Here is a 57,671-nt window from a genome sequence, read left to right as displayed (position 1 = left end):
AAATTCACATACCTCAATCGTAAATTGATCACAATAAAAATCCATCACTTACCTCCTAAAATATCATAACGCCATCAACCTCATTTTTCTTAAGCCGGGAAAATCGTCAAAGAAATAAAAAACCACGTAACAATAAACACTAAAAAATAACTCTCATTTAATTGGAATATATTATTAATAACACTATAAAAATGAAAGTGCATTTTTAAAATCCGCGATTAAAAGATCACACTCTTCCAGCCCTGTGCTAACACGGAAAAAAAGTTGAGTTGGATCCGAAATTAAAAAGTGAGTCAATGTAAAAGGAATTATACAACTGTCTACTCCCCCCCACCCATAAGCTAACTTAAAAATTTTAAATCCAGCCAAAAAGTCATCTCTTTTTTTATCTGACACGCATGCAACAGAAAAACTAAAAACGCCGTTGTATTTTTTATAATACTTATTATATGTGCAATGATCAGGGTGTGTTATGAGTTGAGGTGCAAGAACAGTTCCAACATGTGGATGATAACTCAATAATTCTATAATCTTAGAAGCAGAATTAGCCTGTCTGTCCAACCTTACGCCCAATGTCTTCAGCCCTTTATAAATGCTGAAGGATTCCTCTCCACCTAAACAGATACCAGACATCATCAGATATTTTCTTAAGGGGGAAAAATACTTCTCCGTAGTTGTAATGATGCCCGCTACAGCATCAGAATGACCCGATAAATATTTAGACGCTGAATGTATTACAACATCAACGCCATGCTTAATTGGATTCATTAACAACGGCGTTGACCATGTATTATCCATAACCACAAGGATGTTATTTTTTTGTGCCTGATTAACAACAAATTCGATATCGGTAACTTCAAAAACATTTGAAGACGGTGACTCAATATATATCAAAGTGGTGTTCTTTTTAAAAAATTTATCACATTCCATGAACTCGGATGAAGAAAGGAACGAGGCACTCACGCCACGTTGAGAAAGATAGGTATTTATGAAATGACGTACTGGTTCATAAACAGAACGATTGACCAAAATATGATCGCCAGGCCGAAGAAAAGCCAAAAGAGTAGAAGTTATTGCAGCAAGACCAGAGCATACGCACAATGAACCATAACCGCCTTCAAGACGAGTCACTTCTTGTTCAACAGCATCAGTAACAGGCGTGCCGAACCGTGAATATCGTGGATAATTTTCCTTTAGAGTATCCTGAGATGCCGTTACCAAAGCATGATGATCAGGATAAACTCCAGAGGTAAAACGTTGCACAGGGGGATGGGGAAAATAACGCCCAGTTTTTCCGGAGACCTCATCAGCCATGGACGTTTAGCTCCCAGTATTGTGCATGATGGACCTGGAGAAAATGATTTTTAAAGGATGCAATGACAGCTGATTGATCCTTAGCTTCGATTACATACCCGATAAGATAGAGCCCTGACTTTTCCCCACCCATATAGCTGTCGCCAATCAACCCCGTAAAATGTATCTTCCGCACAGATTTCTCATCGACAACTGGCAAAGAAAGCAGCTTTCCTCTTGCAGGTGGTATGCACACACATCCAAAACGCAAAAACTCATCGCTATAAGCAGGGTAATCCTCCGTTTGAATGTGGCACTCAGCCAGCAACCAGGCTTTATCAATATTCAATCCGGACATCTCTTCAATGAGGAAACTGATCATCCCTCCGCCGGTCCGGCTTGCAATTTCACAACAAACGATTTCGTTCTCAGCCGTTAGCCATAATTCACAATGAAAAGCAAAGTTTTCTGTAGCAGGCATATTAGCTATTATTTTTTTTGTAGTTTCAACTAATAAGTGATAGGTGCTATTATCTTTTTCTAACGGTACATTACCTATAAACATATCTTCACGGTAAGAAAGACAATCATTGATATATTTGAAGGGCTGTATAAACCTTATCCTACCGTCAACAAGTAGACCATCCACATGATACATCACCCCATCAATAAAACCCTCGGCCAACATTCCTTTCAAATTTCCATCATTGGATTTAATGAGCTCATTTAACTCTTTATGATCCTTTATAATTCGAACACCAGAAGAACCTGATGCAAGCCTGGGTTTTATCACAAAAGGATATTGATTCTTTTCTGAGAAGGAGATGACATCATCAGCAGAGTTTATCTCACTAAAATTAGCCATGTTGATATTTTTTCTGGACAAACGTTCTTTCATGAGAAGTTTATCTCTGTAATGAATTGCGCTATCGGTACTTTGCCCGACGATATTAAACTTTCTCCTTATTTCAGCTGAACGAATGACATCAACTTCTGCACGACAAAAGACATAATGAAAAGGGATTGATTGATAAATTTCATCAACCAATGCATATAGCTCGGTATCGTCACTGTCATAATTACTCAAACAATAACAATGCTCACAATTTTCTGCATATCCATCATAAAAACGCGCGGATGTTATAATTATCGGCGAAATACCTGAATCGCTGAGCCATTTATCATAAGGCGTTCTCATGTATTCCGTTTTTGCCAACACTAAAACCCTTTTTTCTTCCATCCCTGCCTCTACCTTAAATTTTTTTGAAAAAACATTCACAACCTTACTAAAGTAAATAAACCTTGACAATAAATTTAAGCAACTATCAGAAAATATAAATTTATACCTTAAAATCAACAACTTAAAAAATTACTCATTAAATAAAAAGAAGTTAAACTGAATAATTCATATTGAAATAATTTGCTAATGAAATTAAATGCAATTCCACTGCAGCATAGAAATTTGCATTATGCATAAAAAAAAGCATCTAATCCTACCATCACAGAATTTTAGCCCAACCAAACTAATGAGTTAAACTTATCATTGACTTTGCATACCCATATTCTTTATACCGATATACGCAAAATAACTAATGGAGCAATGTCGATGAAAGAAAACATGGAAATATCCTACGATTATCATGGTGATATCGATTTCAAAGAGCCATTTTCATCTATAAAAAATGAAGATATCCATTTTTACCTTGATGTAGATACATTTGTTGGAAAGGATACTTGTGGGCAAAATTGCAATCATTGTTGGTTTGTAAATTATCAAAAAGTCTTCGCAAAATCATTTGGTATACATGCAGGCCATGACATATACAGGAAATTGTCACAGCAAGGCTTCAATATTTACCCCCGTTATGTAGACAGCTTTGCTCACAATGGGGAATTTATGGATATCTACGGGCCTGCACACAACCGTGAGTTTCGTTCAGGAGAGAATAAAGAAGAAACAGAGACTATGATAAAAGGTGATGCATGGACAAGTGGTAAACCCCTACTGCAAAAAAACTATACCGATCTCCTGGATAAAGCGGTAAGAAATGGTTATGGCACTGTTTCCATTACTTTTCATGGTATAGTTGATGATGCCGATAAATGTTTGCTCTATTCTCATACTGATTATCCTATAAAAGGTGTTTTCCCAGGCGAGAAATGTATATCAGTTATTTCAAGAATACAGAATTATAGTAACGAAAATGTGTTTAACACGGAAATCCGGGTCAATATTGGCATCACTATTGGAACGCATAATCATTCCCGGGAAAATTTAATAAAATACTGTCAGCTTTTTAATAAATTGGGGGTTGAGACTGTACGTTTTAACTGCTTCACTGACCATGGACGCCGTCATCCTCATTTGCAACTCTCTCAAAAGCAAGTACGCGATTTTTATGAGAATGTAAGATGGATACACGATAATCTGACTTTACATTTTCAGCTTGGCGTCAGCGAGGATTTTGGAACCTCCGGGATCGACGTTCTGGATCTTCCTGCTCACGTGGGCTGGTGCCGAGCGGGCCGTCAGCTATTTGCCATTATTCCTTGCGAGGCCACTATTACTTATGTAGAGGGTGAGGAACACGAACGTATAGGACAAATAGTTGGATGTGTAAATATTTTTGAGCCTGGCTTCGGCTCTCTTACCCGCTTCAAGAAAACCAATAGCGATGAGTATGACTACAGAGTTCATTTTGATGTCGAAGCCATCGAATCTTTCACTCAGGACAGGTTATCAGGCGTGTATAAAAATGGATGTTTTGCTGGAGAAATCCTTCAGATGGAAAATTATGATATCCCTTTAGTAGACAAACATCGCATTGATGTAATAGAAGTATAAAAGCCTGTTTCTAAAAAATTATGAGGCCTTAACGGCCTCTGTCAAAAAAGGTATTTTAAATGGATTTATTAGTATCACCGCTTTGGATTAAAAGTAATCAACATAAACGAAATATTTTCATACTGGATGCCACGCTGAAAAAAACCATGAATACACATGCTCAAACTTCTGGTGGTGTAATCCCTGATGCGATATATTTTGATTTGGAAAAAGAATTTTCTGATCTGACGACTGGTCTTCCACACTCTTTTCCCCGCTTATCTTCAATGGCATCTTCCATGGCTGGTCTGGGCATAAACTCAGAATCAACTGTAGTGGTTTACGATCAACAGGGTGCTTATTCTGCTCCGCGAGTGTGGTGGATGCTTAAGGTAATGGGAGTTAAGAACGTTCATCTATTGGATGGAGGAATGTCTGCATGGCAGCAGGCGGGTTATAAGGTTTCAAGTCATCATCGGCAACCTGTCGCAACGCTTCCTACTCAGTTTGCTCCTCAACCTGAGCATATCATCGACAAAAATTTCTTGAATGAAAATCTTAACTCCAGGCAAGCCGTTATTATTGATGCACGCCCGTCTGCCCGTTTTGATGGTATTCAGGCGGAGCCAAGGTCTGGTTTGCGAAGTGGGCATATTCCCGGCTCAATCAATATTCCTTTTGAAAGTGTGCTGAGTGAAGGCCGATATAAAAATTCAGATGAACTCACTGCGCTATTCATTTCCAGGGGCATTTCTAAACAACAGCGTCTTATCTTTAGTTGTGGCTCGGGTGTTACGGCATGCATTGTGCTCATCGCTGCCTCTATTGCAGGATTCAACGCCCTGTATGTTTATGATGGATCCTGGGCTGAATGGGGCGCAGACGATGCCTTGCCTGTAGAAAAAACCTTGCTAAATCATGAGAATGAATAATATGCCCTTGCCACCTGAAAACAGAGCAGTAATTTATACCATGTTGCTGGGGACTTTTTTGTCCCGTGCAGGTTATTTTATGACATGGCCTTATCTGTCGCTGGTGCTTTATCGTGATTTTGGTCTGAGCGCTTCACTCATCGGCGCTATTTTCTTTATGACTTCAGCATCAGGTATATTATTTGGGATGTTGGGAAGTTATTATTCAGATATAATCGGTCGTGAGCGCGCACTAATAATCAGCCTTGTTCTGAGTGTGGCGGGGTTTTCAGTGATGGCTGGAACAACAGAAGTCATTGGCTTTGTCATAGCTATGGCTCTAATTTCTTTAGGCCGTGCATGCACAGAGTCATTTAGCAAAGCTATGATAGGAGATTATGTTAATGACGTTCGGCAAAGGGAAAAATTTCAATATATTCGCTACTACATTGTTAATATAGGTACAGCTTTTGGCCCTGTAGCAGGAACTTACGCCTTGACCTCGCCATCTTTAAATATATTTATAATTTCAGCCATAATATATATTATTTATACAATATTGATGATAATCATTGTTGCGATCTCCTCAAAGTCCAGGAGAGAGAAAGCATCTCCTTCAGCAGGAATCCTTCACGCCTTTTCAATCATATTATCCCAACCCTCTTTTGTTAGACTGCTTATAAGCTATTCCTTGCTCATGTTTGTTTATATATCCTTCGACTCGCCACTTATCCAGTTCCTCACTCGAATAAGCTTCCCAGACTTGACATTTATAATTAGTGCTATATTTTTCACTAACGCTATAACAGTAATAACATGCCAATATCCTGTACTTTATCTTTTGCGAAGCTCTACAGTTAATACTAAAATTAGCTTAGGCATCATATTAATATCCTTAGCCCAACTATTTTTTATGCTGGCCTATTTTAAATTAATAGCATTTATTATTTTTGCTACTTTTTTACTTAGTTTGGGAGAGCTGATAGCAATGCCAGCGTTTAGCATTGAAGTAGACAGGCTAGCACCAGCCAATCTCAGAGGTACTTCCTTTGGAATTATAAACCTTACTTCTCTCGGTGCATCCTTATGCCCGCTGGTTTGTGGTTTGCTAATAGATGCTGGGTATGGTTACGCAATGTTTTTTCTACTTTTTCTTACAGGATTGCTTTCCATTTTACTCTACAAAAAAGTCGGGCTGAGCCGTAAGGTTGCTCAGGCTTAATGTGCAGGGAGATAAAACCCATCCTTCTCGCGTTATGCTAAAAATTAACGCGCTTTTCTTGATTTTATAGCACCCTATGATTACATCAGCACTTTCTTACTGAGCGGCCGCCGCGCCGCGCCACGCTTTTTACCTGCAATTTTTAGCGAACCTTAAAGGCATTGAATTTTCTTTTGCATCACCTTGCCCTACTCCATCTTCGCCCAGGCCAAATTTATCGTCCACACTTAACGCAAAGGCATAGTCTGCGCAGGCATTGTGTTTTACACTGCGCGCTGAAAAAAAATGAGCAGATAACACGATTAGGCAGGCGGTAAATGGCGATGAACGGAACGATCACAACCTGGTTTCAGGACAAAGGCTTTGGATTTATCAAAGATGAAAACGGCGACAACCGGTACTTTCATGTGATTAAGGTCTCCAACCCCGATTTGATCAAGAAAGATGCCGCGGTGACGTTTGAACCGACCACCAACAGCAAAGGCCTGTCAGCCTATGCGGTGAAGGTGCTGCCGGAAAGCAAATACATCTATATTGCGGGTGAGCGCCTGAAGCTGACCTCGATTAAATCTTACGTGGTTTTCAGCGAAGAAGTGCCCGCCGAGACCCGCATCGATAAAGAAAATGCGGTGCTCTCTGTGGGCCTGCTCATGAGCAGCATTCGGCCTACCGCCGCTAAGCCTGGCGCCACGCGTTCGCTGAAAAAGCTGGCGATCACTACCTTTCAGGGCACCACGCTGATCTTCTCGGAAGATGAGATCGATATCGATGCCACGGTGAAAATGCTTAAGGTGTAACCGGCAGGTCGATTTCTGCGTATCGCAGGCGATCGGCTTCGCGTGATAGTAATCATGCCGCCACAACGGGCGGGGCTGACGATGCAGATTTATCCGTCGCCGCCTGGAATAACTGACACCCTCTTTAATCCTGGAAATACCTTATGAACCATGAAATACCGATTAAATATTTTGATATTGCCGATGAATACTCAACCGAAGCCGCCACGCCGCTGAGCGATGCCGAGCGCGAACCGGTTGCGCACTATTTTGAATTGCTGTTGACGCGGTTAAGCAACAACGAAGAGATTGATGAAGCGGCTCAGCAGGAGATGGCTGCTGATGCGGGCATCGATCCACAGCGCATTGATGAGATCGCCAACTTCCTGAATCAATGGGGCAACGAGTAATCGTCTCGCTCAGGTAAAGGATCGACCGTTTTAACAGGAAAAATCCACGCGCTGACGTGGATTTTTTATGTGATGCCTGTTGCCTTCGCGAACAGCAATAATGCCGATTCAGTCATGCGAAAAGGTCATTCTGCATCTGCCCTGCTCAGCCGCTTGAAACAGTGCGGCGTCAGGCTGGCCGCTCAGGAGATGGCATCCTCTGCGGCCAGACTGTTCAGCGAGCAGCGGCGATCGCCGCAACGTTTTCCGCAGTGACAACCTTGTAGGGCACCCAGTTAAACGCCTCTGCGGGCTGATTCTCCAGCAGCGTTTGGGTTACCTGCACCGCGCCGGTGGCCTGCGCTTTGGCATCCTGGAAAATGGTCAGCGCCATCATGCCGTTTTTGACGAACTGCAGCCCATCCGGCGTGCCGTCAATGCCGGCCACCAGGATGTGCTTATTCTTCGCCTGATTCAGCGCCATAATCGCGCCGATCGCCATCTCATCGTTGTTGGCGGCAATAGCGTCGATCGGGCTGTTATTGAGCAGCCAGCCAGAGACCACATCTACCGCTTCATTGCGCTGCCAGCGTGCGGTCTGCTTCTCCACCACCTTCATCTGCGGATATTTGCCGATCACCTTTTCAGCGGCGCGCGTACGCTCACGAGCTTCTTCATTGGACAGTGCGCCCATCAGGATCGCCACATTACCACGGTGCTCCATGCGTTTTGCCAGCGCCTCCAGCTGCATTTCACCCCCCAGCGCGGAATCAGAGCCAACATAGGCCATGCGCGCCAGCAGTTTGATCTCAGGCTTGCGGTTCACGAACACCAGCGGAATGTTGGCGCGTCGTGCTGCCTCAATCATCGGCCGCACGCCCTGCGTGTCCACCGGGTTGAGAATAATCGCGTCAACGCCCTGATTAATAAAATCATCAACCTGCTGCACCTGGAGCGCCACGTCGCCTTTGGCATCGACAAACTGGCTCTGCATCCCTTTTGCTTTCAGTTCGCTCAGCATCTGCGTGCGCAGAATAGAAACAAAGTTAAGGTCAAAATTGGCCAGCGCCACGCCAACCTGCCAGGTTTTTGCCTGTCCCGATACGCTGAACAGCGAACTCAGCAGCAGCACTAAAGCGGTGAATATTTTCATGTTTGCGTCCTGTTGGATTAAAGAATCATCGCGCGATCAGCAGGTGAAATGATCGCGGAACTGTGTCAGGGCTTCGGTGCTGTCGCCGGATGCCCAGCCTTCCAGCGCCACCACGCCGCGATAGTGCATCTGATCAAGCGCCCGCGCGATGGCGCGGTAGTTGATTTCGCCGGTGCCAGGCTGCTGGCGTCCCGGCACGTCGGCAACCTGAATTTCGCCGATTGCCGGTCCGCAGCGGCGCAGCAGCGCAATCAAATTGCCCTCGCCAATTTGCGCGTGATAGAGATCAAGGTTCATCTTGAGCGCCGGGCTGTTGACCGCCTCTACCAGCGCCAGCGTATCGGCGGCGCGGGCAAACGGCGTGCCCGGATGATCAACCGCGAGGTTAAGGTTTTCAAGGGTAAACACCCGTCCGGCGCGTTCGCCCAGCTGTGCCAGCTGGCGCAGCGTGTCGGCTGCCTGCAGCCACATCTGCCCGGTCACCACCTCAACCGGTTTTACCGGCAGGCCACGCGCATCCAGCCCGGTGCCGTGCAGGTTCAGCGACGGACAGTTAAGCTGCGCGGCCACCGCCAGCGAGCGTTCTGCGCTGGCGAGCAGCTGCGCGATGCCCTCTTCGTCAGTGAGATTGCCGGTAAGGTAGCCGGTCATCGAGGTAAAGCGGGCACCGGTGGCCGCCAGCGCGGTGATATCCTTGTCAGCCCAGCCCCAAATTTCAACGCCAAAACCCAGCGCATGAATACGCTCAACGCGGGAAATCAACGGCAGGTCAAGAAACACCATTTCGGCGCAGACCGATAATGTGTAGTCAGCCATCAGCGATCCCCCAGCGTGATTGACCGTCCCTGCTCGACCGAAGCGATGCAGGCCAGCGCAATCTCCAGCGCATTACGCGCATCTTCCCCGGTGGCGCGCGGCGTTTCGCCAGAACGAATGCAGTGCACAAACTCGGTCAGCTCGGCGACGTAGGCGTCGCGTAGCAGGTCGGTGTCCATGCGCGACGTCGCGATGCCGATGCCGTTTTCGCGATAGGTGACGCAGTTGTTAAGGTTGATATTGCCCGCCTGCATCATGCCTTTGCTGCCAAACACCTCGCCGCGCACGTCATAACCGTATACCGCCTGAAAGTTCGCTTCTGCCGTGGCAATGGCACCGTTATCAAAGCGAATAGTGACCACGGCAGTATCCAGCAGCCCCTGCGCTTTAAAATCGGGGCGCACCAGCGCATCGGCCAGCGCACAAACCGCCACCGGCTTCGCACCGGGATTGAAATGCAGCAGGGTATCGAAATCATGGATCAGCGTTTCGAGAAAGATGGTCCACTGCGGAATCGGTGCTGGATCGCGCAGCAGCGGATCGCGGGTTACCGAGCGGCTGAGCTGGGTCGTGCCGTTTTCACCGGCCTTCACCGCCGCAATGGCCGCCGCAAAACCGCTGACAAAGCGGCGGTTAAAACCGACCTGCAGCACCACGCCTGCGGTTTTTGCCGCGGCGATGGCGCGGTCCGCTTCCTCCAGCGTTACCGCCATGGGCTTCTCACAAAACACATGCTTGCCAGCCTGCGCCGCGGCGATGACCCAAGCCGCGTGGGTGCGGGCCGGTGAGGCGATGACCACCGCATCCACCTCAGGATCGTTGAGCAGCGCCTGCAGATCGCTGAACGCCTTGCTGACGCCCAGCTTTGTTGCCAGCGCTTGCGCCGCGCCAGGCTGCGGATCGGCCACGGCAACCAGCTGCGCGCCCGGCACGCGTTGGGCCAGTGACTCGGCATGAAAGCTGCCCATTCTGCCTGCGCCAATCAGGCCGACACGTACGGATGGTGAATGCATAAACGCTCCTTTTTGAAATGGTGTGCCCGTCAGGGCGATCGGTGCGCGATGGCGAAACCTCGCTGCCATGCCTGCTACAGCCATTGCAAACGCGATGCCAGCGCGCAGAGCGGGATATTTGTGAGCGGTTGCACAGATGGAAGTCACAAAGTGATAACAAAATTTACATGTCAATCTGACATGTAAATAAAATGGACATTCCACGTTGGACGGAGAATGCCATGCACGCGTTACAAGGTCTGTTACCGGTTAAAGATGAAAGTGATGCGATATTCAGCCTGCCCGCCAGCAGCGAGGCAGCAAAATGGGAAGATTTACTGCAGCAAGGCTGGCAGGCGTTTCAGCGCGGCGAGCAGCCGCACTGGATAAGAGCCAATATTCTTCATTCGTGGCAGCGTTCGCAGCAGCTGGCGATCGATCCGGCGCACTTCGTCTACCGCGCGCCGCCCGCCGCGGAACTGGCGGCGATTCTGTCCAGCAACCGCGAGATGATTGAGGTGGCGCGCAAAGTGATGGCCAACCTGCTGGCCTACAATCCCGATGGCCATATCAATCTCACCGATGCGCAAGGCGTAACGCTGGATTACTGCGGCGCCGATCTGACGCCGCCCGGCAGCATCCTGCGCGAAGAGGTGCTCGGCACCAACTGCACCGCGCGCTGCCTGATTGAGCAGCGTCTGGTCTACGTGCTCAGCGGTGAAAACTGGAAATTCCAGCTGCGCGATCGCCATCGCCACTGCGCCGCCGCGCCGGTGCGTGACGGCACCGGTTCGGTGATCGGCGTGCTGACGCTCACCGCCACGCCGGATAATTTCAACGCCCACACGCTGGGCACGGTGCAGGCGGCCGCCGAAGCGGTGGGCCGCGAGCTGATCCTGCGCCGTCACCTCACCGAACAGCAGTCAATTCTGGAAACGCTGAACGAAGGCATTATCGTGTTCGATCGTCAGGGCCGTATCAAAACCCTTAATCGCTATGCGCGCCAGGTGTTCAACCACCTCGATATTACCGGCCCGGCAATTGACGAGCAGTTGCAGCCACAAGCGGGATCGCTGCTGAGCCTGCCGTTCTGTAATGACCGCGAGCTGCAGTTTATGCCTGCGGGCAGCGGCATCTCCTGTCTGGTGTCGCTGATGCCCGCCCCGGAGGGCGATCGTATCCTTTCCCTGCGCGAGAACCAGCGTATCCGGGCGATTACCCGGCGCGTGCTGGGCGTCAGCGCCAGCTACATCTTTGAGATGATTCAGGGCCAGGCTCCCGCCCTGCAACAGGCGATTCAGAATGCCCGTCTCAGCAGCCGCGGCGACAGCACCATTTTGCTGACCGGCGAGAGCGGCACCGGCAAAGAGCTGTTTGCTCAGGCGATCCACAATGCCAGCCTGCGCGCGCAGGAGCCGTTTATCGCCATCAACTGCGGCGCGTTGCCGCGCGATCTGGTGCAGAGCGAGCTGTTTGGCTATGTCGATGGTGCTTTTACCGGCTCGCGACGCGGCGGTTCGGCCGGTAAGTTTGAGCTGGCGGACGGCGGCACGCTGTTTCTGGATGAGATTGGTGAGATGCCACTTGAGGCGCAAACCAGCCTGCTGCGGGTGATTCAGGAAAGCGAAGTGCTGCGCATTGGCGCGGCGCAGCCGGTGGCAGTTAACGTGCGGATCATTGCGGCGACCCACTGCGATCTGCTCGACGCCGTAGAAAAAGGGGCGTTTCGGCGCGATCTCTTCTATCGGCTTAACGTCATCTCACTGGCGATACCGCCGCTGCGGCAGCGGGCGGAGGACATTGTCAGCCTGGTGAACGCCTTTACCCAGTCGCTCTGCGCACGGCTGAAGCGGAATCCGCCGCGCTTTTCACCGGCGGCGATGGCCTGTCTGCAGGCGTGGCACTGGCCGGGCAACGTGCGTGAGCTGGAAAACCTCGTGGAGCGCATGATCAGCCTGTGCGAAGGGCTGCTGATTGACGTTGCCGATTTGCCAGCGGAGATGCGCCACGCACCGGTTGCTGCGGCGCTCAGCTCGCTGCAGGATGCCAGCCGTCAGCATATCCTGCTGACCATCGATAAGCATGGCGGCAACCTGCGCCGCTCGGCACAGGAACTGGGCATCTCACGCACCGCGCTCTATAACAAGCTGCATCTCTGGCAGATCGATATGCAGGCGCTGCGCCGTCGCGGCTAACCGACGGCTACTTTTGCCCCTGCAAGCGGCTGGCGATAGCACGCAGCTCATCGGCAATCTGTTTCAGATCCTGCTGCTGTTCGCCCGGCGCCCCGCTGGAATGGCGTACCACCAGCCGTGCGGGCAGGATCGACGATGAGCGGCTGCTGTCGCTTTCGTTGGCCCGCAGCAGCCGCTCTACCGCCTCTTTGCCCTGCCGATCGAGATCCAGCGACACCGTGCTCAGTGACGGATGAAAAAAGGCGCTTTCGTAGGTGTCATCATAGCCAATCACCGATTTTTGCCCCGGCACGGCGACGCCGTTCTGATGAAAGGCGCTGAGCACGCCCAGCGCCATCTGATCGTTACCCACCAGCAGCGCGGTAAAATCGGGTGCTTCGCGCAGCATCTGTAACGCGCCAGCGTAGCCGCTCTGCGCATCCCAGTTACCGTAGACCAGGCTCACCGGCTGCAGGTGATAACGCTCCAGCATCTCCAGCCAGCTTTTCAGGCGCAGATTAGCAGAGACCGAGTGCTGCGGCCCGGCCAGCAGCGCAAACGCCCGATGCCCCTGCTCATAGAGATATTTGACGCTGGCGCGGGTGCCGTCGGCCGGGTTAAACGACACGTTAAACACCGAACAGAAGGGATCGACATCCAGAAACAGGCAGATGATGTCGCGGTTATCCTCGGCGATGCGTTCGGCGTCGGCGGTCTCCATTGGCGCGTTGATAATGACCCGATCCACCCGCTGCGATTTTAGCTCGTTGATCGCGCCCTGTAGACTTTGTCCGACGTTCTCATCGATCATGGCAATCAGTACCTGATAACCCGCTTCGCTGGCGTAGCGTTTCACCGCAGCGGCCACCTGAGAGGGCGCATGCAGCGCCAGCGAGGTGGTCACCAGCCCAAGCGTGGTTATGTGCTTGCCGACCAGCTGCTGTGCCAGCCGGTTGGGCACGTAACGCAGCGCCTCAATCGCCTCTTCCACCTTGCGACGCGTTGTTTCTGAGACGTTAGCGGACTTATTCAGCACGCGTGAAACCGTCTGGTAGGATACCCCGGCATGGCGTGCAACATCCTCTAACGTGGCACTTTTCAGCTTCATAACTCGATTCCCAGTCTGCAGAGGGTCGGAATTGTATCAGTCGTCCAGACCCTGGCCTAGTTAACCCGCTCACAGCGTTGCGAATTGCCATAAAAGATTGACGTTCACATGGATCGTTAAGTGATCCGCCTCACCAATCGTTACATTTTACCGCTAATTTGTTGCACTGACTCACACAATTCACCGATGTGCATTGCCTGAAATTGTTTGCTCATCGATAACTGTCGCCACGATGTGAACGTATGACAATTACCCCTGAGGATAACATGAATACTAAGCTTTGCACGCTGGCGGTGGCGCTGGCGGCAACCCTGACTTCCCCTTCCCTGCTCGCAGCGATCGACAACATCGATTTTCACGGTTATCTACGTGGCGGCGTGGGCGTTTCGCGCGATGGTGGCATGGAAGAGTGGCAAAAAAACAAGATCGGCCGTCTGGGTAACGAAGCGGACACCTATGGCGAAGTGGAGCTGGGCAGCGAAGTCTACAAAAAAGATGACGTCAGTTTTTACGTCGACACTATGGTCAGCATGTTCTCTGACGGGTCCAACGATAACGAAACCACGTTGGGCGATGACGCACAGTTTGGCCTGCGTCAGCTTAATTTGCAGATTAAAGGCCTGATCCCAGGTGATAAGAACGCGGTGATCTGGGGCGGTAAGCGCTATTACCAGCGTCACGATCTGCACATCATCGATACCAAATACTGGAACATCTCCGGTTCCGGTGCCGGTGTGGAAAACTACACCCTGGGCCCGGGCGCCCTCTCTGTGGCGTGGATCCGTAATGATGCCAACGACGTCGACTATCGCGAGGATGGCGATAACGACGTGAACATCAACTACATTGACGTGCGTTATGCGGGCTGGAAGCCGTGGAGCGGCGCATGGACTGAATTCGGCGTCGACTACGCCATTCCTAACGCCACCGACAAGCAGAAAGAGTACGGCGGCCTGTATGACGCGGAAAACGGCGTGATGCTCACCGGCGAAGTCAGCCAGGATATGTGGAGCGGCTACCAGAAGCTGGTGGTGCAGTATGCTGATAAAGGTTTGGCGCAGAATATGGTGTCGCAGGGCGGCGGCTGGTATGACATGTATAACGACACCCGCGATGCCAAAGGCTATCGCGTGATCAACACCGGCCTGCTGCCGATCACCGACCGCTTCTCGCTGAATCAGGTATTTACCTGGGGTTCAGCCGATAACGTCACCGCACAAACCGACAGCTCCACCCTGCTCTCGCTGGTTGGCCGGGCGCAGTACCAGTTTACCGACTACGTGCGCGGCATTGGTGAAGTGGGCAGTTTCTGGCAGAAAGATAAAAACCGCGACGGCAGCGACTACAAACAGGCCGGACAGAAATATACTCTGGCGCTGGGTCTTGCCGCCGGCCGTGAATTTATGTCGCGTCCTGAGCTGCGCGTGTTTGCTTCTTACCTGAACGATTCAGAACAGGGCAACACTTTCCAGGATAACACCGCTGACAACACGTGGAACTTCGGCGTGCAGGTGGAAGCCTGGTGGTAAGCGGCTGAGGTCGACAAACCCCATAAAAAGGATGCTGCGGCATCCTTTTTTTATGGCGTTCCGGCGGTAAAAAGAGAGCGATGCAAAGAGGCAATAGGGAAAGCAACAGTGAGAAAGCGGGATAACCGGTTGGCTATCCCGCGGGGTATCAGGCGGGTTTAAAAAAGCGGGCGTCGAGCAGCTGGCGCAGCCGATCGGACTGCGTACCGAAAATAGCGTGGACCTCATGGCCGAGAATCACCACGCCAATTGCGCCCATCTGCTGTAGCGCGGCGGAATCCACCTGCGCCAGTGATTTCACCTGCACCCGCAAGCGGGTCAGACAGGCATCAACCTGCTCAATATTATCGCGGCCGCCAAAGCAGTGCAGCAGACGCTCGAGCATCGCCATATCTACCGGCTCATCCGCTGACGGCTGAGGCTGGCGGCTGAAGTAATGCGTAAACGATTTAAGGCTTACCATCATGTTCTCCTCAGGCGGCATCGCTGCCGCCATATTTGCTGACCCGGGCTTATAACGGCCCGCGCAGTACCCGACAATCCCACGGCACCAGATTAAGTGAACGGGCCACCGGCGAACCGGCGATCAGATCCTCAAGCCCGGCAGGCAGATCGACCGTTTGCGTGCGCGCGGTAAAGTTTTGCAGGAAAATAAACGAATGAACGCCATCGGTGCGACGGTGTGCGGTGACGCCCGGCGGGAAGTCGGTGGCCAGCGCGCGCGGCAGCGCCAGACGGGTAATCAGCGCGCCGTAGAAGTCGCGATGAAACGCCAGATCGTTGCGTGATGCGATATACCACGCCTTGCCCGCGCCGACGCTGTTCACCGTGACCGCCGGTTGACCGGCATAGAAATCACTCTCGTAGCTCGCCAGCGCGGTGGCGCCTTCCAGATGAATATGTTCGCACAGCTCGCGCGCCTGATAGGGCCCGCTCAGGCCAGGCAGGTTGCCGCTGATGCCGCGCACCGCATTGAATTCGCCCTCTGCCAGGCTGTCGATCTCTTCTGACCAGATGCCGAGCAGCGGCCGCAGCGGCCCCGGAAAGCCGCCGAGATGGCAGAGATCGCTTTCGTTAACGATGCCGCTCCAGTAGGTGGCGACAAAGTGCCCGCCGTTTTCAACAAAGCGCTGCGCGCGCCCGGCAAAGCCGTCGCGTACCATATAGAGCATCGGCGCGATCACCAGCGAATAGCCGCTGAAATCGACGTCGGCGTTGATCACATCCACCGCCACGCCCTGTTCCCAGAAAGCGCGATAATGTTCCGTTACCGTACGCTCATAGTGCAGGCCGATGTTGCGCGGCCCCTGAGCGTTGTCCATCGCCCAGCGGCTTTCCCAGTCAAAAATGATCGCCACTTTTGCGTCGACGCGGCTGCCCTGCACCGGCGTCATTGCGGCCAGCATGCGGCCCAGTTCACTGACTTCGCGGCCCACGCGGGTATCAAGATGGCCGACGTGATCCACCACCGCACCGTGGAACTTCTCCACCGAGCCGCGGCTTTTACGCCACTGGAAGTACTGCACCGAATCGGCACCGTGTGCCACCGCCTGCAGCGACGACAGAATGTGCATGCCCGGCTTTTTCAGCTTGCTGGTGGGTTGCCAGTTGGTGGCGCTCGGCGTTGACTCCATCAGCACAAAGGGCTGGCCCTGCTTCAGGGTGCGCATCAGATCGTGATACATCGCCGTGTAGCAGGCGAGCGTGGTTTCATCTTTCTCGTTGTGCCAGGTTGGATAGCTGTCCCAGGAGATAAAATCCAGCGGCTGCGCCAGCTTCCAGTAGTCGTAGTCGTAGAAATATTCCATGAAGTTGGTGGTAGCTGGCAGGTCGGGATTCACCGCCTTCAGGGGTTTGATCTCTTCGGCGCAAAAATCGGTGACCTGATCGGTCATAAAGCGCCGCCAGTCGAGGTTCAGGCCGTGAATCGACATTTCACCCTGCGGTGACGGCGAGGCGATTTGTGACCAGTCGCTGTAGGTGTGGCTCCAGAAATCGCTCCACCAGGCGTGATTCAGCTTATCCAGCGTCTCATAGCGCTGCTGCAGCCAGCCGCGAAAGGCACTCTGACAACGTTCGCAGTGGCACTCTCCGCCATATTCATTGGAGATGTGCCAGCCAATCACCGCCGGATGGTGCGCATAACGCTCGGCCAGCGCGCTGTTCATCTCCCTGACCTTTTGTCGGTAAACCGGTGAGGTCATGCAGTGATTATGGCGGCCGCCGTGCAGCGCCGGTACGCGATCGCGGCCGACGCGCAGCACTTCCGGGTATTTCTGCGACATCCATGCCGGACGCGCGCCGCTTGGCGTGGCGAGAAACACTGCAATATTGTTCTGCTGTAGTTTATCCAGCAGGCTGTCCAGCCAGGCAAAATCGTACTCGCCATCGGCCGGCTCGAGCTTCGCCCAGCTAAAGATGCCAACCGACATCACGTTGCAGTGCGCCTGTTTCATCATTTCAATGTCGTTATCAACGATGCCCGGCGTCTGCGTCCACTGTTCCGGGTTGTAGTCTGCGCCATGCAGTAACGCATTAACTCTGGCGCTTAGCGGTGGAAATTTACTCATAGAATCCTCAGAGATGTCAGCAACATCAGCCATTACGCCAATGGATTAATGGAATACCTGAATTGACGGCAGCACTTTTCCCTGGCAGTCGAACAGCGCCTGGTTCTCGCGGGCATTGCCCTGTTTCCACTCGTCGTGGATGTACTTCATGCCTTCCGGCGTAGCCCAGGTGTTGCCGGGAACCGCAATCCACGTGGGTTCCCAGTAAACAAGACCTTTGCCGCGATGGTCAGGCACCGATCGGATCGCCTGCATTAAATCGCGCAGATAGGCGGTTTGCCCGGCGACGGTAGCGGGATAGCCGCCATCCTTTTCCTCTTTCGCCTGGAAGCTGTTTTCCGCACTGTCGCAGTTGTCGAGGGTCCAGGCGTAGGCGGCTTCCACCACCATCACATCTTTTTGATAGCGCTGGCTGATGTCATCCATGTTGGCTTTCAGCGCCGAAATCGGGCCATTCCAGTAGGTGTACATCGACAGGCCAATCACATCGAACGGCACCTGGCGTTTGGTGATCTCATCAAACCACCAGCGGAACATGTCGTTTTTGGTGCCCTCCGCGAGATGCAGCATGATTTTTACCTGACCGGGATCGCTGAGGTTGTCGCGCACGCCGCTGATGCCCGCTTTTAACAGCGCCGCCAGCCGGTCAAACTCACCGCCGTTTTGTCCCCAGCTTTTGCCGTCCGGCCAGAGCATGCCGCCGTTCAGCTCATTGCCGATCTGCACCATCTCCGGCATCACGCCAGCCTGTTTGAAACGGGCAAGCGTGTCGCGGGTGTAGTCATGCACCTGCTTTTCCAGCTGCGGAAAGGTCAGCTTTTCCCAGGCTTTGGGTTTGAACTGCTTGCCGGGATCGGTCCAGAAATCGCTGTAGTGCAGGTCGAGCAGCAGCTGCATGCCCTGCGCTTTGCCGCGCTTTGCCAGCGCCAGCGTGGTCTCCAGGTCGTTGGTGCCGCCGCCGTAGGCTTTGCCGCTGGCGTCACGGGGATCAACCCACAGGCGCAGGCGCAGCGTGTTGATGCCGTTGGCCTTGAGAATGGCGATCGGATCCTGCTGCTGGTTAGCGGCGTTATAGAATTTGCCGCCCTGTTTCTCCAGCTCCGGCAGGGTGGAGATATCCGCGCCTTTCACGAAATCCACCGGCGTGGCGGCGAGCAGCGGTGTTGCCCAGGCCAGCGCCAGGGCAATAAGAAGTGGTTTTATCTGCATGAGTTATCCCTTGGTACTGCCCGATGTCAGCCCGGACACGAAGTATTTCTGTAGGGCGAGATAGAGAATGGCGACCGGTACGGCAATCAGCACCGCGCCCGCGGCGTAGGTGGTGTAGCTGGCACCCATTTTCTGCGACACCAGGTTGTACAGGCCGATCGGCAGCGTGAACTGCTCCGGCGTGCGCAAAATGGTGCTGGAGAGAATGAAATCGCCCAGCGGACCGGTGAACGAGAACAGCGCCACCACCGCCAGAATCGGTTTGGAGAGTGGCATGATGATCTCAATGAAGATGCGGAAATTGCCCGCGCCGTCCATACGTGCCGACTCATCGAGATCGCGCGGAATGGCGTCGAGGTAGCCTTTCATCAGATAGGTGTTCATCGGGATCATGCCGCCCACGTAAATCAGCACCAGCGCCATGTGGCTGTTGATCAGCCCGAGCAGCTGCGACAGCACAAAGATGGCAATCAGCGCTGAGAACTGCGGAATCATCTGCAGCAGCAAAAACAGCATCAGCCCGTTCTGCCGACCCTTAAAGCGAAAGCGCGAAAAGGTGTAGGCGGTACAGCTGACGCTGATCAGCGTCAGCACCATGGTCATGAAGCTGATTTTCATCGAGTTCCAGTACCAGGTGAGATAAGGCACCGTGCCGTCAAACAGGTTGCGGTAGTGCTCCACCGAACCGTTCTCCGGGATAATAGAGCTGCTCAGCAGACTGTTACCGGCGTTAAATGAGGCGCCAACCGTCCACAGCAGCGGATAGATAATAATGGTGGAAACGGCGATCACCACCAGCCACGTCAGTGACAGGCGCAGCCATTTTTCCCTTTTAATACTGGCAGATTTCGACATATTGCTTCCTTACGCCATCTCATCTTGCTTGAACGATTTCGTCGCGCGGAACTGCCACAGCGCCAGACCGACCACAAAAATCGACAGCAGAATGGTGATGGTGGCGGCAATCGCATATTGCGATGACGACATAGTCAGCTTGTAGATCCACGACACCAGAATATCGGTGCCGCCCGCATTGGAACCCGCCACCGCCGGCCCGCCGTTGTTGAACAGGTAGATGATGTTGAAGTTATTAAAGTTGAAGGTGTATTGCGTGATGATGATCGGCGCAATCGCATAGAGCACCAGCGGCAGCGTGATGGTTTTCAGCCGCGTCCAGGCGCTGGCGCCATCCATGATCGCCGCTTCATAGAGATCTTCCGGAATCGCCTGCAGCACGCCGGTGGTCATAGCGAACACAAACGGGAAGCCGAGCCAGGTTTGCATCATGATCAGCGCGACCTTGCTCCAGAACGGATCGGTCATCCAGGCTTTCGGCGCTATACCGAAGAAATCGAGAATCGCGTTGTTAATCACGCCAAAGCTGTCGTTGAACATGCCGGCAAACACCAGAATGGTGACAAAGCCCGGCACCGCCCACGGCAGAATGAAAATGGTACGAATCAACGGTTTGAAGCGCAGGTCTTTCTGGTTAACCAGAATCGCCAGCATCACCCCGACCGTACACTGCAGCGTGGTCGCCAGCAGCGTCCAGACCACCGTCCATTGCAGTACGTCAAAGAAGGTGGAGCGCCAGATCGACAGGGTAAAAATGTTGATAAAGTTCTTAAAGCCAACCCAGTCAACCAGCTTCGCCGGTGGCGTGTGATAGAGGTTGTAGTTGGTAAAGGCGATGGAGAAGCCGAACAGAATCGGAAACACCACCACAAAGACCAGCAGGATAAAGCCGGGCGAAATCATCAGGTAAGGAAAGCCTTCGCGCAGCAGCAGCTGATACTGCTTGCGGATGCTGTGCAGCTGCTCGCCCTCATCGCGGCGGCGACCATTGAGCCAGGCGTCACGAAACGATAAACCCCAAATCGTCAGGCCAAAGGCGATCACCAGCACGCTGATGATCCCCTCCGCCAGCAGGAAAATCGAGTTATCGCGCGGTACCACGTCACCCAGCGTCGCCAGCCCCCACAGCCCTTCGCGCAGGAAGTCATGAAACACGCCGACAAAGCTGGTCAGCAGCAGCAGAAAACAGAGCCCCTTGGCCCACTGGCGATGATAAAACTGGCCGAAGCCGGGCAGCAGCGCGAGCAGCAGCCCTGTGACGGCATGTCGGTGCGGACGCCCGCCGGGCGCCAGCTTTTCACTGGAAGATAACATCACTGGTCGATCCTTATCCGTGCGGGTGCCCGCAACGATGGCTTACTGGTTGCTGGCCTGCATGGCTTCGATTTGCATGGTGATCTGCTTCACGGCGTTATCCAGCGCCGCTTTCGGCTCTTCTTTGCCCGACACGCTCAGCTCCAGCGCGGCGTTCGCCGGTCCCCACACTTCCTGCATTTCCGGCACGCCCGGCATCGCCGACGCGCGCTCCGCCTGCAACGCTACGGCGCTGGCCTTTTCATCATCTTTGATGATCGGGTCGTTCATCAGCGCGACCACCGGTGGAATTTCCTGGGTTTTCTGGAAGCGCACCTTCACGTACTGCGGCTGATTGATGAAGTTAATGAACTGCTGCGCCAGGGTTTTGTCCTTGCTCCAGGTGGAGACCACGTAGCCTTTCACACCGAGGAACGAGCTCATCGGTTTGCCGTTGGGCAGCAGCGGCAGTGGCGCGACGCCGTAGTTAATGCCCGCCGCCTGATAAGGCTGGAACGCCCACGGGCCGTTGATCACCGCCGCGGCTTTTTTCTCGGTAAACAGCGAATCGATGGCGTTCAGGCCGTTGTCGCCAAGGATGCCGCGCGGCAGCAACTCTTCAGTGAAGAAGCTTTTCAGGTAGCTCACCGCCGCCACGCTGCCCGCGGTATTGAGGCCGACGTCTTTGGTGTTAATCAGCCCTTTGCTGTCTTTGCCAAAGATGTAGCCGCCCATCGGCGCAATCGCACCCCAGCTGTAATAGATCTGATCAAATTTGGCCAGCAGGCCGTAGCGCTGCGCCTCGCGGGCTTTCTTTGAAAAGGTGCGGTATTCATCCAGCGATTTCAGCGGCGACGGCAGCAGATCTTTGTTATAAATCAGCACCAGCGTTTCTACCGCCTTCGGTACGCCGTAGACCACGTCGCCCTGCTTAAATGCCGCCATCGCCGACGGCGTATAGGCCGCCTGCTGGCTGGCATCCAGGGTCAGCGGGCTTAATAAACCTTGTACCACCGAGCTGCCGAGCTGATCGTTAGGGATCACCAGCACGTCCGGGCCGATGCCCGCCGGGCCATCCAGCCGCAGCTTTTCAATCTGCTGAGCAAAAGGCATCTCCTGCACTTTTACTTCCACGTTGTACTGCTTCTGGAAGTCAGCAATGGCGGTTTTAATGCCGTCCGATTTTTTAATATCTTCCCAGACGGTGAGCTGTTGAGCGGCATGCGCCATCTGGCTCATCGCCAACGCGGATAACAGCAAGGTAACCGTGGTTTTTATTCTCATTGCGAACTCCATGTGAAGGTATGACATTTTTAGCCATTTTCAATCGCTGCCGTGGCCCAGGTCGCCACCTTGTTTTCGCGTTAGAAAGGGGAATGTATGCTCCGCCATCGGCGTGTTGAGGCCATACGCTACGCGCAAGCCGCCAGCCGCTCCAGCCCGGCTTTTCTAATATGTGATCCGTATTACAAAAATGGAAGCATGCCCTAGGGCGCACCGGATGACGGCGTTATAGTCAGGCCATGTTTCATCAGCCCTGGCGGCAGAATTGGCGAATTGTTACACGTAATACACAACATCACGCCACCCGCCTCTACCCTCAAGGATTAGCATGTCCAGCATCAGACTACGAAACGTCGCCAAACGCTTTGGCAAAACGGAAACGCTGAAAAACGTTCAGCTGGATATTGAAGATGGTGAGTTCACGGTGTTTGTCGGGCCATCGGGCTGCGGTAAATCCACGCTGCTGCGGCTGATTGCCGGGCTGGAAGAGGTCAGCGAAGGTGAAATCCTGATCGGTGATGAGTTGATGAACGACGTGGCGCCCTCACACCGCGGCGTGGCAATGGTGTTTCAGTCCTATGCGCTCTATCCGCACATGACGGTGGCGGAGAACATGGGCTATGGCCTGAAGGTCAACGGCGTGGCAAAAGATCAGATTCGCCATCAGGTGGAGATGGTGTCGAAAACCTTGCAGCTGTCGCACCTGCTGGATCGCAAACCTAAACAGCTTTCCGGTGGACAGCGCCAGCGCGTGGCGATTGGTCGCGCCATCGTACGTAATCCGCGGGTGTTTATGTTTGATGAGCCGCTTTCTAACCTGGATGCCGAACTGCGCGTCGATATGCGCCTGCACATCGCCAAACTGCATCAGGAGCTGAAAACCACCATGGTTTATGTGACGCACGATCAGGTGGAAGCGATGACGCTGGCCGACAAAATCGTGGTGATGAATTACGGCAAGGTCGAACAGGTGGGTTCGCCGATGGAACTCTATTACAACCCGGTGAATCGTTTTGTCGCTGGCTTTATCGGCTCGCCCAAGATGAACTTCCTGCCGGCTAAAGTGAAAAACTGCAATCCGGCGGCGCTGGTGGTGGAGATCAACGACGGAGAGCACAGCTTCGCCCTGCCCGCGCCGTCGCGCATGCTCAGCGCCGGTGAGCCGCTGATGCTCGGCATTCGCCCGGAGCATTTGCAGGTGGGCGGCGAAGGTACGCTAACCCTCGATTTCCACTGCGAAGTGGTGGAACGTCTTGGCAACAACACCTATCTGTTTGGACAGAGCCACGGCTACGACGGTTTTAAGATGCTGCTGCCGGGCGATGTACACTTCCGCCCTTATCAGACGTTGCGTCCGGCGTTTCATCCACATCAGTGCATGGTGTTCGACGAGAGCGGCCTGCGCATCAGCAGCGGCATCGTGCTGCCGGAAAATCAGGTCGGTTAATGCGCCGTTCTGGCCCACGGGCGTTAAGGCCAGGTAAAAAAGCTGTAGCGTAAACGTTCTTAAGCCAATTTAATTTTCAACTGAGCATAAATTAAACGCTCACCATGACGATAGTAATGACAAGACCACGCACAACTGGTTGCACGGAACGCATCTTTTTTGTCATTGACCTCTGTCCCCCTCATGGTGAACGTTATGATTTTTGCACGGTTTAACGATATCAAAATAGGCAAGAAGCTCGCTGGCGGTTTTCTGGTGGTGATTGCCGCCTCGCTGGTGATCGCCCTCTTCGCCTTCAGCAGTTTTTCTAATATCAAAGATAACTCTGCCCGACGCAGCCTTACCGTTGAAATGGTGAATACGCTGAGCAAGGCACGCCTCAACCGCACGCTTTTCCAGTATACCCAGGATGAAAAGTACGCTCAGCTGAATGCCGAGGCGATGAATCAACTGTCAGTGCACTACAGCAAGCTGGCGGCTTTCCACTGGAGCGATGAGGGCGCAGATAAAATTGCCCTGATTGGCGACACGCTGAGTCAGTACAAAGCGCAGCGCCAAAAGTTTGTTGACGTGTCAAAAGTGAAAATTCAGACGGCGTCCGCGGTTAACTCACAGCCGCTGTGGGACGTGGCGCATCAGCTGGATGGCTTTGGCGTTGCCGCCGCACCGGAAGCGGCGATGCTGGCCGCGCGCATGGCCTCTGCGGTGAAAGAAGCTACGCTGCTGGCGCAGCAGTTCAACATTGCACCAACTGAGGAGCTCCATCAGCGCGCCATGGCGATCGCCGACGAGCTGGAAAAAATGACCTCGCAGCTGCAGCCGCTGCTGCCTGCTGAGCAACAAAACGCACTGGTTTCCGCGATGGCAGTGATTGAGCAGCACACCGCTGCCATGAGCGCCTACATTACCGCCACCACCACACAAAATGCCGTTTCCGCTCAGCTGACTGAGGCGGCAGGCAAACTGAACACCTCGGTAGCGGAGATTTTTGCCTATCAGTCACAGCTGTCGGCGGGATTTGTTAAAACCGCTGAGTGGCGCATTGCGGTCGCGTCCGGCGTGTGTATTCTGCTCAGCCTGCTGATCGCCTGGCGCATGACCCGCATCATCACCGTGCCGCTGGGTCACACGCTAAGCGCTGCACAACGCATCGCCAAAGGCGACCTGACGGTGGAACTCGATACTCAGCGTGGCGATGAGATTGGCCAGCTGATGCAGGCGGTTAACAGCATGAACCAGAGCCTGAAGGCGATTATCGTTAACGTGCGTGACGGCGTCAGCAGCGTGGCGCGCGCCTCGGCTGAAATCGCCGCGGGCAATGCCGATCTCTCTTCACGTACTGAACAGCAGTCTGCCGCCGTGGTGCAAACCGCTGCCAGCATGGAGCAGTTGACCTCAACGGTGAAACAGAATGCCGAGAACGCCCATCATGCCAGCCAGCTGGCAGCGGACGCCTCCACCAATGCCGGACGCGGCGGCGAGATCATCCAGAAAGTGATTAGCACCATGGATGGCATCAGCAGCAGCTCCGGTAAAATCGGCGAAATCATTTCGGTCATTAACAGCATCTCCTTCCAGACCAATATTTTGGCGCTGAACGCCGCGGTAGAAGCGGCTCGCGCCGGTGAACAGGGCCGTGGCTTTGCGGTTGTGGCGGGCGAAGTGCGCAATCTGGCGCACCGCAGCTCGGTAGCGGCCAAAGAGATTGAGGCGCTGATCAGCGATTCAGTCAATCGCGTCAGCGATGGATCGGCGCTGGTCAGCCGCGCCGGTGAAACCATGGCGGAAATCGTTCATTCGGTGAAACAGGTGCGCGATATCATGGGCGAAATTGCTGCGGCATCCGATGAACAGAATCAGGGCATCAGCCAGATCGCTCAGGCGATGGCGGAGATGGACACCACGACGCAGCAAAACGCCGCGCTGGTGGAAGAGTCTTCTGCCGCGGCGGGCTCGCTGGAGTCGCAGGCAGAGCAGCTGGAGCAGGTTGTGGCGGTATTTAAAATCTCTGCCAACGAAAGCCCGGTGCGTCAGCCTGCAGCGGTAAGCAAGCCGCTGCGCCTGCAAGCCGCATCGCCTGCCGCCGATGCGGGCTGGGAAACCTTCTGATTTGTTCTGCCATCCAGCCGCTAACACACAAAAACCACGCCGCGGCGTGGTTTTTTTATGGCGCATCAAACGGATAAAGAGGTTAAGCGATCTGCCAGCGGCCGCCTTTTTGGGGACCCATGCGCTGCAAACGCTGCTGCGCCTGCAATAATTTCAGATGACCGCGGCGCGAGGGTAGTCGCGGCTGGCGCTGACCAGCGTTTGCGTATAGGACTCGCGGGCACGATCGTGCAGCAGGTCCTCCACATCCAGCGTCTCCAGCAGGCGGCCATACTGCATGACGCCGACGCGATGGCAGAGATGCGCAATAACGCCTAAATCGTGGGTCACCATCAGCCAGGTGAGCTGCTCCTGCTGCTGCAGATCGCTGAGCAGGTTGAGGATTTCCGCCTGGACCGAGACGTCGAGCGCCGAGGTCGGCTCATCCAGCAACAGCACACGCGGCTGCAAAATCAGCGCGCGGGCGATGGCGACGCGTTGCCGCTGACCGCCGGAGAGCTGATGCGGATAGCGGCTGCGATAGGCGCGGCTCAGCCCCACTTTCTCCAGCATCTCGCACACCTTTTTATCCTGCTGCCCGATCTGATGAATATGCAGCGGCTCCTCAAGAATATCGCCAATAGTATGACGCGGATGCAGCGAGCCGTAAGGGTCCTGAAACACCATCTGTACCAGCCGACAGCGCTCACGGCCTATCTCATGAGCCAGCGGCGCACCGTTAATGGCCAGCTCGCCCTGCCAGTGGGTAAACAGCCCGGCCAGGCACTTCAGCACCGTGGTTTTGCCCGATCCGGATTCGCCCACCAGGCCAAAAATCTCGCCCGGATTCACCTCGAAGTTCACATCAAACAGCACCTGACTCGCCTGGGCATCTTCGCCAAAGCTGAGGTTCAGGTTACGTACCGCGATCATCGGTTCAGCCATGTTGCATTCCTTATTCGGTCAGCCAGCTCGCCTGGCGTTGCAGCACCGGCAAACGCGGGCGCCGATGGTTCATGTCGGGCAGTGCATTAAGCAGGCCCTGGGTGTAAGGATGCTGCGCGCGATCGAGATCGGCGGCGGCGATCGATTCCACCACGCGCCCGGCGTACATCACCAACACCCGGTCGCAAAAATGCCGCACCAGATTCAGATCGTGGCTGATGAATATCAGCCCCAGGCCGCGTGATTTGACCAGGTCATCCAGCAGTTCCAGCACCTGCATGCGCACCGAGACATCAAGCGCCGAGGTGGGTTCATCGGCGATCACCAGCTCAGGATCGGTGATCAGCATCATGGCGATCATGATGCGCTGTCCCTGCCCGCCGGAAATTTCGTGCGGATAGAGGTTATAGACCCGCTGCGGCTCACGGATGCGCACCACGTCGAGCATCTCAATCACCCGCGCTTTGGCGGCTGCCGCGCTGCTTTTGTGGTGGATGCGCCAGGCTTCGGCGATCTGCTCGCCAACGCAGAGCACCGGATTCAGCGAGTATTTTGGGTCCTGCATGATCATAGAAATGCGCTTGCCGCGAATGCCGCGCATCTCAGCCGCGCTGGCATTGAGCAGATCGAACTCCCCGAAACGCATTGCCTGCGCTGTGATGCGGGCTTTGGCCGGATGCAGCTGCAGCAGCGCGCGCCCGACGGTGGATTTACCGGAACCGGACTCGCCGACAATGGCCAGCTTTTCACGGCCCAGCTGGAACGAGACGCCGCGCACCGCTTGGGTGAGCTGACCGCCGGAGACAAAGCTGACATGCAGATCCTGCACGTCGAGCAGCGGGCTATTCATTGCGGGGATCGAGGATGTCACGTAGGCCATCTCCTAAGAAGTTGAATGCCAGACTGTTGATCAGAATCGCCAGTCCCGGAACGGTTACCACCCACCAGCACTCCATCATGTAGCTGCGGCCGCTGGAGATCATGGCGCCCCACTCCGGATCGGGCGGCTGTGCACCGAGTCCGAGAAAGCCGAGACCGGCAGCGGTGAGAATAATGCCCGCCATGTTCATGGTGATGCGGATAATCACCGACGGCATGCACAGCGGCAGAATATGGCGCACCAGCACGCGTACCGATGAGGCACCCTGCAAGCGCACCGCGGAGATAAAATCCGCCTGACGCAGCGACAGCGCTTCGGCTCGGGCCAGTCGCGCAATGGGCGGCCAGGCGGTGAGCGTAATGGCGATGACCACATGCTCAAGGCCGGGACCTAATGCGGCAACAAACGCCAGCGCCAGCACCAGGCTGGGAAAGGAGATAAAAATATCGGTAATGCGCATCAGCACCGCATCTACCTTGCCGCCAAAATAACCGGCGGTGATGCCGAGCAGCAGGCCAAGCGGCCCGACGGTCACCGACACCAGCAGCACGATGTAGAGCGTGATGCGCGAGCCATAAACCAGCCGACTGAAAATATCGCGCCCAAACTCGTCGGTGCCAAACCAGTGGGCGGCACCCGGCGGGCTCAGCGCGTTGTTGAGATCCTGCACCAGCGGCGAGTATGGCGCGATCCACGGCGCAAACAGCGCGACGATCATCAGCAGCAGCACAATGCTGCCGCCAATGGCGGTCAGCGGATTGCGCGCCATCAGCCAGAGAAAATGGCCAATGCGCGTGGCGCGGCGGCGCAGGCGGGCGAGCCGCTCGCTGCCGCTGTTAAAAGAGGAGTCCAGCGAAAGGGTCATACTTTGGTCCTCGGATCAAAGACCTGATACAGCAGGTCGGAGAAGAGATTGAGCAGCACAAAAATCACGCCCACCACCAGCACGCAGCCCATCACCGCGTTCATGTCGCCCAGCATCAGGCTGCTGGTGAGATAGGAGCCAAAGCCGGGCCAGGAAAACACGGTTTCGATCAGCACCGCGCCCTCCAGCAGCGAGCCATAAGCCAGCGCTACCACCGTCAGCAGCTGCACCAGAATATTGCGGAAGGCGTGATGCCAGATCACCTGCCATTCACTCAAGCCTTTAACCCGCGCGGTGATGACAAATTCCTGCGACAGCTGCGCCAGCATAAAGCTGCGCGTCATGCGGCTGATGTAGGCGAGCGAGTGAAAACCGAGCAGCGAGGCGGGCAAAATCAGATGATTAAGCGCGCTGCGCAATACCGCGCCGTTACCTGCCAGAATAGCGTCAACCACCAGCAGCCCGGTATGGCGCGTGACCTGGCCATCAAGGCTGAGATCGACGCGTCCGGCGCCGCCGACCCAGCCAAGCGCGGCGTAGAACACCAGCAGCCCGACCATACCGACCCAAAATATCGGCGTTGAGTAGCCCGCCAGGCTGACAATGCGTACCGCGTAATCGGCCAGGCTGTTACGGCGCGCCGCCGCCAGCACACCAAGCGGAATGCCCAGCCCGGCGCCGATGATGATCGCCAGCGTCGCCAGCTCCAGCGTTGCCGGAAAGACGCGCAGGATGTCGCTGCTCACCGGCTTGCCGGTTAACAGGGCATTACCGAGATCGCCCTGCAGCAGTGATTGCAGATAGATCAGAAACTGCATCCACAGCGGGCGATCGAAGCCGAGCTGGTGATAAACCTGCTGATAGGTGGCGTGATCGGCATCGGGGCCGACAATCGCCAGCACCGGATCCACCGGCATCACGCGGCCAATGAAAAAGGTCAGCACCAGCAGGCCAAACAGCGTAATGGCGATATGCAACAGGCGTCGACTGAGCCGCCTGGCGCGGTTAGCGGTAAATAACGCAGCAGCGGTCATGGCGTCTCTCCTGATGGGGCATCAGCGGTTTTGTAGACATCGCGCAAGAAGGTGGTGGCGGAAGGATGCGGCTGAAAATCACGCACGCGGTTGCTGACCACCACCGAATCCACCATCTGCGAGACCGGAATCAGCGCCGGAATCAGCTGGTCATAACGGCGCTGAATAGCGTGATAATCCTGCTGCTGTTTCGCCGCGTCGCGCTCCAGCAGCGCGCTGTCGATCGCCTTGTTCAGCCCGGCGTCGTAAAAGCCGGTGCGCCAGCCCTGAAAGTTGGTCAGGCGCGCGGCGTCGCTGTTATCCGGGTTATAAACCAGTGCGCGCAGGCTGGAATGCGGATGCGGCTCCACGCCGCTGCCGCCGCGCCCGACCAGCATGTCGAACCGGCGCTCGCGCATCGCGCCGTAAATCTGGTTGCCGGTGCCGGTGATGATTTTGGCGCGAATGCCCGCCTGCATCAGCGTCGACTGCACCGCAATGGCGATATTAAGAAACGGCTGATCGGCCAGGACGCGCAGCGTGGTGTCAAAGCCCTGCGGATAGCCCGCCTCGGCCAGCAGACGTTTGGCTTTTTCGACGTTGAGCCGGTAGCCAGGATCGGGCAGCGTCGCCGGACCGCTCTGAATCGGCCGCTGGTGCAGCTCGCCATACCCGGCCATCAGCGCCCTGTTAATGCCCTGATAATCGATAAGATAACGCACCGCCTCACGTACTTTGGCGTTGGCAAAGTGCGACTCCTTCATGCTCATCGCCACGTAGTAGATGGTGCCTTTTTTCACCGCGTCGATGGTGACATCTGGATCGTGGCGCAGCGCGCGTAGATCGGCCATCGCCATGTTGCTGGCAACATCCAGATCGCCCTTTTCCATCATTAGCCGCAGCGTCTGCGACTCCTGAAAATGGCGATACACCACACGCGACAGCTTGATGTCGCCACGCCAGTAATCAGCATTACGGTTCATGCGCAGCACATCTTTCGCCTGCCAGGTATCGAGGGTAAACGGCCCTGAACCCGCCTCGTGAGTGGTCAGCCAGCGGTTACCCCAGTCGCCATTCTGCTCGTGGCTTTTCACCGTGGCGCTGTCGAGTACCGAGCCGCTGCCCAGGGCGGCCAGCGAATAGAGCACCAGGTTAGGATCGTTGGCTTTCGGCAGCTGGATGACCACGGTGTAATCGTCCGGCGCGGTGACCATCTCATCGACGTTCTTTTTGCTGAAGCCGTACGATTTCCACACCGACGCCTGCGCCAGATTCAGGTGCAGGATGCGGCGCATCGACCAGACGACATCCTGCGCGGTCAGCGGATTGCCGGAGTGAAACTTGACGTCTTTGCGCAGCTGGAAGGTCAGCCGATCGCGTGCCTCGTTAACCTGCCAACTGCTGGCCAGTGCCGGCCGCACCTCGGTGAGCCGGTTGGGGTCCAGCTCAATCATCGAGTCGTAGAGATTCACCACGATGCCCACCACTTCGTTGCCGGTCATTGCCGCCGGATCGAGGGTCAGCAGGTTGTTCATATTCATGCCGATGATCAGCTGATCGGGCGGCGTGCGCGCCTGCAGCGAGGGAACAGAAATCAACATCAGGAGCGCAAACAGCCACGCCCCGGTACGGGAGCCAGTGTTCATGTTGTCACTTCCAGCAGGTTCAGGGAGGATCAGGCGATGTTGCGCACCGCGTGGCTGTCGATATAGTCGAAGTTGATATCTTCACCGAGGCCAGGCCGCGTTGGCAGGTGCACAAAGCCCTGCTCATCCATCGGATCGACCAGCGCATTGAGGTACGCCGGCACCTCGTCGTAATCAAGGAACGGATGCAGCAGCCCGCGCTCGTACCAGCGGCAGTTACGAATCGCGCCAACCACCGCCAGGCTCGCGGCACCGTTGCCGTGTACCTCGCAATCCATGCCGAACGCCTCGGCCAGCGCCGCCACTTTCATGGTCGGTGAAATACCGCCAACGCCGTTGGCTCCGGCGCGCAGAATGTCGCAGGCACCTGCTTTTACCCAGTCGGCGCGGCTGTGATGCTTGCCGCCGAGGCTCTCCGGGCCGATCACGTCAATCGACAGGTTGTCGGCCAGCCAGACATAAGACGACATGCTCTCTTCCTGCATCGGCTCTTCAAACCAGGCAAAATCGAGCTTCTCCAGCGCCTTACCGATGGTTAACGCTTCGCTGCGGCTGTACCAGTGATAGCCGTCAATCATCAGGGCGATATCGGGCCCGACCGCTTCGCGCACCGCGGCGCAGGCTTTGATATCCATTTTTGGGTTAGGGGCAAACGAGACCGGCGGCATCCAGGTGTGCAGCTTGATCGCCTGATAGCCGCGCGCCACCAGCTTGAGGGCGAACTCGGCGTACTCATCCGGCGTCGACAGGCCGCCTTTCAGCTCGTCGCCGCACATGGTGCTGCCGTAAGCGGGCACTTTTTCGCGATAGCCGCCCAGCAGTTTGTGTACCGGCATGTTGAGTTTGCGGCCGATCAGATCCCACAGCGCCTGCTCAACAAACGACAGCGCGCGCTCGGTCAGCTGATGGGCGCTGCCGCGCTGCCAGTGCACCAGATCCTGCCACAGCCGCTCGCGGTCAAACGGATTCTGGCCCACCAGCACCTTTTTGAAAAAGGCGTTCACCACGTGCGGTCTGACGACCTCTGGCGGCGCAAAGGAGTATCCCTGCGCGCCCTCGTCGGTGCTGATAGTGAGCATCGCCATGCTGGCCTGCGACATCTCGCCGGGATGAGAATGGCCGGCGCTGTCGACGCTGCGGCGGGTGGGATAGGTAAAAACGGTGACGCTGACATCGGTAATTTTCACGGTGTGCTCCCTTATACAGTATCCTGTAACGTCATTTTTAAAACGTCGTTTCATTTACAATATAAACAGGAATCACTGGCTAATCGTTAGCCAAAGCGTGGTGATTAACGGCCAATTGTTGGGCAACTGCCCTGGCTGGTGTGAGCATTTTCACGAAATGTTACCGGTTTGTGATCGTCCGCACGGCGCGCGAAAACGGCGAAAACCTTGCAACAGAGAGAAGGCAATGATGAAGCGCGGAATTGGGCAGAGGCATGAAAAGCAGCAGCCCGGCGGGAACCGGGCTGCTGCGCATAATAAAAGTGAAAAGCGGATCAGGAGAAGCGGTATTCCTGTTCCAGCTGCTGCCACAGCAGTTGCGAGGCATCCTGCTTTTTAGTCACCAGCAGCAGATCGTAATCCTGCTTGCCTATCAGCCAGATATGGTGACGGCCAGGTAAATTTACCGCAATCAGGCTCTCCTCAACCGCGTCGAGGATCTCTTCCTGAAGAGCGGGCTGTCCATACGTTGTCATACAATTCCTGTAATGATGAAAGTCATGCGGCAAACGCGCCGCTGTATGACATAGTTATAGCGGAAATTTACCTGTCCGATCGCCAGGACAAGGCTCAATCTCCGCTTATTTCTCAGCATGGCGCTGGCACTGCCCGCAGAATCAGAAAAACCCTAGCGGCTCAGTGCTGTAGCTCACCAGCAGATTTTTGGTTTGCTGATAGTGATCCAGCATCATTTTGTGCGTTTCACGGCCGATGCCCGATTTTTTGTAGCCACCGAAGGCGGCGTGCGCCGGATAGAGGTGATAACAGTTGGTCCAGACGCGCCCCGCTTTGATGGCACGACCGACGCGATAGGCGCGATTGATGTCGCGCGTCCAGACGCCTGCGCCAAGGCCGTAGATGGAGTCGTTGGCGATGGCGATCGCCTCCGCTTCATCTTTAAACGTGGTAATGCCGATCACCGGTCCGAAAATCTCTTCCTGAAAGACGCGCATGGTGTTGTTGCCCTTCAGCAGCGTCGGCTGAATGTAATAACCGGTCGCCAGCCCGCCTTCCAGTTTCTCCACGCCGCCGCCGGTCAGCACCTCAGCACCTTCCTGGCGAGCGATATCGAGATAGGAAAGGATTTTATCGAATTGCTGCTGTGACGCCTGCGCGCCCACCATGGTTTCGCTGTCCATGGGATCGCCGCGTTTGATGGTGGCGATGCGTTTCATTACTGCCGCCAGGAACGGCTCGTAAATTGATTCCTGCACCAGCGCGCGCGAAGGACAGGTACAGATTTCGCCCTGATTGAGGAAGCCCAACACCAGCCCTTCTGCGGCCTTCTCAATAAACGACGGTTCCGCCTGCATGATGTCTTCAAAGAAGATGTTGGGTGATTTGCCGCCCAGCTCAACGGTGGATGGGATCAGGTTTTTCGCCGCCAGCTCCAGAATATGGCCGCCGGTGGCGGTGGAGCCGGTAAAGGCGACCTTGGCGATGCGCACGTTGCCTGCCAGCGCTTCACCCGCTTCGCGGCCAAAACCGTGAATCACGTTCAGCACGCCCGGCGGCAGAATATCTTTGATCAGATCCACAAACAGCGTGATCGACAGCGGCGTCTGCTCGGCCGGTTTCAGCACCACGCAGTTGCCCGCGCCCAGTGCCGGGGCGAGCTTCCACGCCGCCATCAGCAGCGGGAAATTCCACGGTATAATCTGCGCCACCACGCCCAGCGGCTCATGAAAATGGTAGGCCGCGGTAAATTCGTCGATCTCCGCTGCGCTGCCCTCCTGCGCACGCAAACAGCCGGCGAAATAGCGGAAATGATCCACCGCCAGCGGCAGATCGGCGGCCAGCGTTTCGCGCACCGGCTTGCCGTTATCCCAGGTTTCGTTCACCGCCAGCCGCTCCAGGTTCTCTTCCAGGCGATCGGCAATTTTCAGCAGCAGCAGTGAGCGTTGCTGTACCGAGGTTTTCCCCCAGCTTTCGGCGGCGGCGTGTGCGGCATCCAGCGCGCGCTCAACGTCTTCTTTATCGGAACGTGGAAATTCACCAATCACCGATCCGTTAACCGGCGAGGTGTTGGTGAAGTAGTTGCCCTGCACCGGCGGCACAAAGGCGTTGTTGATGAAGTTTCCGTAGCGCTGGCGCAGCTGGATCAGCGAGTCAGTTTCGGTGGGATAGGCGTAGCGCATGGTCAGGCTCCTTACAAAGCGGATAGGTGTAACAATCAGATAACCATTAATTAACATTAATCGCTGTGCGCAGCCTGGCAGATTCGCGCTGAAAAAACTGTGACGGCCGCAAAAAGAAATGCAGTCGGAGAGAATGGCGTGAGCAAGATTTGTCTGACTTTTCGGGTCATTACTGCTTACAAAGGAACTTGCTCCCTGAGCGTGGTCAACAAGCCAAACGGCGTTCGTTTTCAGCGAGTTTACCCGGAGGTTAGATGTTGGCTTCAGCCATGACGTTAATGCGTACGAAGGCCGATTTTATCCGGCAGTTTATCCGTAACCCACGCCATATGGGCAGTATCACTCCCTCTTCGCAGGCGCTGTGCCGGGCAATGGCGCAGGAAGTTGACTGGTCAGCCGCGCATCGCATCGCCGAACTGGGCGCGGGCGATGGCGTACTGACGCGCGTGCTGCTGCAACATATGCTGCCGCAGTCTGCGCTTGAAGTGTTTGAGATCAGCCCGCCGCTGGTGCAAAAGCTGCGGCGCATTGACGATCCGCGTTTGCAGGTGCGCGACTGCTCCGCCGAGCTGATGGAGGGCCATTATGATGTGATCATGTCCGGCCTGCCGCTGCTCTCGCTGCCGCCGCAGACCCGCCAGGCGATTCTGGCCGCCGCGCATCGTGCGCTGGCGCCTAACGGCGTGTTTGTGCAGTTTCAGTACACCTCGCTGACGCAGGCCGATCTGTCACGCTATTTCACCTGGCAGCGGCGTCGCGTGCTGCGCAATATGCCGCCCGCCTGGGTCTATCGCTGCACCCGCCATTTCCGTACCTGATGGCGTAAAAAGCAGCGACGGTAACGCTGTGAGATCGCTGAATTAATTTGAATGTGAAGGGCAAATCTCTTCACTATGCGCTGGCACGCTTTTCACGCACACTCAACGGATTGCCCTGAAACCTGAGGAAAGAAACGTGAATAACGTCAAAAAATTACTGCCACTGCTGGTACTCCCAACCTTATGGGCGCCCCTGACCCACGCGGCGCCGGTCAGCTATCAGCTGAACCCGGAGCACACGTCGGTGGTGGTGGCCTGGAATCACTTCGGCTTCTCTCATCCTACCGCCTACATCGCTAACACAACCGGTACGCTGGTGTTTGATAAGGCGCAGCCGGAAAAGTCTAAAGTCGACGTGACGCTGCCGATCACCCAGATTGACAGCCATGTGCCTGCGCTGACCAAAGAGTTTAAGGGCGCGGACTATTTTGATACCGCCAAATACCCTACCGCCACCTTTCACAGCACCCGCGTGACGGCCAAAGGCGACAACAAATTTGACGTTGAAGGTAATCTGACCCTGAAAGGCATCACCAAACCGGTGACGCTGCATGCGACGCTGAACAAGCAGGCCGAGCACCCAATGGTGAAGAAAGAGGCGATCGGTTTTGACGCCACCGGCACCATCAAACGCTCCGATTTCAAACTGGACAAATATGTGCCAGCGGTGGGCGATGACGTTACGCTGACCCTTTCTACCGAAGCCTACGCGAAGTAAGCTTTGCGCTCCGCGTCAGCCCTGACGCGGAGTCTGTTTTCTCTCCTGCCTCGACGTTATCCCGCCCGTCTGTTTTACATCAGGCAACATAATTGCGTTAACAATCACGCCGTTGCGGCAATTTACACGCTATGATAATGCCAGCTATGCCTTTTCAGGGATGAGCATTGCGTTCATCCATACTTCAGGAGCTGTCATGTTTACTCATGTAATGATTGGTACCAACGATATTGAAGGCGCGAAAAGATTCTATGATGCGGTGCTCGGCGTGATTGGCGCGGGTGAAGGCGTGTTTAACACCGCCGCGACTGGCCACGTCAGGCTGTTTTATCGCCATGAAGGCAACACGTTTTGCCTCAGCGAGCCGATCAACGACGAGCCGGCTACCCCAGCTAACGGCGGCACCCTCGGCTTTAAGTGTGATTCCGAAGCGCAGGTGCAGGAATTTTACGATGTGGCCGTGCAGCATGGCGCCACGCCAGTCGAAGCGGAACCCGGCCTGCGCAACGGCAGCACCGGCCCGGTCTTTCTGGCCTACGTGCGCGATCCCGATGGCCACAAGCTGTGTGCGCTTTACCGTCCACAGTAAGTCGCCGATTAACTGCGGCGTCGTCCGCAGTTTTCTCCTGTTTGATCTGGAAAACTTATGATCGTCCTCACCGGCATTTTACGCTGCGCCACTCAGGCAGAAGCGGATATCGTGCGTCGTCTGCTGCCTGAACATACACGCCTTACCCACGCCGAAACCGGCTGCCTCGCGTTTGAGGTCACCGTCACCGATGACCCGCTAATTTGGCGTGTGGAAGAGCAGTTCAGCGATCACGAGACCTTTGCCGCGCATCAGCAGCGCACCCGCGCCTCCGCCTGGGGCGAAGCAACCCGCGCCATTGTGCGCGAGTATGAGATAACGGAAGTGAACGCGGAGTGACGCAAATCACTTAACGGGCAGCGGCGGCGGGTAAGGTTTGCTGCTGGCACTGCTGCCAGAAATCGGTTAACAGCTGGCGCGCCCAGTCGGGCTGCGGCATCTGCGGTATGGCAACCGTGCTCGTTTCGGGCAGGCAGGCGCGCATAATCTCGGCGGAAAACTCAGGGTGGAACTGCACCGACAGCATCTGCGGCGAATAACGCAATATCTGGCACCCTTCCAGCGCTGAATGCGCCAGCACCTGCGCACGCTGCGGCGGACGCAGCACCGACTGACGGTGCGACAGCCACACCGGAAAACGTGCGGGTAATGGCAGGCTGGCATCATGCAGTTCAATGTCGATCAGCCCGCGTTCCCAGCCGCGCGGATTGTCACCGACCTCGCCGCCCAGCGCCCAGGCGATCAGCTGGTGGCCGTAGCAGACGCCAAACAGCGGCAACGCCTCTTCCGTCGCCGCCCGAATCCAGGCGGCGGTGCGCTCGCTCCACTCCAGATGATCGGTAACCATAGCCCACGAGCCGCTGAGAATGGCGCCGCTGACCGCGTTGAAATCGGGCAGCGCCTCGCCAAGATGCGGGCGAACGATAATATAATCCTCTGGCTGCAGCGCCAGCGCATCGATGAACCACTGCGCCTGTTCACCAATTTTTTCCGCCACGTGCGGCGGCGGCACCTCGAGTTGAATTAAAGCCAGCGGTAAAACAGCAGAATGGGTCATGCGGCGTGATTCCTCAGAACAGCGAGTGATAAGCCCAGTTTGCCAGCATCCTGCTGCCGCGTCTCATCGCTTTTCGCAATATCATTATGCAAAAATCACAAAAGGCCACCGCTAAAAAAATGTGATCGCGCTCACCTGCAGGTCACGGATCGTGCCATGATAATAAGGTCAATTCACAACTGAAACAGTAAGGACAGACCGTTGGCACTGCGTCACTTTTTTCTGGTCATCATGGTGGTTTCGCTATGGGCATTCAATAACGTCGCGGTGAAATGGGGCTTGCAGGAGCTGCCGCCGCTGTTTCTCACCCTGATGCGCTTTGTGGTGGTCGCGATTATTCTGGTGCCCTTCTGCCGCATCTCGCGGTCACAGCTGCGCTTTCTGTTGCCGCTGGCGTTTACCTTTGGCTTTATGCACTTTTCGCTGCTGTTTGTTGGCATGAGTTTTACCGATGCCGGCACCGGCGCCATCGTGGTGCAGCTCGGTACGCCGATCGCCATGCTGCTGGCAATGGCCATTCTCAAAGAGCGTCTGTCGCCGATTCAGCTGCTGGGCATTGCGATATCGCTGAGCGGCGTGGTGGTGCTGACCGGCAGTCCAACCATTCCCGCATGGTGGGTATTGCTGATCCTGCTGTGCAGCGCCTGTGGCTGGGCGATCAGTAATCTGATTGTGAAGACTTCGCCGCCGATTAAACCCCTGACGCTGACCGCCTGGATCTCCTTTCTGGCGATTCCGATTGTTGGCAGCGCGTCGTGGATGATGGAATCCCACCAGCTGTATGCGCTGAGCCACGCTGGCTGGCACGGCTGGTTTGGCATTTTATACAGCGCCATCTGTTCGTCGATTCTCGCCTATTCGGTCTGGTACTGGCTGCTGCGCAAATATAACGTCAATCTGATCATGCCCTATTCGCTGCTGACGCCGGTGCTGTCAGTGATCATGGGCGTGCTGGTGCTGGGCGACAGCATGAATTCTTTCAAGATTTTTGGTGCGCTGCTGGTGATTGCGGGAACGGCGATAGCGGTGATTAATCTGCGGAATTTGCGTATGCATGCGCGTTTTCCACGCCTGCGGTTACGTCGACATAAATAGGTTATCAGCCTCTGCCGCACACGGCGGCAGAGGTTATCCGTTACTCAGCCTGCGGCGCTGAATCTTCGTTCAACTCATCGTACATTGCCTGAATTGCTTCGCGGCTCAACGCGGCCAGCGTGCGGTAAAACGGCGTCGTGGCATGCGCTTCTACTTTGCCCAGAAACGCGCCACACCACGGCAGCAGATAGTCGTTGAACAGCGCCAGCTGCGCCGCCGATTCATCCTCTTCAGACTGATCTTCCAGCCATGAGGCCGCCAGCAGCAGCACGCCGAAATGATCGGCTGGCGCGTCGGTCAGCGGCATGCCGCGCTCGCTGAGGAAGGCACGAATATCCGCCTCGGTTGCGCCCTGCTCCCACTGTGATGCATACGGCGGCACGCTGCATTCGCTGCCCACAAACAGCGCATTGTAGTCAGCGGCCAGCGCCTGGGGATCGCTGTTATCCTGCAAACGCGTCAGCAGCTCATCCTGCTCCAGCGGCCACTGTTCCTTGAGTTTGCCTTCTTTCAGCAGGGCAAACAGCGGTACCAACAGCGGATCCTGGGGCTGGCGATTGAACAGCGAGCCGAGCACGCGACAGATAACGGAAAACTCATTCATACAGCGATTCCTTAAGAGATAAACAGGCGGGCTGCCACAACGGGCGCGACAGCGCGCCATTTAACACGCGATCGCCCGGAAAATCTACTCTCGCTACGGCTTACTTTTGTTGGAGCCCCGTCTACTGGTAGGCATGATGGTCGATCAGGATGTCACTCTTCAGGCCGCATGGCGTATACACCGTGGTGTATCCCAACATGATGTCGCTGAACAGTCAGGCACGACGCAAAGCGCCATTTCCCCGTTAGAACGTGTTGAGCGCAAGCCGCAGAAGAAAACGCGTGAGAGGCTCGAAAAACGGTATCACTGCCGTCCGGAACAGCTCATCCTCTGAACAGAGGCTACCGTGGCGGTGGCCTCTGTTTGCCTGAACTCCGCCATCTTAAAAATCAGCGAACTCCGCAATCGTCTTGCCGCTGCGCTGTTCAAGGAAATCGAGCAGGCGGCGCGGCGTAACGTTGAGGATGCGATCTTCCGGGAAGCCGACCTCTTTGGTGATGCGCAGGCAGTGCTCGAAATCGCCAAGCGTGAAAGCGGTATGCGAGTCAGAACCAAAGGCTAAACGCCCGCCCGCATCACGAACCGCGGCGGCCACCGCGCGGCAGTTGGGCTCGCTACCGACGCGCGAGGTGGTAAAAGAGGAGTTATTGATCTCCAGCGCCACGTCGTAGCGGGCGGCGGCTTCGGCAATCGCCGGAATATCCACCGGGAACTTCGGGTTGCCCGGATGACTGATGATATGCACCTGGCCGCTGGCCATGGCGGCGATCATCGCCTCGGTATGGGTGGCTTTATCGGCAGGGGGAAATACCGGCTCATGAAAGCCCGCCACAATCAGATCCATCACGTCGAGCATCGGGCCGGTGCAGTCAATGTCTCCCTGCGTATTTTTAATATTGGCCTCAATACCGCGCAGCACGCCGACACCGTCGATCACCCGCGGCCAGATTTTCATGTTGATAAAGTGCCAGTAGTGCGGCGCGTCGGCCATATCCGGGCCGTGATCGGTGATGGCAAACAGCTTGATACCGTTCTGTTTGGCATGAAAAACGTAATCGTGCAGCGTGCTGTAAGCGTGGGTGCTGGCAACGGTATGCATATGGAGATCAACAGGATACATAATATTTCCTTGTCAAAATTAAAGGTTAGTAACCGCGCGAACGATCGACGATGCCTGCCGGCATCTCGCCGTTTTCCAGCGCCGTGATGGCGGTGCAGATGAAATCCAGCGCCTCATCCGGCAGCGTAATAGCGGCATTATGCGGCGTGATCGCGACACGCGGATGACGCCATAGCGGGCTGTCTGACGGCAACGGTTCGGTGGCGAAAACATCCAGCGCCGCGCCCTTGATCTGCCCGCTCTCCAGCGCCTGTAGCAGATCGGCTTCCACCAGATGCGTGCCGCGCGCCATATTCAGTACAAACGCGCCGCTGGGCAGCTGGCTGAGTAGCGCATGATCGATAATGCCCTGCGTTTCTGGCGTATCGGGCAACAGATTGATTAATACCCGACAGTCACGCAGAAAGTCAGCGCGCCGATCGTTGCCATAAAAGGGCGTCACGCCGTCGATCTGCTTCGGTGAACGGCTCCAGCAGCGCACCGGGAAGCCCCAGCTCGCCAGGCTGCGGGCGACGCTGCTACCCAATACGCCTGCGCCCAGTACGCCCACGGTAAACCGATCGCGCGGATAGTTTTCCAGCCGCTGCCAGTGCGCCTGCTGTTTTTGCAGCTGATAATCATCAAAGCGTCGAAACCAGCCCAGTACGGTGTACACCGCATACTCCTGCATCTGCCGCGCCATGCCGGTATCTTCCAGGCGCAGCAGCGGCGTCTCCTCATGCAGCAGGGTTGGGTGCTGACGCAGCTGACCAAGAATATCATCAACGCCCGCGCCAAGCGCAAATATGCCCTTCAGCCCACCACGATGCTGCAGCATCTCCAGTGGCGGTGAGCGTACCAGTGCATAATCCGCGGGCGCTTCATCGCCCGGCTGCCAGCACCGAAAATGCGCATTGGGTAAGCGCTGCATGACGCCGCGCTGCCAGATATCCGCATCAAATGAAGGGTGATAAAACAGAACGTCCACCTTGCCTCCTCGCAATCTCACTATGGGTTTACTGCGCCCGCCAGCCCTTACCTTATCAAATCAGGCCGCCGACATCGGCAGTCGCAGAGAATAAATCCTGCTGACAAAAGCCCTTCCCAGCTCACACTTCGCTATGACGCAACGGGACATTTCCGGAATTGCGTCTAAAGTTGTTTGTATGCTCAATTACTTAGAGATGATCCCGTTAAGGAGTAACAGATGATTCAAGCACAACGTCGTCACGGAAAATGGCTGCTCACCATGCTGGTCGCTACCCTGGTTGCCGGTACCAGCCTGTCGCTGCAGGCGCAGGACAACGATCGCATGCTGAATAACGCCCCGCAGCCGCCAGATATGCGTTTAGGGCCGCTGTTTCATGCGGTGCAGGCGGCGACACTCTTCCCGGATCAGAAAACCTTTGCCGATGCGGTGCCGAAATACGATCCCGCGTCGATTCTCGCCGACTGGCAGATGCAGAAAAATCAGCGCAATTTCGATCTGAAACACTTTGTCGAAACCAACTTTACCCTGCCCGCGGCCGCTGAAAAATATACGCCGCCAGCGGGTCAAAATTTGCGCCAGCACATCGATGGCCTGTGGCCAGTGCTGACGCGCACCAGTGAGAAAGCGGGCCCGTACGATTCGCTGCTGACGCTGCCAAAACCCTATGTGGTGCCAGGCGGTCGCTTTCGCGAGGTCTATTACTGGGACACCTATTTCACCATGCTGGGGCTGGCTGAGAGCGGTCACTGGGATCGCGTGCAGGATATGGTCGACAACTTTGCCTGGGAACTCGACAAGTATGGCCACATTCCTAACGGCAACCGCAGCTACTATCTCAGCCGATCGCAGCCGCCGTTTTTCAGCCTGATGATCGACCTGCTGGCGCAGCACGGCGGCGATCAGGTTTACAGCAAGTATCTGCCGCAGTTGCAGAAAGAGTATAACTACTGGATGGCCGATGCAGATGGCCTGAAAGCGGGCGAAGCGGGCAAGCGCGTGGTGAAACTCAGCGACGGCACGCTGTTGAACCGGTACTGGGATGCGCGCGATGTGCCGCGGACGGAATCCTGGATGAAGGATGTTGCGCTGGCAAACGCCTCGCCGGAGCGGAATAAAGCGGAGCTTTATCGCGATCTGCGCGCCGGTGCCGCCTCGGGCTGGGATTTCAGTTCACGCTGGCTGGATAATCCCAAAGAGCTGGCGACCATTCACACCACCAACATTTTGCCGGTCGATCTCAACAGTTTGCTGTTCCACTTGGAACAAACGCTGGCGCGCGCCAGTAAAGCGGCTAACAAGCCGGATGAGAGTCAGCGCTTTGCCGCCCTGGCGGAAAAACGTCAGAAAGCGATTAACCGCGTGCTGTGGGATGAGAAACAGGGCTATTACGTCGATTACGACTGGAAAAAACGCGTGCTGCGTCCGCAACTGACCGCCGCTACGCTGTTCCCGCTCTATCTGCGCGCCGCGGGTGACAAGCAGGCGCAGCGCACCGCAGACGCGGTGAAAAAGCAGCTGGTCAAAGAGGGCGGCCTGGCGACCACGACGGTGAATAACGGCCAGCAGTGGGATGCGCCTAACGGCTGGGCGCCGCTGCAATGGGTCGCGGTGGAAGGGCTGAATAACTATCAGCAGCAGCCGCTGGCGAAAGATATCGGCCTGCACTTCCTGAAGAATGTGCAAACCACCTATGACCGCCAGCAAAAGCTGGTGGAAAAATATGTGGTTGAAGGCAAAGGTTTGGGCGGCGGTGGCGGCGGTGAATATCCGTTGCAGGACGGCTTTGGCTGGACCAACGGCGTGACCCTCAAGCTGCTCGATATGTACTGCCCGAAAGAGGTCACCTGTAACAGCTACGGTGACGTCACCCAGAATATGAAGAAGTAATTTCTGCCGTGCGGGTTCGCCCGCACGCTTTTCCCTGCCTGCTGCGCCTCCCGCCTGGTGTTACAACTTCAGATCAATGATTGCAATTCTTATCTAAAAGTGAATAATTCTCATTGCCATTCGCATTGCCGTTATTCCTCTTACTGAACAGGGATCTTTCTGATGAACACGCCTCTGAAGCCGCTGCTGTTGCTGTGCACGCTGCCGTTAACCCTTTCTGCGCAAACGCTGGTGGTAAACGCCGAACCGGAACAGTCCGCCGACTCACCGACCAACGGCTACAACGTTAAAACCAGCCGCGGTGCGACAAAAAGCGATCGCCCGCTGATCACCACCGCGCAGTCCGTTTCCGTAGTTACACGCCAGCAAATCGAGGATCAGGGCGCGGCCACGCTTAACCAGGCGCTGAACTATACACCGGGTGTGTTTACCAATTTCGCCGGTGCCGCCAGCCGTTACGATACGGTTTCGCTGCGCGGTTTCCACGGCGGTGACGTTGATAACACCTTCCTCGATGGCCTGCGGGTGATGAGCGACGGCGGCAGCTTCAATGTGATGCAGGTCGATCCCTGGTTTCTCGAACGCGTCGATGTGATCAAAGGCCCCTCTTCTGCGCTCTATGGGCAAACGGTACCGGGCGGCCTGGTGAACATGACCAGCAAACGCCCACTCTTTAGCGAACAGGGGCATTTTCGTCTCTCCGCCGGCAGCCAGAACAGCAGCAGCGCCGCCTTTGACTATGGCAACGCCATCAACGAACAGTGGGCTTTTCGCCTGACCGGCATCACCCGTAACAGCGATACGCAGTACGATCACACGCGCGAAGAGAAATATGCGCTGTCGCCGCAGCTGCTCTGGCAGCCCAACGAAGAGACCTCGCTGCTGCTCAAGGCGTACTGGCAAAAAGATCCTTCCGGTGGCTATCACGGTTCGGTGCCAGCCGACGGCTCGCTCAATGAGCATAACGGCCAACGCCTGAGCCGCGGCTTTTATGAGGGCATCAGCTCGCTGGATCGCTTTAAGCGCCACCAGCAGATTTACAGCTACGAGTTTACCCACCATCTGAACGATGTCTGGCAGTTTCGCTCGGTGGGCAGCTACAGCCATTCCAGTGTCGATCTCGATCAGGTCTATCAGATTGGCTGGAACGCCGATAACGCTGAGCTGCTTAACCGCTACTATTCCGGTGAACGCTCGTCGCTTAATGCGGCAGCGATCGATAATCAACTGCAGGCGGAGTTTGCCACCGGCGCGCTGGCACACACGCTGACCCTGGGCGCGGAGTATCATCGTTTCCGCAATCAGCTCAGCAAGGCAACCGGCGGGCTGAGTGCGCCGCCGCTGAATGCGCTGACCGGCGAAACGCTCGGTGCCGTGCCGGATTACACCTGGAGCAACGCCTCGCGCCGCTACTACCAAACCGGGATCTATTTGCAGGATCAACTGGTGTACGATCGCTGGCACCTTGACCTTTCCGGCCGTTACGATCGCATCGTGGCGGATAACAGCGGCATCAAGCGTCGTCAGGACGATCACGTCAGCGGCCGTGCGGCCCTGCTTTACGCCTTTGATAACGGCCTCTCGCCTTATGTCAGCTGGAGCCAGGCGATTACCCCGGCGGTGCTGACCGGTGCCGATGGCACGCAGCTGAAACCCACCACCGCTGAGCAGCTGGAAGCGGGCCTGAAATATCAGCCGCCGGGCAGCGACGACTTCTACTCCATCGCGCTGTACGATCTGATGCAAAAAGATGTCGCCAATCGCGATGTGATCACCGCCACCTATACGCCAGCGGGCAAGGTACATGCGCGGGGCCTTGAGCTGGAGGCGCGCAATCAGCTGACGCCGCGGCTGAGCACCCTTGCCGGTGTGACGCTGAATCATGTGCGCTTTGAAGATGCGGTGGATGGCAACAGCCGCCATACGCCTTACGTGACGCCGGATGCCATGGCGACGCTGTGGGCGCACTATCAGTTCGCTGGCGGCATTCGCGCCGGTGCTGGCGTGCGCTACCTCGGCAAGCAGTGGGCGGACAATGAAAACAGCACGCGCATGCCGTCGGTCACGCTGTTTGACGCCTCGGTGCGCGCCGATCTGGGTGCCTTCACGCCGCAGCTGAAAGGCGCCTGGTTCCAGCTGGCGGCCAACAATCTCACCGATCGGCGTTATGTCGCCGCCTGTTACGGCACCGGTTACTGCTACTGGGGCGCTGAACGGACGGTTACCGCCACGCTGGGCTACGATTTCTGACGCCACACACACCGGGCCAGCAGCGCCCGGTTTTTTTATTCCTCGCCAATCGCATTGCGAAGAATAAAAAACATAACTCATTGAAAGTAAACAATTAAAAACAAAAAATCCGCTAATTTTTGTAATACTTTGTCTTACATATCCTCGCGCCAAAACAGGACGATTCTGGCAGGATACGCGCCTTCAGCGTTCACCCTGCGATCTCTTAATGAAGTGGATTTCAAAAAACGCGGTGCTGTTTTCGGCGAAAACCTGCCTGGCCGCGTTTCTGGCGTTATCTGTTGCTTTGTTTCTGAATTTTGAAAAACCCGCCTGGGCGTTAACCACGGTTTACGTCACCTCCCAGCTCTATGCCGCTTCCACCATTTCGAAATCGGTGTTCCGGCTGATGGGCACCCTGCTTGGCGGTCTGTTTATCCTGCTGATCTATCCGCAAACCGTGCAGCACCCGCTGTTGTTCAGCCTGTGCGTTTCGCTATGGGTGACCGCCTGCCTTTATCTGTCGCTGCATGACCGCACGCCGAAAAGCTACGTTTTCATGCTGGCCGGTTACAGCGCCGCGATCATGGGTTTTCCCGAGGTGACCACGCCGGGGTTGATCGTGAATACGGTGATTTCGCGCATTGAGGAGATCACGCTGGGGATTATTTGCAGCACGCTGGTGCACCGGCTGATTATGCCGGTCTCGATGCATCATCTGCTGGCGCAGAATATCAGCACCTGGTTTCAGACCGCACGCGCGCTGTGCGTGGAGTTGCTGACCGTGCAGCCTGATGATAAATCGCTGGCGCGTGACGATATTCTGGTGCAAATGGCCAGCTATCCACTCAACGTCGAGACGCTGATTACCCACTGCGTTTATGAAGGTGAAGCGGCGCAGCGGCTGATTCGTCTGGTGAGCGTGCAGTACCAGCATCTCTCTTATCTGCTGCCGACGCTGACCGCCATCGAAACCCGCCTTAGCCTGCTGGCGGCGGCGCAGATCGCCTTTCCGCCCGCGGTCGCGCAGACCTTTCAGCAATTTATCCTGTGGTTAAATCAGGAGCCGCATCAGGACGCCGCCAGCCTGCGCGTTACCCTCAGCGAGAGCCAGCACGCGCTGGAAACGCAATGGCGGGCGGGCTCGCTGACGCTGCAAGAGTGCGCGCTGCTGACCGGATTGCTGGAGCGCCTGAGCAATATGGTGCGTATCGTGGAGGCCTATCACACCGTCAGCGAGCGCGGCAGCGATCTGTGGAGCGACAGCGACAGCGCGCCGGTGAGCAACCCGCGCGCGTACCGGCATATCGACAACGGCCTGCTGCTGCTCTCCTGCTCCACCGCGTTTCTCGCTACCCTGCTCTCCAGCCTGTTCTGGATTGCCAGCGGCTGGCGCGATGGTGCCACCGCGCCGATGATGGCGGCGATCCTCAGCTCCTTTTTTGCCGCCATCGATTCACCGATCACGCCGATGAAGCTGTTTGTTAAAGGCGTGCTGTTTGCGCTGGCGATCAGCGTGATTTATATCGCGCTGCTGATCCCGCAGGCGGTGACCTTTGAGGCGCTGATGATCTGCCTGGTGCCGGGGCTGTTTGCGCTGGGACTGGTGATTGCGCGGCCTGCCACCAATCTGATTGGCCTCAGCGTGGCCATTCAGATTCCCGGTTTTATCGGGCTGAGCCACCATTACGTGCCCAACCTTACCGCCACGCTCAACGCTGCGCTTTCGGCGCTGGTGGGCATTTTGTTTGCCGTGGTACTGACGGCGATCATCCGCAATAAGCGGCCATCGTGGATTGCGAAGCGCGCAGTGCGTAAAGGCATGCGCGAGCTGCTGCGGTTTATCAAGGAGATTGAGCGCAACGCCTCGTCGCTGCTGACGCGACAGCAGTTCATCGCGCGCATGCTCGATAAGGTGAATATTATTCTGCCGCGCAGGCGGCTCGATCCCGATCCGGAACTGATGGCGGGGGGCGATTTGATTGCGGAGGCCTGGCTGGGGGCTAACTGCTTCGATTATTATGCGCGCCACCATGAGGTGCTGGAGCACTATCGCATCGACAGCGGGCAGATGTTCCATGAGCTGGCGCTATTTTTAAAGCGACGGATGCGCCGATTTTCAGCCGTGCCGCATCAGGATCTGCTGGATGAGCTGAGCCAGCTGCTGCTGACGCTGGAGCGCTGTGCGCGCAGCGATCATGCGATGTTTATGCCGCTGCTCTATCTGTACAACATTCGCGCCTCGCTGTTTCCGCAAGCGCGCTAAATTTCAGGCAAAAAAAATCCGGGCTGCATAGCCCGGATGTGATTCTTCAGGTCAGACGCGATTTAGCTTCTGACTTTGCGGTAGATCCACAGCACCACAATGGCACCGACCACCGCCACAACAAAGCTGCCGAAGTTGAAACCGTCAACGCGACCAAAACCGAACAGCGTACTGATCCAACCGCCCACTACCGCACCGATAATACCCAGTACCACGGTGATAATGAAGCCGCCGCCATCTTTACCCGGCATGATCCACTTAGCGATGATACCGGCGATAAAACCAAAAATAATCCATGAAAGAATACCCATTGTACTGCTCCTTACTTTTTGCTGATTAAGATGCCAACGACCAGACCTAACGCGGCACCGATGCCAACGCCAGACCACGGATTCTGTTTCACCCAGTCGCAGGATTGTCCTGCGGCGTTTTTCAATTCATTGTGCACGTCGTCGGTAACATCCTGACCACGCGACTGTGCTTCATTTGCCAGACGCTTCGCGTCACGCTTGTTGACCATTTTACACTCCTGTTTTTGCTGTCCATATGCTTTACAAAAAACAGTATAGTCAAAGATCCTAACTCTGTGATTTAAGTGATAACTTTTTCGCCAACGCACGCCGAAGCTGCGCATATGTAAAGTTTTTTTTTGCCAGGTCGATACTCAATACAGAGAAAGGAAGAGCACTTTACCGGGATGGAGTGGGATGTGAAAGAAAACGATATCGAACAGTTTACTAAACGCGGCACGCTGGCGGTGCTGGGCGTTTTGCGCGACTTACAACGCTTCCGTGCGCCGATTATGGTGACGCATGCGCGGGGTCAGCTGATCAGCCGCATTCTGCATGTGGATGACCAGCAGCTTATCTTTGACCTCGGCAGCAACGATTACGATAACCAGGTGGTGCAGGACGTGGCGGAGATCCACTTCAGCGGTGATATGCAGGGTGCCCGCGTCGAATTTTCGCTGACGGCGTTTACCGTCGGCGAGTGGGAAAATATGCCGGCGTTTATTGCCCCGCTGCCGGAACAGCTGCTGAAAATTCAGCGCCGCGAATATTTTCGCATTTCGGCGCCGCTGGAGCCGGTGTTCTGGTGCCATACTCGCTGGCCCGATGGTAAACCCGCCCGCTTTCGCCTGCAGGATCTGTCACTGGGCGGCATGGGCGTGCTGCTGGATGAGCCGCTGCCCGACGGCCTTAACGGCGGTGACATCATGAAAAATATGCGCGTTGAGCTGGGCGAATATGGCCAGTTTGAGTTGGATGCCCAGCTGCTGCACGTTGGCGAGCGCAGCACGGTGAGCAAAAAGAATGAAACCCGCGTGACGCCGCGCCTGAGCTTTCGCTTCGATTCACTCAATCCGGTGCAGGAACGCCAGCTGCAGCAGGTGATCTTTGCGCTGGAGCGCCTGGCGCGCGACAAAGCCACCCGCTTTCAGTGATGCCGCCGGGCGCGTTGCCCGGCTTCACAGCTTCATACGCAGCAGTCGCAGGCCGTTAGCGGTCACTAACAGACTGGCGCCAACGTCAGCGAACACCGCCATCCACAGCGTGCCCCAGCCCATCAGCGTCAGCAGCAAAAACAGCACCTTCAGCCCGATCGCCAGCGCGATATTTTGTCGCAGAATACGCCATGTCATGCGTGAACAGCGGATAAACTGCGGCAGCTTGCGCAGATCGTCATCCATCAGCGCCACGTCAGCGGTCGCGAGCGCCATATCGCTGCCCATCACGCCCATGGCAATACCGATATCGGCGCGCGCCAGCGCAGGCGCATCATTGATGCCATCACCCACCATCGCCGTGGTGCCGCTCTGCGTCAGCGCCGCGACGGCGTCGAGCTTATCCTGCGGCAGCTGCTCACCCAGCGCGCGATCGATACCCACCTCGGCGGCGATGGCGGCAACGGTGGTCTGATTATCGCCGCTGAGCATCACCGTTTTGACGCCCAGCTGATGCAGTTCGGCGATCGCTTCCCGGCTGCCCGCCTTCAGCCCGTCAGCGACGGCAAACAGCGCCACCACCTGCGCGGCATTCGCCAACATCACCACCGTATTCCCTGCCGCTTCCAGCTGCGTGCGCTGCTGCTCGATCGCGGGCGTCAGTACCGTTACCGCCTGCATCAGCCGGTGATTGCCCAACCACCACGTCTGATCTGCCAGCGTGCCCTGGATACCGCGCCCTGGCAGTTCGCGAAACGCGGAGACCGCCATAGCTGGCGTGCTGGCCCGGCCAATCGCCTGTGAAACAGGATGGGTGGAGTGCGACGCCAGGCTGGCCGCCAGCGCCAGGCTCTGCGCGTCATCCCATTCCGCGCAGGGCTGCACGCTACGCAGTTCGGGCTGGCCGCGGGTTAGCGTGCCGGTTTTATCCAGCGCCAGCCAGCGGATAGCGCGCCCGCTTTCCAGCCAGATGCCGCCTTTGATTAATATCCCGTTCCGCGCCGCTAAGGTTAGCCCGCTGATCAGCGTAACCGGCGTGGAGATCACCAGCGCGCAGGGACAGGCGATCACCAGTAGCACCAGCGCTTTATAAATCCAGCCCTGCCAGTCGCCCAGCCAGATAGCCGGTAGCGTGGCCACCAGCAGCGCCAGCGCCAGTACCACCGGCGTATAGATGCGGGCAAAGCGATCCACCAGATGATGAATCTCCGCCTTGCTGGCCTGCGCCTGCTCCACTGCCGCCACAATGTTGGCCAGCGTGCTCTCCCCGGCCAGATGGGTGACCTGATAATCGAAGCTGCCGGTGCTGTTAAGCGTACCGGCAAACACCTTATCGCCCGGCGCTTTGTCCACCGGTACGCTTTCGCCGGTGATCGCGGCCTGATCGATCGCCGAATCGCCCTGCGTGATGATGCCATCCAGCGCGATGCGCTCACCGGGCCGAATATTTACCGTGCTGCCCGGCATCACTTCCTGTACCGGCAGCATCTGCCAGCTGCCGTCAGCCTGCCTGACACGCGCACGCGGCGGCGCCAGATCCATCAGCGCCGCCACGGCGTTACGCGCCCGATCCTGCGATCTCGCCTCCAGCCGTTCAGCCAGCGTAAACAGCACCATCACCATGGCGGCTTCCGGCCACTGGCCAATCAACAGCGCGCCGGTGACCGCAATGCTCATCAGCGCATTGATATTCAGGTTGCCGTTGCGCAGCGCCAGCCCGCCCCGCCGCCAGGTGTTCACGCCACAGGCAACAATCGCCAGCGCTGCCAGCGCCGCCTGCACCCCCTGGTGCAGCCCAAACCAGTGGGCGGCCTCTGCCAGCGCGGCCGCACCCGCCGCCAGCAGCAACGGCCAGGTGCGCAGCGGTTTTTTCGCGCTCACCGGCGTCGGCTGCGCCGCGTCCAACAGTCGTGGCGCAAACCCCAGCTCACGCAGCGCCGCCAGTATGGGCTGACGCGCCGCGGGCTGATGGCGCACGGTCAGCACACGCTGCATCAGGTTAAAACTGAGCTGCTCCACGCCCGGCATATCGCCCAGCCGACGCTGAATCATCTGCTCTTCTACCGGGCAGCACATGTCGGTGATCTGCACGCGACTGACTGCCGCATCCGGGCTGGCTGGCGCAGTGCGCCGGAGATTAATGGTGCCGCGAATCGCGCCCGAAGACGTTTTACTGCAACAATTCTTCATTATCCTTTCCTGTTCGCTTGCTATAGTGGCATTAGAAACCCTGAAGTTATTTCAGGGTCAAGCCGTAACGAGGGTGATATGAAAATTGGTCAGCTGGCACGCCATTCCGGGTTCAGCGTCGAAACGCTGCGTTACTACGAACGTGAAGGGTTGATACCGCCGGCCCTGCGCGACGACGTCAATAACTATCGCCACTACCAACAGGCGCACCTTGATGCGGCGCTGTTTATCCGTCGCTGCCGGGCGCTGGATATGAGTCATGAAGAGATCCGCACGCTGCTCGACGCCCGTGCGCGACCGGAAGCGGACTGTCGCGCCATCGACCAGCTGATCGAGAGCCATTTGCAGCATGTACAACGTCGCATCGATGAGCTGCAGGCGCTGGAGCAGCAGCTGATCGCCCTGCGCAACAGCTGCCTGACCGCCAGCAGCGTACGCGACTGTGCCATTTTGCAGCATCTTAAGCAGCCCGCTGAGCCGCACTACCCGCTGGCGGAAACGCATCTCGGCGGCAGCCATCATCGTTAATCGCCGGTAAAGCTGGCGAAGCGCTACCCGATGAACCAGGCTTAGCACTCGCTTTTTTTAGCTTCTTTTGCCCGCTGGGCACCCCATATGGAGTAATTGACCGATGGAAAACTGGCTTACCTCACGGAACTTTTACCGTGTGCTTTTTAATGAAACCCTGTGGATCAACAGCGCTATCGTGATTATTGGTACGCTGGTGATTTACACCGTGCTGCGTACCGCCATCAGCTTCTTTTCCAAACGCATCGCCCGCCTGAGTGAACAACACACTTCAAAATTCTATGGCATTGCCGGTGAGATCCTGCGCAATACCAGCCAGACGCTGCTGCTGATTTTCTCGGCGCTGATCGCGGTGAAATTTATCGATTTACCGGCAGGCTGGCGCAGCGCCATCTCGCACGGCTGGTTTATCGCCTTGATGGCGCAGCTGACGCTGTGGCTCGACGGTTCAATTCGCCTGTGGCTGAGGAATATGCTGCGCGAGCCGACGCACGTGCGCAATCCGGTGACCACGGTGATCCTTGGCTTCCTGCTGCGCGCCTTTGTCTGGGCGATGATGATGCTGGCGATCCTCTCCAACATGGGCATCAATATCACCGCGCTGGTGGCCAGTCTCGGCGTCGGCGGTATCGCCATCGCGCTGGCGGTGCAGACCGTGCTCAGCGACGTGCTCGCCTCGCTGTCGATCGGCTTCGACAAGCCGTTTGAACACGGTGACTTTGTGGTGTTTAACGATATTGCCGGCACGATTGAGCACATTGGCCTGAAAACCACGCGCATTCGGAGCCTGAGCGGTGAGCAGATCGTCTGCTCTAACACGATTTTGCTTCAGCAAACCATTCACAACTACAAGCGCATGCAGCAGCGCCGCATCGTGTTCAAATTTGGCATCAACTACCAGACGCCGGCGGAAAAAGTGCGCCAGATTGGCGGCGTGGTGAAGGAGATTATTCAGCAGGTGCCGAAGACGCGCTTCGACCGCGCGCACTTTTTGTCGTTTGATGAGTCGCAGCTGACCTTCGAAGTGGTCTATATCGTGCTCGACGCCGACTACAACATCTATATGGATATTCAGCAGGAGATTAACCTGCAGCTGATGGAACGCATGGCAGAGATGAACATCCGTTTCGCCTTCCCTATTCGTCGCATCGAGTTCACCGGCGGTACGCTGCCGGAAGTCAGCATTGCCGGTAGCGCCTCCAATGAGGAAGAGCGCCAGCGCGCCAATGCCTGATTTTCCCCTGTTACCAACGGCACCCTAAAGGTGCCGTTTTAGCGACACGCGCCCGATCTGCTGAAAATTCGCACCGACTCCATTTTCGCTCCACATTTGTTGCAAGCCGATACAATCCTGACGAAAAGTGCGCCCTTAAGATTATTCTTAATAGGGCAGTATTTCCTGCGGGTTATTTTCGTTTATGCCCTGCGACATAGCGCCTTAACGCCGTTAGCCCGATCCACGCAGGACCACAAAAAACCACAGCGCAGACGTCACTGAAAAAGCCGTTTCTTAACCACACAATTTGTTATTTAATCCCGCCGTCCGCACCGCCTGAATAGTGATTCTTTTTGTCGTCGACCACGTTATGTGGCGGCAGGTTGTTGAATCTTTTTTATTAAGCAGCGGATAAAGCAGAAGGCACATCGATTATATAAGAGACAACAGCATGAATAAGAAGTTAGTCATTGTTTTAATGACTGCGGGCCTGGCGCAGAACGCGCTGGCGGCGGAAGTGTATAATAAAGACGCAAATAAACTCGATTTTTATGGCAAGGCCGTAGCCCGCCATTATATCAGCGATAATACCGCGGTTGATGGCGACGCGACCTATATTCGCCTCGGCTTTAAAGGCCAGACGCAAATCAGCGATGTGCTGACCGGTTTTGGCCAGTGGGAATATAACTTCCAGGCCAACCACAGCGAAGGCGGCAACGATGCGCAAAACGGCAATAAAACCCGCCTTGGCTTTGCCGGACTAAAGCACGCGACTTTAGGTTCCATCGATTATGGTCGCAACTACGGCATTATTTACGACGTTGGCGCGATCACCGACACGCCGGTGATCTTTGACGACGAGACCTATATCAGCGCCGACAACTTCATGACGGGTCGTGGCGGCGGCCGCCTGACCTGGCGTAACAACGATTTCTTCGGCCTGGTGGATGGCCTGAACGTGGCCGCGCAGTATCAGGGCGCCAACAGCAACAGCACCAACAATCCCCGTTCCGCGACGCGTGCTAACGGCGACGGCTATGGCTTCTCGCTGAGCTACGACACGCCGTGGGATGTAAGCATCCTCGGTGCCTGGGCGACCTCAAAACGCACCACCGCGCAAAACGCTCTGCTGCTGGGCGACGGCGATCGCGCTGATATCTGGGCCACCGGTCTGAAATACGATCACGATAGCGTTTATCTGGCCGCCACCTGGGCACAGAGCCAGAATATGACGCCAATCGGTAGCCTCGGTTACGCCAATAAAACCGATAACCTGGAAGTGGTGGCGAAGTATTTGTTCCAGAATGGTTTTGCACCGGAAGTCGGCTATTTCAAATCCAAAGCCAAAGATCTGGAACTGACCGGCGATCAGGACATCATGCATTACTGGGATTTCTCGCTGGTCTATTACTTCAACAAAAACATGTCCGTGTATGCCGATTACAAGCTGAATCGCATCGATAAAGATAACAATCTGGGCATCGCCTCGGATGACCAGACCGGCCTCGGCCTGACCTACCAGTTCTGACCAATACGCCTGGCGATGCCAGGCGTATTTTAATCCCCCAGCCGATAGCCCGCGCCGCGAATGCTTTGTGGGACAAAACGCACCCCCGCCGCGGCAATTTTTTTGCGTAGCTTACTGATATGACTGTCTACCGTGCGTTCGCTGACCTGCTCATCGTTGAGGCAGGCGTGCTGGATTGCCTGACGGGAAAAGATCCGCTGCGGCTCACTCAGCAGATAACTGAGGATTTTCAGCTCAGTGGCGGTCAGCATGGCGGCGATATCCTCGCGCGCATCGCCGACCAGTACCTGACGCGTTGCGCGATTAACGGCGATATTTCTGCTGGTCAGCCAGTCACTTTGTGCCGGTTGTCTGGCGGTGGCCAGCTGGATCCGCGCCTGCAGTTCATCGCTGTTCATCGGCAACAGCAGAAAATCATCCGCCCAGCGCGGTACATAGCGCAGCGCATCCTCGCTGACCAGTGCAATCAGCGGCACCGCCGCCCGCTGCCCAAGCCGTGACAGCGACTGCCACCCCTCTTTCGCCCCGGCGTTGACACGGAATAAAATAACCTGCGGTAACCATTGCTGAATAAGCTGGTTTATTTTGGCGGTTTTATTGGCGCTAATGACGTGATAGCCCTGATTATTCAGACCAGAAACCATCTCCTGCTGAAGATAATCATCTTCTTCCGCCAATAAAATATTTACCGGCTGCGATAATAACGGCGTCACATTATTCATTCCCTGCAGGTGAACTCTGTTTTCACTGCCGATGGACGGCGGCGTTTTCTGATATTTAGCCGCTCAGATAAGTTCGACAAATTTATTTATTCGCCTGGCTGTGCGGCGGCTGAAATGTAAACCTGATGATGAATGAAGGCAATACTATTTTAAGCATTGGCAAAGAATGTCTGCTAAACGGCGGAAGGATGGCCAGGACGGGTACTAAAAACCGCTACGCTGCCGGCGCGGGTTATCCGGCAGCAATTAACGGATCAGGAGTCGATAGTGCGGTAGGCGGTGGTTACCTTCCACAGATAGCGCGGCGCCTGCGCAGCCGGATGCTTTTGCTGCACGTGCTGATAGAAATCTTCCGGTGTCATGGCGTTGATCATAGCGATAGCGCGATCGCGGCTGGATGAGAAGGTGCGCAGCAGCGCGCCCGCACCGTTGGCATAGGAAACGATTGTGGCGTAGCGCAGCGTTTGTGGATTACGAATGCCGGCCAGCGCGGAGTCCTGCAGGATGCGTAAATAGGCGGCACCGATATCGATATTTTTTGCCGGATCGCGCAGTTCGGCGGTGCTGGGCTGACCACGACGGCCCTGCGTACGATAGACTTCGCGGCCTGCGGTTGACGCTTTGATCTGCATCAGCCCTACCGCATTAGAGCGGCTGACCACACCCGGATTACCGCCGGATTCAACGCTGATAATGGCGCTGATCAATTTTTCATCGACGCCATACTGGCTGGCGGCGTTTTCGGTAAATATGGACCAGGCATCAGATACTTTACCCGGCGACGCTTTGGTTAAAGGCGTCTGTTTTTCCTGTAATGGAGGATGCGAAGGGCCACTGGCGCAACCGGACAATAACAGAGCTGAAAGCACAAGCAGTCTTAATCTCACACCGTTTTCCTTAATAAACCTGTCCCGCGCCCAATCATACGGAGAGATTCGCCGGACAAAATTACCTTTTATCCGAATTGCTAAAATTCGCTGGCGCTATCGTGACTTCATGCGTTTTTTTCGTCATTATCGTGATGACAGCAGCATTAACCGTTGAATAACATCCGTTTCCGGAGCCGCAGGATGCCAGACCGCCACACTCGCCTCATTCGTCTGATCGCGCCATCAGGCTATTGCCTGCAGCAGGAGGCCGCTCACCGCGGTATCAACCGTTTGCAGCAGGCTGGACACCAGGTCGATAACCTTGACGTTGTTACGCGCCGTGAGCAGCGTTTTGCTGGTAGCGATGCGCAGCGTCTGGCGGACATCAACCAGCTGGCGACGCTGGCCGACCTGCCCGATATCGTGCTGGCGGTACGCGGCGGCTATGGTGCATCGCGGCTGCTGGATAAAATCGATTACATTGGGTTGCAGCGCCGCTTGCTGAATCAGCCGGTTGCGCTGTGCGGACACAGTGATTTCACCGCTATTCAGCTGGCGCTGCTGGCGCAAACCGGACTGATTACCTTCAGCGGTCCGATGCTTGCCGCTAACTTTGGCGCGGCGCAGCACGCTGATTTTACGCAGCAGCATTTCTGGCAGGCGCTGACCGCGCCGCAGTTTACACTGGTGTGGCCGACGTCGGCACCGGACTGCAGCCCGCGCAGCGGCATAGTCTGGGGCGGCAACCTCACGATGATCTGTTCGCTGATCGGCACGCCCTGGCTGCCGGTGCATCAGGACGGCATTCTGGTGATCGAGGATATCAATGAGCATCCTTACAAAATCGAGCGCATGATGCTGCAACTGCAGCAGAGTGGGATTCTGGCGCGTCAGCAGGCGATTGTGACCGGCAGCTTTAGCAGCGCCGCCATCGGTGAGTATGACAACGGCTTCGATTTTACCACCGTGTGGCAGCGGCTCCGGGAGAGCACCGGCCTGCCGATCGTCACAGATTTACGTTTTGGCCATGAGGCGGATACGGTGACCGTGCCGCTGGGTGCGCGTGGAGAGTTGCAGGTAGAGGCGGGCACGGCGCGATTGTCGCTGAGCGGCCATCCGATTTTGACGTAACGGTATTGTCTCCAGGAGACCCTTGATGAAGCCGCTTTATCCCG

General features: G+C 56.0%; 53 protein-coding genes (1 of these 53 running past the window's edge). 24 read left to right on the top strand and 29 right to left on the bottom strand.

Going from position 1 to position 57,671, the window contains the following annotated elements:
* Positions 1 to 183: 183 nt before the first annotated feature.
* Together ACJY2L_RS04565 and ACJY2L_RS04560 are read right to left on the bottom strand one after the other, a co-directional pair.
* Entirely contained in the window at positions 184 to 1,314 is a 1,131-nt protein-coding gene (locus tag ACJY2L_RS04565) for a trans-sulfuration enzyme family protein (protein WP_439213059.1), read from the bottom strand.
* A complete protein-coding gene (locus ACJY2L_RS04560) occupies positions 1,307 to 2,533 on the bottom strand; it encodes an ATP-grasp domain-containing protein (RefSeq protein WP_439213058.1) in 1,227 nt (408 codons plus the stop codon). The genes ACJY2L_RS04565 and ACJY2L_RS04560 overlap by 8 nt, the downstream gene beginning before the upstream one ends.
* 366 nt (positions 2,534 to 2,899) lie before the next feature.
* Here ACJY2L_RS04560 and ACJY2L_RS04555 point away from each other — a divergent pair, with 366 nt between their 5' ends.
* From ACJY2L_RS04555 to ACJY2L_RS04535, 5 genes are all read left to right on the top strand, one after another.
* Entirely contained in the window at positions 2,900 to 4,138 is a 1,239-nt protein-coding gene (locus tag ACJY2L_RS04555) for a radical SAM protein (protein WP_439213057.1), read from the top strand.
* Positions 4,139 to 4,197: 59 nt separating this feature from the next.
* Positions 4,198 to 5,049 carry a sulfurtransferase gene (locus ACJY2L_RS04550; protein ID WP_439213056.1) on the top strand — a complete coding sequence of 284 codons (852 nt, stop codon included), beginning with the start codon at positions 4,198 to 4,200 and terminating at the stop codon, positions 5,047 to 5,049.
* Positions 5,042 to 6,250, top strand: a complete 1,209-nt coding sequence (locus ACJY2L_RS04545) for an MFS transporter (RefSeq protein ID WP_439213055.1) — start codon at positions 5,042 to 5,044, stop codon at positions 6,248 to 6,250. The genes ACJY2L_RS04550 and ACJY2L_RS04545 overlap by 8 nt, the downstream gene beginning before the upstream one ends.
* A gap of 317 nt (positions 6,251 to 6,567) precedes the next feature.
* Positions 6,568 to 7,047 (top strand): cold-shock protein, encoded by a 480-nt coding sequence (locus ACJY2L_RS04540; protein ID WP_067429931.1) that lies wholly within the window; start codon positions 6,568 to 6,570, stop codon positions 7,045 to 7,047.
* Positions 7,048 to 7,190: 143 nt separating this feature from the next.
* Entirely contained in the window at positions 7,191 to 7,436 is a 246-nt protein-coding gene (locus ACJY2L_RS04535; RefSeq protein WP_439213054.1) for a DUF2543 family protein, read from the top strand.
* Between the two features lie 214 nt (positions 7,437 to 7,650).
* On the opposite strand, the gene ACJY2L_RS04530 is transcribed toward ACJY2L_RS04535, so the two are convergent.
* The 3 genes from ACJY2L_RS04530 to ACJY2L_RS04520 are packed head-to-tail and all read right to left on the bottom strand — an operon-like array spanning position 7,651 to position 10,397.
* A complete protein-coding gene (locus ACJY2L_RS04530) occupies positions 7,651 to 8,568 on the bottom strand; it encodes a substrate-binding domain-containing protein (RefSeq protein WP_439213053.1) in 918 nt (305 codons plus the stop codon).
* A gap of 36 nt (positions 8,569 to 8,604) precedes the next feature.
* Positions 8,605 to 9,384 carry a TIM barrel protein gene (locus tag ACJY2L_RS04525; protein ID WP_439213052.1) on the bottom strand — a complete coding sequence of 260 codons (780 nt, stop codon included), beginning with the start codon at positions 9,382 to 9,384 and terminating at the stop codon, positions 8,605 to 8,607.
* Positions 9,384 to 10,397, bottom strand: coding sequence for a Gfo/Idh/MocA family oxidoreductase (locus ACJY2L_RS04520; protein WP_067429919.1), 1,014 nt, complete (start codon positions 10,395 to 10,397; stop codon positions 9,384 to 9,386). The genes ACJY2L_RS04525 and ACJY2L_RS04520 overlap by 1 nt, the downstream gene beginning before the upstream one ends.
* Before the next feature lie 221 nt (positions 10,398 to 10,618).
* Between ACJY2L_RS04520 and ACJY2L_RS04515 the strand changes: the two genes are divergently transcribed.
* Positions 10,619 to 12,571 (top strand): sigma-54-dependent Fis family transcriptional regulator, encoded by a 1,953-nt coding sequence (locus ACJY2L_RS04515; protein ID WP_439213051.1) that lies wholly within the window; start codon positions 10,619 to 10,621, stop codon positions 12,569 to 12,571.
* A gap of 7 nt (positions 12,572 to 12,578) precedes the next feature.
* On the opposite strand, the gene ACJY2L_RS04510 is transcribed toward ACJY2L_RS04515, so the two are convergent.
* Positions 12,579 to 13,658 carry a LacI family DNA-binding transcriptional regulator gene (locus tag ACJY2L_RS04510; protein ID WP_067429912.1) on the bottom strand — a complete coding sequence of 360 codons (1,080 nt, stop codon included), beginning with the start codon at positions 13,656 to 13,658 and terminating at the stop codon, positions 12,579 to 12,581.
* Positions 13,659 to 13,924: 266 nt separating this feature from the next.
* Here ACJY2L_RS04510 and ACJY2L_RS04505 point away from each other — a divergent pair, with 266 nt between their 5' ends.
* A complete protein-coding gene (locus tag ACJY2L_RS04505) occupies positions 13,925 to 15,187 on the top strand; it encodes a maltoporin (RefSeq protein ID WP_439213050.1) in 1,263 nt (420 codons plus the stop codon).
* Between the two features lie 148 nt (positions 15,188 to 15,335).
* Here ACJY2L_RS04505 and ACJY2L_RS04500 read toward each other — a convergent pair whose 3' ends face one another.
* Genes ACJY2L_RS04500 through ACJY2L_RS04475 form a run of 6 tightly spaced genes read right to left on the bottom strand, consistent with a single transcriptional unit; the run spans position 15,336 to position 22,398 of the window.
* A complete protein-coding gene (locus tag ACJY2L_RS04500; RefSeq protein WP_067435269.1) occupies positions 15,336 to 15,650 on the bottom strand; it encodes a glucose PTS transporter subunit EIIB in 315 nt (104 codons plus the stop codon).
* Positions 15,651 to 15,699: 49 nt separating this feature from the next.
* The gene (locus tag ACJY2L_RS04495; RefSeq protein WP_439213049.1) at positions 15,700 to 17,757 is read right to left on the bottom strand and encodes a beta-galactosidase; all 2,058 of its coding nucleotides are present in this window, start codon (positions 17,755 to 17,757) and stop codon (positions 15,700 to 15,702) included.
* Between the two features lie 45 nt (positions 17,758 to 17,802).
* Entirely contained in the window at positions 17,803 to 18,966 is a 1,164-nt protein-coding gene (locus ACJY2L_RS04490) for a glycoside hydrolase family 53 protein (RefSeq protein WP_187488762.1), read from the bottom strand.
* Positions 18,967 to 18,969: 3 nt separating this feature from the next.
* Complete coding sequence (locus tag ACJY2L_RS04485; RefSeq protein ID WP_067429904.1) at positions 18,970 to 19,821, bottom strand: sugar ABC transporter permease; 852 nt, start codon at positions 19,819 to 19,821, stop codon at positions 18,970 to 18,972.
* 9 nt (positions 19,822 to 19,830) lie between these two features.
* Entirely contained in the window at positions 19,831 to 21,138 is a 1,308-nt protein-coding gene (locus ACJY2L_RS04480; protein WP_067429901.1) for a carbohydrate ABC transporter permease, read from the bottom strand.
* Positions 21,139 to 21,177: 39 nt separating this feature from the next.
* Complete coding sequence (locus tag ACJY2L_RS04475) at positions 21,178 to 22,398, bottom strand: extracellular solute-binding protein (RefSeq protein ID WP_439213048.1); 1,221 nt, start codon at positions 22,396 to 22,398, stop codon at positions 21,178 to 21,180.
* 328 nt (positions 22,399 to 22,726) lie between these two features.
* Between ACJY2L_RS04475 and ACJY2L_RS04470 the strand changes: the two genes are divergently transcribed.
* Positions 22,727 to 23,845 (top strand): ABC transporter ATP-binding protein, encoded by a 1,119-nt coding sequence (locus ACJY2L_RS04470; RefSeq protein WP_439213047.1) that lies wholly within the window; start codon positions 22,727 to 22,729, stop codon positions 23,843 to 23,845.
* A 195-nt stretch (positions 23,846 to 24,040) separates the two neighbouring features.
* A complete protein-coding gene (locus tag ACJY2L_RS04465; protein WP_439213046.1) occupies positions 24,041 to 25,954 on the top strand; it encodes a methyl-accepting chemotaxis protein in 1,914 nt (637 codons plus the stop codon).
* 153 nt (positions 25,955 to 26,107) lie between these two features.
* Here the strand turns inward: ACJY2L_RS04465 and ACJY2L_RS04460 are convergent, their stop codons facing one another.
* The 8 genes from ACJY2L_RS04460 to exaC form a co-directional block, all read right to left on the bottom strand.
* The gene (locus tag ACJY2L_RS04460; RefSeq protein ID WP_439213110.1) at positions 26,108 to 26,866 is read right to left on the bottom strand and encodes an ABC transporter ATP-binding protein; all 759 of its coding nucleotides are present in this window, start codon (positions 26,864 to 26,866) and stop codon (positions 26,108 to 26,110) included.
* Positions 26,867 to 26,888: 22 nt separating this feature from the next.
* On the bottom strand, positions 26,889 to 27,749 hold the full coding sequence (locus ACJY2L_RS04455; protein ID WP_067429892.1) for an ABC transporter ATP-binding protein: 861 nt from the start codon (positions 27,747 to 27,749) through the stop codon (positions 26,889 to 26,891).
* Complete coding sequence (locus tag ACJY2L_RS04450) at positions 27,721 to 28,623, bottom strand: ABC transporter permease (RefSeq protein WP_439213045.1); 903 nt, start codon at positions 28,621 to 28,623, stop codon at positions 27,721 to 27,723. The genes ACJY2L_RS04455 and ACJY2L_RS04450 overlap by 29 nt, the downstream gene beginning before the upstream one ends.
* On the bottom strand, positions 28,620 to 29,657 hold the full coding sequence (locus ACJY2L_RS04445; RefSeq protein WP_067429887.1) for an ABC transporter permease: 1,038 nt from the start codon (positions 29,655 to 29,657) through the stop codon (positions 28,620 to 28,622). Before ACJY2L_RS04445 ends, ACJY2L_RS04450 begins: the two co-directional genes overlap by 4 nt.
* On the bottom strand, positions 29,654 to 31,282 hold the full coding sequence (locus ACJY2L_RS04440) for an ABC transporter substrate-binding protein (RefSeq protein ID WP_067429879.1): 1,629 nt from the start codon (positions 31,280 to 31,282) through the stop codon (positions 29,654 to 29,656). Before ACJY2L_RS04440 ends, ACJY2L_RS04445 begins: the two co-directional genes overlap by 4 nt.
* A 29-nt stretch (positions 31,283 to 31,311) precedes the next feature.
* Positions 31,312 to 32,469, bottom strand: a complete 1,158-nt coding sequence (locus ACJY2L_RS04435) for a mandelate racemase family protein (RefSeq protein WP_067429876.1) — start codon at positions 32,467 to 32,469, stop codon at positions 31,312 to 31,314.
* Between the two features lie 314 nt (positions 32,470 to 32,783).
* Positions 32,784 to 32,984: a hypothetical protein gene (locus ACJY2L_RS04430; RefSeq protein WP_439213044.1), complete on the bottom strand. Its 201-nt coding sequence runs from the start codon at positions 32,982 to 32,984 to the stop codon at positions 32,784 to 32,786.
* Between the two features lie 141 nt (positions 32,985 to 33,125).
* Positions 33,126 to 34,646 (bottom strand): acetaldehyde dehydrogenase ExaC, encoded by a 1,521-nt coding sequence (gene exaC, locus ACJY2L_RS04425; protein WP_067429870.1) that lies wholly within the window; start codon positions 34,644 to 34,646, stop codon positions 33,126 to 33,128.
* Positions 34,647 to 34,900: 254 nt separating this feature from the next.
* Here exaC and ACJY2L_RS04420 point away from each other — a divergent pair, with 254 nt between their 5' ends.
* The 4 genes from ACJY2L_RS04420 to ACJY2L_RS04405 all read left to right on the top strand — a co-directional run bounded on the left by ACJY2L_RS04420 (position 34,901) and on the right by ACJY2L_RS04405 (position 37,110).
* On the top strand, positions 34,901 to 35,464 hold the full coding sequence (locus tag ACJY2L_RS04420) for a class I SAM-dependent methyltransferase (RefSeq protein WP_439213043.1): 564 nt from the start codon (positions 34,901 to 34,903) through the stop codon (positions 35,462 to 35,464).
* Between the two features lie 136 nt (positions 35,465 to 35,600).
* Positions 35,601 to 36,182, top strand: a complete 582-nt coding sequence (locus ACJY2L_RS04415; protein ID WP_187488760.1) for a YceI family protein — start codon at positions 35,601 to 35,603, stop codon at positions 36,180 to 36,182.
* Positions 36,183 to 36,378: 196 nt separating this feature from the next.
* A complete protein-coding gene (locus ACJY2L_RS04410; RefSeq protein WP_067429862.1) occupies positions 36,379 to 36,771 on the top strand; it encodes a VOC family protein in 393 nt (130 codons plus the stop codon).
* Between the two features lie 57 nt (positions 36,772 to 36,828).
* A complete protein-coding gene (locus ACJY2L_RS04405) occupies positions 36,829 to 37,110 on the top strand; it encodes a putative quinol monooxygenase (RefSeq protein WP_439213042.1) in 282 nt (93 codons plus the stop codon).
* A gap of 10 nt (positions 37,111 to 37,120) precedes the next feature.
* Here the strand turns inward: ACJY2L_RS04405 and ACJY2L_RS04400 are convergent, their stop codons facing one another.
* Positions 37,121 to 37,828: a glutamine amidotransferase gene (locus ACJY2L_RS04400; protein ID WP_439213041.1), complete on the bottom strand. Its 708-nt coding sequence runs from the start codon at positions 37,826 to 37,828 to the stop codon at positions 37,121 to 37,123.
* 201 nt (positions 37,829 to 38,029) lie between these two features.
* On the opposite strand from ACJY2L_RS04400, the gene ACJY2L_RS04395 reads away from it, so the two are divergent.
* Entirely contained in the window at positions 38,030 to 38,923 is an 894-nt protein-coding gene (locus tag ACJY2L_RS04395) for a DMT family transporter (RefSeq protein WP_439213040.1), read from the top strand.
* Positions 38,924 to 38,963: 40 nt separating this feature from the next.
* Here ACJY2L_RS04395 and ACJY2L_RS04390 read toward each other — a convergent pair whose 3' ends face one another.
* Positions 38,964 to 39,527: a TorD/DmsD family molecular chaperone gene (locus tag ACJY2L_RS04390; protein WP_439213039.1), complete on the bottom strand. Its 564-nt coding sequence runs from the start codon at positions 39,525 to 39,527 to the stop codon at positions 38,964 to 38,966.
* Between the two features lie 106 nt (positions 39,528 to 39,633).
* Here ACJY2L_RS04390 and ACJY2L_RS04385 point away from each other — a divergent pair, with 106 nt between their 5' ends.
* On the top strand, positions 39,634 to 39,861 hold the full coding sequence (locus ACJY2L_RS04385; protein WP_439213038.1) for a helix-turn-helix domain-containing protein: 228 nt from the start codon (positions 39,634 to 39,636) through the stop codon (positions 39,859 to 39,861).
* A gap of 48 nt (positions 39,862 to 39,909) precedes the next feature.
* On the opposite strand, the gene ACJY2L_RS04380 is transcribed toward ACJY2L_RS04385, so the two are convergent.
* The gene (locus ACJY2L_RS04380; protein WP_067429850.1) at positions 39,910 to 40,647 is read right to left on the bottom strand and encodes a phosphatase; all 738 of its coding nucleotides are present in this window, start codon (positions 40,645 to 40,647) and stop codon (positions 39,910 to 39,912) included.
* A 25-nt stretch (positions 40,648 to 40,672) separates the two neighbouring features.
* On the bottom strand, positions 40,673 to 41,557 hold the full coding sequence (gene ghrA, locus ACJY2L_RS04375) for a glyoxylate/hydroxypyruvate reductase GhrA (protein WP_439213109.1): 885 nt from the start codon (positions 41,555 to 41,557) through the stop codon (positions 40,673 to 40,675).
* A 276-nt stretch (positions 41,558 to 41,833) separates the two neighbouring features.
* Between ghrA and treA the strand changes: the two genes are divergently transcribed.
* The 3 genes from treA (at position 41,834) to ACJY2L_RS04360 (ending at position 47,999) form a co-directional block, all read left to right on the top strand.
* Complete coding sequence (treA, locus tag ACJY2L_RS04370) at positions 41,834 to 43,504, top strand: alpha,alpha-trehalase TreA (protein ID WP_439213037.1); 1,671 nt, start codon at positions 41,834 to 41,836, stop codon at positions 43,502 to 43,504.
* A gap of 162 nt (positions 43,505 to 43,666) precedes the next feature.
* Positions 43,667 to 45,754, top strand: coding sequence for a TonB-dependent siderophore receptor (locus ACJY2L_RS04365; RefSeq protein ID WP_439213036.1), 2,088 nt, complete (start codon positions 43,667 to 43,669; stop codon positions 45,752 to 45,754).
* 208 nt (positions 45,755 to 45,962) lie between these two features.
* Positions 45,963 to 47,999 carry an FUSC family protein gene (locus ACJY2L_RS04360; protein ID WP_439213035.1) on the top strand — a complete coding sequence of 679 codons (2,037 nt, stop codon included), beginning with the start codon at positions 45,963 to 45,965 and terminating at the stop codon, positions 47,997 to 47,999.
* Between the two features lie 62 nt (positions 48,000 to 48,061).
* Here the strand turns inward: ACJY2L_RS04360 and ACJY2L_RS04355 are convergent, their stop codons facing one another.
* Positions 48,062 to 48,310, bottom strand: coding sequence for a GlsB/YeaQ/YmgE family stress response membrane protein (locus tag ACJY2L_RS04355; protein ID WP_439213034.1), 249 nt, complete (start codon positions 48,308 to 48,310; stop codon positions 48,062 to 48,064).
* Positions 48,311 to 48,321: 11 nt separating this feature from the next.
* A complete protein-coding gene (locus tag ACJY2L_RS04350) occupies positions 48,322 to 48,519 on the bottom strand; it encodes a DUF883 family protein (protein WP_439213033.1) in 198 nt (65 codons plus the stop codon).
* A gap of 189 nt (positions 48,520 to 48,708) precedes the next feature.
* On the opposite strand from ACJY2L_RS04350, the gene ACJY2L_RS04345 reads away from it, so the two are divergent.
* Complete coding sequence (locus tag ACJY2L_RS04345; RefSeq protein ID WP_439213032.1) at positions 48,709 to 49,443, top strand: flagellar brake protein; 735 nt, start codon at positions 48,709 to 48,711, stop codon at positions 49,441 to 49,443.
* Positions 49,444 to 49,467: 24 nt separating this feature from the next.
* On the opposite strand, the gene ACJY2L_RS04340 is transcribed toward ACJY2L_RS04345, so the two are convergent.
* A complete protein-coding gene (locus ACJY2L_RS04340; protein WP_439213031.1) occupies positions 49,468 to 51,633 on the bottom strand; it encodes a heavy metal translocating P-type ATPase in 2,166 nt (721 codons plus the stop codon).
* Between the two features lie 78 nt (positions 51,634 to 51,711).
* Between ACJY2L_RS04340 and cadR the strand changes: the two genes are divergently transcribed.
* The 3 genes from cadR (at position 51,712) to ACJY2L_RS04325 (ending at position 54,905) form a co-directional block, all read left to right on the top strand.
* Entirely contained in the window at positions 51,712 to 52,161 is a 450-nt protein-coding gene (gene cadR / locus ACJY2L_RS04335) for a Cd(II)/Pb(II)-responsive transcriptional regulator (RefSeq protein WP_439213030.1), read from the top strand.
* A 103-nt stretch (positions 52,162 to 52,264) separates the two neighbouring features.
* Positions 52,265 to 53,395 (top strand): mechanosensitive ion channel family protein, encoded by a 1,131-nt coding sequence (locus ACJY2L_RS04330; RefSeq protein ID WP_439213029.1) that lies wholly within the window; start codon positions 52,265 to 52,267, stop codon positions 53,393 to 53,395.
* 433 nt (positions 53,396 to 53,828) lie between these two features.
* Positions 53,829 to 54,905: a porin gene (locus ACJY2L_RS04325; RefSeq protein ID WP_209500032.1), complete on the top strand. Its 1,077-nt coding sequence runs from the start codon at positions 53,829 to 53,831 to the stop codon at positions 54,903 to 54,905.
* 29 nt (positions 54,906 to 54,934) lie between these two features.
* Here ACJY2L_RS04325 and ACJY2L_RS04320 read toward each other — a convergent pair whose 3' ends face one another.
* On the bottom strand, positions 54,935 to 55,618 hold the full coding sequence (locus ACJY2L_RS04320) for a winged helix-turn-helix domain-containing protein (RefSeq protein WP_439213028.1): 684 nt from the start codon (positions 55,616 to 55,618) through the stop codon (positions 54,935 to 54,937).
* Between the two features lie 263 nt (positions 55,619 to 55,881).
* Positions 55,882 to 56,514 carry a membrane-bound lytic murein transglycosylase EmtA gene (gene emtA, locus ACJY2L_RS04315; protein WP_082691650.1) on the bottom strand — a complete coding sequence of 211 codons (633 nt, stop codon included), beginning with the start codon at positions 56,512 to 56,514 and terminating at the stop codon, positions 55,882 to 55,884.
* 183 nt (positions 56,515 to 56,697) lie between these two features.
* Here emtA and ldcA point away from each other — a divergent pair, with 183 nt between their 5' ends.
* Together ldcA and ACJY2L_RS04305 are read left to right on the top strand one after the other, a co-directional pair.
* On the top strand, positions 56,698 to 57,627 hold the full coding sequence (gene ldcA / locus ACJY2L_RS04310) for a muramoyltetrapeptide carboxypeptidase (protein WP_439213027.1): 930 nt from the start codon (positions 56,698 to 56,700) through the stop codon (positions 57,625 to 57,627).
* A gap of 25 nt (positions 57,628 to 57,652) precedes the next feature.
* On the top strand, positions 57,653 to 57,671 hold the 5' end (the start) of the coding sequence (locus ACJY2L_RS04305; protein ID WP_067429801.1) for an MBL fold metallo-hydrolase. Its footprint extends 650 nt past the window's final position; 19 of the gene's 669 nt are visible here — the first part of the coding sequence; it begins with the start codon at positions 57,653 to 57,655; its stop codon lies beyond the right edge, outside the window.

It is taken from the genome of Duffyella sp. Ts4, from assembly GCF_051851875.1.
Classification (GTDB): Bacteria; Pseudomonadota; Gammaproteobacteria; order Enterobacterales; family Enterobacteriaceae; genus Duffyella; species Duffyella gerundensis.
Note: the sequence above shows the minus strand (reverse complement) of the source record. Positions and strands in the feature narration are given on the sequence as shown.

Bases quoted from the DNA above. Each gene is read 5' to 3' on its own strand.
- ACJY2L_RS04565 (WP_439213059.1), bottom strand. From the start codon at position 1,314: ATGGCTGATGAGGTCTCCGGAAAAACTGGGCGTTATTTTCCCCATCCC.
- ACJY2L_RS04560 (WP_439213058.1), bottom strand. From the start codon at position 2,533: ATGGAAGAAAAAAGGGTTTTAGTGTTGGCAAAAACGGAATACATGAGA.
- ACJY2L_RS04555 (WP_439213057.1), top strand. From the start codon at position 2,900: ATGAAAGAAAACATGGAAATATCCTACGATTATCATGGTGATATCGAT.
- ACJY2L_RS04550 (WP_439213056.1), top strand. From the start codon at position 4,198: ATGGATTTATTAGTATCACCGCTTTGGATTAAAAGTAATCAACATAAA.
- ACJY2L_RS04545 (WP_439213055.1), top strand. From the start codon at position 5,042: ATGAATAATATGCCCTTGCCACCTGAAAACAGAGCAGTAATTTATACC.
- ACJY2L_RS04540 (WP_067429931.1), top strand. From the start codon at position 6,568: ATGGCGATGAACGGAACGATCACAACCTGGTTTCAGGACAAAGGCTTT.
- ACJY2L_RS04535 (WP_439213054.1), top strand. From the start codon at position 7,191: ATGAACCATGAAATACCGATTAAATATTTTGATATTGCCGATGAATAC.
- ACJY2L_RS04530 (WP_439213053.1), bottom strand. From the start codon at position 8,568: ATGAAAATATTCACCGCTTTAGTGCTGCTGCTGAGTTCGCTGTTCAGC.
- ACJY2L_RS04525 (WP_439213052.1), bottom strand. From the start codon at position 9,384: ATGGCTGACTACACATTATCGGTCTGCGCCGAAATGGTGTTTCTTGAC.
- ACJY2L_RS04520 (WP_067429919.1), bottom strand. From the start codon at position 10,397: ATGCATTCACCATCCGTACGTGTCGGCCTGATTGGCGCAGGCAGAATG.
- ACJY2L_RS04515 (WP_439213051.1), top strand. From the start codon at position 10,619: ATGCACGCGTTACAAGGTCTGTTACCGGTTAAAGATGAAAGTGATGCG.
- ACJY2L_RS04510 (WP_067429912.1), bottom strand. From the start codon at position 13,658: ATGAAGCTGAAAAGTGCCACGTTAGAGGATGTTGCACGCCATGCCGGG.
- ACJY2L_RS04505 (WP_439213050.1), top strand. From the start codon at position 13,925: ATGAATACTAAGCTTTGCACGCTGGCGGTGGCGCTGGCGGCAACCCTG.
- ACJY2L_RS04500 (WP_067435269.1), bottom strand. From the start codon at position 15,650: ATGGTAAGCCTTAAATCGTTTACGCATTACTTCAGCCGCCAGCCTCAG.
- ACJY2L_RS04495 (WP_439213049.1), bottom strand. From the start codon at position 17,757: ATGAGTAAATTTCCACCGCTAAGCGCCAGAGTTAATGCGTTACTGCAT.
- ACJY2L_RS04490 (WP_187488762.1), bottom strand. From the start codon at position 18,966: ATGCAGATAAAACCACTTCTTATTGCCCTGGCGCTGGCCTGGGCAACA.
- ACJY2L_RS04485 (WP_067429904.1), bottom strand. From the start codon at position 19,821: ATGTCGAAATCTGCCAGTATTAAAAGGGAAAAATGGCTGCGCCTGTCA.
- ACJY2L_RS04475 (WP_439213048.1), bottom strand. From the start codon at position 22,398: ATGAGAATAAAAACCACGGTTACCTTGCTGTTATCCGCGTTGGCGATG.
- ACJY2L_RS04470 (WP_439213047.1), top strand. From the start codon at position 22,727: ATGTCCAGCATCAGACTACGAAACGTCGCCAAACGCTTTGGCAAAACG.
- ACJY2L_RS04465 (WP_439213046.1), top strand. From the start codon at position 24,041: ATGATTTTTGCACGGTTTAACGATATCAAAATAGGCAAGAAGCTCGCT.
- ACJY2L_RS04460 (WP_439213110.1), bottom strand. From the start codon at position 26,866: ATGATCGCGGTACGTAACCTGAACCTCAGCTTTGGCGAAGATGCCCAG.
- ACJY2L_RS04450 (WP_439213045.1), bottom strand. From the start codon at position 28,623: ATGACCCTTTCGCTGGACTCCTCTTTTAACAGCGGCAGCGAGCGGCTC.
- ACJY2L_RS04445 (WP_067429887.1), bottom strand. From the start codon at position 29,657: ATGACCGCTGCTGCGTTATTTACCGCTAACCGCGCCAGGCGGCTCAGT.
- ACJY2L_RS04440 (WP_067429879.1), bottom strand. From the start codon at position 31,282: ATGAACACTGGCTCCCGTACCGGGGCGTGGCTGTTTGCGCTCCTGATG.
- ACJY2L_RS04430 (WP_439213044.1), bottom strand. From the start codon at position 32,984: ATGACAACGTATGGACAGCCCGCTCTTCAGGAAGAGATCCTCGACGCG.
- exaC (WP_067429870.1), bottom strand. From the start codon at position 34,646: ATGCGCTACGCCTATCCCACCGAAACTGACTCGCTGATCCAGCTGCGC.
- ACJY2L_RS04420 (WP_439213043.1), top strand. From the start codon at position 34,901: ATGTTGGCTTCAGCCATGACGTTAATGCGTACGAAGGCCGATTTTATC.
- ACJY2L_RS04410 (WP_067429862.1), top strand. From the start codon at position 36,379: ATGTTTACTCATGTAATGATTGGTACCAACGATATTGAAGGCGCGAAA.
- ACJY2L_RS04405 (WP_439213042.1), top strand. From the start codon at position 36,829: ATGATCGTCCTCACCGGCATTTTACGCTGCGCCACTCAGGCAGAAGCG.
- ACJY2L_RS04400 (WP_439213041.1), bottom strand. From the start codon at position 37,828: ATGACCCATTCTGCTGTTTTACCGCTGGCTTTAATTCAACTCGAGGTG.
- ACJY2L_RS04390 (WP_439213039.1), bottom strand. From the start codon at position 39,527: ATGAATGAGTTTTCCGTTATCTGTCGCGTGCTCGGCTCGCTGTTCAAT.
- ACJY2L_RS04380 (WP_067429850.1), bottom strand. From the start codon at position 40,647: ATGTATCCTGTTGATCTCCATATGCATACCGTTGCCAGCACCCACGCT.
- ghrA (WP_439213109.1), bottom strand. From the start codon at position 41,557: ATGCAGCGCTTACCCAATGCGCATTTTCGGTGCTGGCAGCCGGGCGAT.
- treA (WP_439213037.1), top strand. From the start codon at position 41,834: ATGATTCAAGCACAACGTCGTCACGGAAAATGGCTGCTCACCATGCTG.
- ACJY2L_RS04365 (WP_439213036.1), top strand. From the start codon at position 43,667: ATGAACACGCCTCTGAAGCCGCTGCTGTTGCTGTGCACGCTGCCGTTA.
- ACJY2L_RS04360 (WP_439213035.1), top strand. From the start codon at position 45,963: ATGAAGTGGATTTCAAAAAACGCGGTGCTGTTTTCGGCGAAAACCTGC.
- ACJY2L_RS04355 (WP_439213034.1), bottom strand. From the start codon at position 48,310: ATGGGTATTCTTTCATGGATTATTTTTGGTTTTATCGCCGGTATCATC.
- ACJY2L_RS04350 (WP_439213033.1), bottom strand. From the start codon at position 48,519: ATGGTCAACAAGCGTGACGCGAAGCGTCTGGCAAATGAAGCACAGTCG.
- ACJY2L_RS04340 (WP_439213031.1), bottom strand. From the start codon at position 51,633: ATGAAGAATTGTTGCAGTAAAACGTCTTCGGGCGCGATTCGCGGCACC.
- cadR (WP_439213030.1), top strand. From the start codon at position 51,712: ATGAAAATTGGTCAGCTGGCACGCCATTCCGGGTTCAGCGTCGAAACG.
- ACJY2L_RS04330 (WP_439213029.1), top strand. From the start codon at position 52,265: ATGGAAAACTGGCTTACCTCACGGAACTTTTACCGTGTGCTTTTTAAT.
- ACJY2L_RS04325 (WP_209500032.1), top strand. From the start codon at position 53,829: ATGAATAAGAAGTTAGTCATTGTTTTAATGACTGCGGGCCTGGCGCAG.
- ldcA (WP_439213027.1), top strand. From the start codon at position 56,698: ATGCCAGACCGCCACACTCGCCTCATTCGTCTGATCGCGCCATCAGGC.